Annotated in this window: 44 protein-coding genes and 1 pseudogene (2 of these 45 only partly in view); 13 read left to right on the top strand and 32 right to left on the bottom strand. The window is 74.0% G+C overall.

Annotation, left to right across the window (positions count from 1 at the left end; genetic code table 11):
- A protein-coding gene (locus ACIRVF_RS03120; RefSeq protein WP_402812778.1) for a CDP-glycerol glycerophosphotransferase family protein crosses the window boundary here: on the top strand, positions 1–683 show its 3' portion. 2,890 nt of this gene lie to the left of the window's left edge; 683 of the gene's 3,573 nt are visible here — the last part of the coding sequence; its start codon lies off the left edge, out of view; it ends in the stop codon at positions 681–683.
- A 281-nt stretch (positions 684–964) separates the two neighbouring features.
- On the top strand, positions 965–3,475 hold the full coding sequence (locus tag ACIRVF_RS03115; RefSeq protein ID WP_402812775.1) for a CDP-glycerol glycerophosphotransferase family protein: 2,511 nt from the start codon (positions 965–967) through the stop codon (positions 3,473–3,475).
- 18 nt (positions 3,476–3,493) lie between these two features.
- Here ACIRVF_RS03115 and ACIRVF_RS03110 read toward each other — a convergent pair whose 3' ends face one another.
- The 6 genes from ACIRVF_RS03110 to ACIRVF_RS03085 form a co-directional block, all read right to left on the bottom strand.
- Complete coding sequence (locus ACIRVF_RS03110; protein WP_402812772.1) at positions 3,494–3,982, bottom strand: 2'-5' RNA ligase family protein; 489 nt, start codon at positions 3,980–3,982, stop codon at positions 3,494–3,496.
- 59 nt (positions 3,983–4,041) lie between these two features.
- Positions 4,042–5,082: a tryptophan--tRNA ligase gene (gene trpS / locus ACIRVF_RS03105; protein WP_380420004.1), complete on the bottom strand. Its 1,041-nt coding sequence runs from the start codon at positions 5,080–5,082 to the stop codon at positions 4,042–4,044.
- Positions 5,083–5,112: 30 nt separating this feature from the next.
- Positions 5,113–6,438 carry a hemolysin family protein gene (locus ACIRVF_RS03100; RefSeq protein WP_402812768.1) on the bottom strand — a complete coding sequence of 442 codons (1,326 nt, stop codon included), beginning with the start codon at positions 6,436–6,438 and terminating at the stop codon, positions 5,113–5,115.
- A gap of 133 nt (positions 6,439–6,571) precedes the next feature.
- Positions 6,572–7,564, bottom strand: coding sequence for a malate dehydrogenase (locus ACIRVF_RS03095; RefSeq protein WP_402812765.1), 993 nt, complete (start codon positions 7,562–7,564; stop codon positions 6,572–6,574).
- Between the two features lie 200 nt (positions 7,565–7,764).
- Complete coding sequence (locus ACIRVF_RS03090; protein ID WP_051824882.1) at positions 7,765–8,190, bottom strand: DUF3017 domain-containing protein; 426 nt, start codon at positions 8,188–8,190, stop codon at positions 7,765–7,767.
- A 19-nt stretch (positions 8,191–8,209) separates the two neighbouring features.
- Positions 8,210–9,064 (bottom strand): bifunctional methylenetetrahydrofolate dehydrogenase/methenyltetrahydrofolate cyclohydrolase, encoded by an 855-nt coding sequence (locus ACIRVF_RS03085; RefSeq protein ID WP_402812763.1) that lies wholly within the window; start codon positions 9,062–9,064, stop codon positions 8,210–8,212.
- Positions 9,065–9,598: 534 nt separating this feature from the next.
- Here ACIRVF_RS03085 and ACIRVF_RS03080 point away from each other — a divergent pair.
- Positions 9,599–10,201: a hypothetical protein gene (locus ACIRVF_RS03080; protein ID WP_402812760.1), complete on the top strand. Its 603-nt coding sequence runs from the start codon at positions 9,599–9,601 to the stop codon at positions 10,199–10,201.
- A gap of 69 nt (positions 10,202–10,270) precedes the next feature.
- Here the strand turns inward: ACIRVF_RS03080 and purH are convergent, their stop codons facing one another.
- Both purH and purN read right to left on the bottom strand, forming a co-directional pair.
- Entirely contained in the window at positions 10,271–11,848 is a 1,578-nt protein-coding gene (gene purH / locus ACIRVF_RS03075) for a bifunctional phosphoribosylaminoimidazolecarboxamide formyltransferase/IMP cyclohydrolase (RefSeq protein ID WP_402812757.1), read from the bottom strand.
- Complete coding sequence (gene purN / locus ACIRVF_RS03070; RefSeq protein ID WP_402812754.1) at positions 11,845–12,504, bottom strand: phosphoribosylglycinamide formyltransferase; 660 nt, start codon at positions 12,502–12,504, stop codon at positions 11,845–11,847. The genes purH and purN overlap by 4 nt, the downstream gene beginning before the upstream one ends.
- Before the next feature lie 437 nt (positions 12,505–12,941).
- Between purN and ACIRVF_RS03065 the strand changes: the two genes are divergently transcribed.
- A complete protein-coding gene (locus tag ACIRVF_RS03065) occupies positions 12,942–13,577 on the top strand; it encodes a hypothetical protein (RefSeq protein ID WP_402812751.1) in 636 nt (211 codons plus the stop codon).
- A gap of 26 nt (positions 13,578–13,603) precedes the next feature.
- Here ACIRVF_RS03065 and ACIRVF_RS03060 read toward each other — a convergent pair whose 3' ends face one another.
- On the bottom strand, positions 13,604–15,115 hold the full coding sequence (locus ACIRVF_RS03060) for a DUF6350 family protein (protein ID WP_402812749.1): 1,512 nt from the start codon (positions 15,113–15,115) through the stop codon (positions 13,604–13,606).
- A gap of 132 nt (positions 15,116–15,247) precedes the next feature.
- On the opposite strand from ACIRVF_RS03060, the gene ACIRVF_RS03055 reads away from it, so the two are divergent.
- A complete protein-coding gene (locus ACIRVF_RS03055; RefSeq protein WP_402812747.1) occupies positions 15,248–17,017 on the top strand; it encodes a LuxR C-terminal-related transcriptional regulator in 1,770 nt (589 codons plus the stop codon).
- Positions 17,018–17,075: 58 nt separating this feature from the next.
- Here the strand turns inward: ACIRVF_RS03055 and sucD are convergent, their stop codons facing one another.
- The 5 genes from sucD to ACIRVF_RS03030 all read right to left on the bottom strand — a co-directional run bounded on the left by sucD (position 17,076) and on the right by ACIRVF_RS03030 (position 24,107).
- Positions 17,076–17,960, bottom strand: coding sequence for a succinate--CoA ligase subunit alpha (gene sucD, locus ACIRVF_RS03050; RefSeq protein WP_402812745.1), 885 nt, complete (start codon positions 17,958–17,960; stop codon positions 17,076–17,078).
- Positions 17,961–17,978: 18 nt separating this feature from the next.
- Positions 17,979–19,151 carry an ADP-forming succinate--CoA ligase subunit beta gene (sucC, locus tag ACIRVF_RS03045; RefSeq protein ID WP_380421368.1) on the bottom strand — a complete coding sequence of 391 codons (1,173 nt, stop codon included), beginning with the start codon at positions 19,149–19,151 and terminating at the stop codon, positions 17,979–17,981.
- 281 nt (positions 19,152–19,432) lie between these two features.
- A complete protein-coding gene (locus tag ACIRVF_RS03040) occupies positions 19,433–20,632 on the bottom strand; it encodes a VWA domain-containing protein (RefSeq protein ID WP_402812741.1) in 1,200 nt (399 codons plus the stop codon).
- A gap of 29 nt (positions 20,633–20,661) precedes the next feature.
- Positions 20,662–23,028 carry a DUF5682 family protein gene (locus tag ACIRVF_RS03035; RefSeq protein WP_402812738.1) on the bottom strand — a complete coding sequence of 789 codons (2,367 nt, stop codon included), beginning with the start codon at positions 23,026–23,028 and terminating at the stop codon, positions 20,662–20,664.
- Positions 23,025–24,107 carry an AAA family ATPase gene (locus ACIRVF_RS03030; RefSeq protein ID WP_402812735.1) on the bottom strand — a complete coding sequence of 361 codons (1,083 nt, stop codon included), beginning with the start codon at positions 24,105–24,107 and terminating at the stop codon, positions 23,025–23,027. The genes ACIRVF_RS03035 and ACIRVF_RS03030 overlap by 4 nt, the downstream gene beginning before the upstream one ends.
- Before the next feature lie 180 nt (positions 24,108–24,287).
- Here ACIRVF_RS03030 and ACIRVF_RS03025 point away from each other — a divergent pair, with 180 nt between their 5' ends.
- Entirely contained in the window at positions 24,288–25,601 is a 1,314-nt protein-coding gene (locus ACIRVF_RS03025; RefSeq protein ID WP_402812732.1) for an SWIM zinc finger family protein, read from the top strand.
- 11 nt (positions 25,602–25,612) lie between these two features.
- Positions 25,613–27,250, top strand: coding sequence for a DUF5691 domain-containing protein (locus tag ACIRVF_RS03020; RefSeq protein WP_402812729.1), 1,638 nt, complete (start codon positions 25,613–25,615; stop codon positions 27,248–27,250).
- A gap of 87 nt (positions 27,251–27,337) precedes the next feature.
- Here ACIRVF_RS03020 and ACIRVF_RS03015 read toward each other — a convergent pair whose 3' ends face one another.
- A complete protein-coding gene (locus tag ACIRVF_RS03015) occupies positions 27,338–27,745 on the bottom strand; it encodes a cobalamin B12-binding domain-containing protein (RefSeq protein WP_270146517.1) in 408 nt (135 codons plus the stop codon).
- Between the two features lie 343 nt (positions 27,746–28,088).
- Here ACIRVF_RS03015 and ACIRVF_RS03010 point away from each other — a divergent pair, with 343 nt between their 5' ends.
- The gene (locus tag ACIRVF_RS03010) at positions 28,089–28,874 is read left to right on the top strand and encodes a M23 family metallopeptidase (protein ID WP_402812726.1); all 786 of its coding nucleotides are present in this window, start codon (positions 28,089–28,091) and stop codon (positions 28,872–28,874) included.
- Between the two features lie 31 nt (positions 28,875–28,905).
- Here the strand turns inward: ACIRVF_RS03010 and pcrA are convergent, their stop codons facing one another.
- From pcrA to ACIRVF_RS02995, 3 genes are all read right to left on the bottom strand, one after another.
- Complete coding sequence (pcrA, locus tag ACIRVF_RS03005; protein ID WP_402812723.1) at positions 28,906–31,530, bottom strand: DNA helicase PcrA; 2,625 nt, start codon at positions 31,528–31,530, stop codon at positions 28,906–28,908.
- A gap of 81 nt (positions 31,531–31,611) precedes the next feature.
- Complete coding sequence (locus ACIRVF_RS03000; RefSeq protein WP_270146514.1) at positions 31,612–32,289, bottom strand: response regulator transcription factor; 678 nt, start codon at positions 32,287–32,289, stop codon at positions 31,612–31,614.
- Positions 32,282–33,625, bottom strand: a complete 1,344-nt coding sequence (locus ACIRVF_RS02995; RefSeq protein WP_402812986.1) for a PspC domain-containing protein — start codon at positions 33,623–33,625, stop codon at positions 32,282–32,284. The genes ACIRVF_RS03000 and ACIRVF_RS02995 overlap by 8 nt, the downstream gene beginning before the upstream one ends.
- A 263-nt stretch (positions 33,626–33,888) precedes the next feature.
- Here ACIRVF_RS02995 and ACIRVF_RS02990 point away from each other — a divergent pair, with 263 nt between their 5' ends.
- Entirely contained in the window at positions 33,889–35,313 is a 1,425-nt protein-coding gene (locus ACIRVF_RS02990) for a PspC domain-containing protein (RefSeq protein ID WP_402812720.1), read from the top strand.
- Positions 35,310–35,519, top strand: a complete 210-nt coding sequence (locus ACIRVF_RS02985) for a hypothetical protein (protein ID WP_402812717.1) — start codon at positions 35,310–35,312, stop codon at positions 35,517–35,519. The genes ACIRVF_RS02990 and ACIRVF_RS02985 overlap by 4 nt, the downstream gene beginning before the upstream one ends.
- 16 nt (positions 35,520–35,535) lie before the next feature.
- Here ACIRVF_RS02985 and ACIRVF_RS02980 read toward each other — a convergent pair whose 3' ends face one another.
- The 8 genes and pseudogenes from ACIRVF_RS02980 to ACIRVF_RS02945 all read right to left on the bottom strand — a co-directional run bounded on the left by ACIRVF_RS02980 (position 35,536) and on the right by ACIRVF_RS02945 (position 48,025).
- Entirely contained in the window at positions 35,536–35,820 is a 285-nt protein-coding gene (locus ACIRVF_RS02980; protein ID WP_402812983.1) for a ubiquinol-cytochrome c reductase iron-sulfur subunit, read from the bottom strand.
- 222 nt (positions 35,821–36,042) lie between these two features.
- Positions 36,043–36,570, bottom strand: a pseudogene (locus ACIRVF_RS02975) (DoxX family protein); the annotation flags it as partial.
- 193 nt (positions 36,571–36,763) lie between these two features.
- On the bottom strand, positions 36,764–38,332 hold the full coding sequence (guaA, locus tag ACIRVF_RS02970) for a glutamine-hydrolyzing GMP synthase (RefSeq protein ID WP_402812715.1): 1,569 nt from the start codon (positions 38,330–38,332) through the stop codon (positions 36,764–36,766).
- Between the two features lie 1,020 nt (positions 38,333–39,352).
- Positions 39,353–41,011 (bottom strand): hypothetical protein, encoded by a 1,659-nt coding sequence (locus ACIRVF_RS02965; RefSeq protein ID WP_402812712.1) that lies wholly within the window; start codon positions 41,009–41,011, stop codon positions 39,353–39,355.
- A gap of 341 nt (positions 41,012–41,352) precedes the next feature.
- Positions 41,353–43,158 carry a GMC oxidoreductase gene (locus ACIRVF_RS02960; RefSeq protein WP_402812710.1) on the bottom strand — a complete coding sequence of 602 codons (1,806 nt, stop codon included), beginning with the start codon at positions 43,156–43,158 and terminating at the stop codon, positions 41,353–41,355.
- Positions 43,159–43,246: 88 nt separating this feature from the next.
- Positions 43,247–44,887 (bottom strand): succinic semialdehyde dehydrogenase, encoded by a 1,641-nt coding sequence (locus ACIRVF_RS02955; protein ID WP_402812708.1) that lies wholly within the window; start codon positions 44,885–44,887, stop codon positions 43,247–43,249.
- Positions 44,888–45,001: 114 nt separating this feature from the next.
- Positions 45,002–46,774 (bottom strand): protein kinase, encoded by a 1,773-nt coding sequence (locus tag ACIRVF_RS02950; protein WP_402812705.1) that lies wholly within the window; start codon positions 46,772–46,774, stop codon positions 45,002–45,004.
- Between the two features lie 162 nt (positions 46,775–46,936).
- Entirely contained in the window at positions 46,937–48,025 is a 1,089-nt protein-coding gene (locus tag ACIRVF_RS02945; RefSeq protein ID WP_402812703.1) for a protein kinase, read from the bottom strand.
- Between the two features lie 57 nt (positions 48,026–48,082).
- On the opposite strand from ACIRVF_RS02945, the gene ACIRVF_RS02940 reads away from it, so the two are divergent.
- Complete coding sequence (locus ACIRVF_RS02940) at positions 48,083–48,613, top strand: SHOCT domain-containing protein (RefSeq protein WP_402812700.1); 531 nt, start codon at positions 48,083–48,085, stop codon at positions 48,611–48,613.
- 3 nt (positions 48,614–48,616) lie between these two features.
- On the opposite strand, the gene ACIRVF_RS02935 is transcribed toward ACIRVF_RS02940, so the two are convergent.
- Complete coding sequence (locus ACIRVF_RS02935; protein WP_402812697.1) at positions 48,617–50,533, bottom strand: serine/threonine-protein kinase; 1,917 nt, start codon at positions 50,531–50,533, stop codon at positions 48,617–48,619.
- A gap of 252 nt (positions 50,534–50,785) precedes the next feature.
- On the opposite strand from ACIRVF_RS02935, the gene ACIRVF_RS02930 reads away from it, so the two are divergent.
- Positions 50,786–51,352, top strand: coding sequence for a hypothetical protein (locus ACIRVF_RS02930; RefSeq protein ID WP_402812695.1), 567 nt, complete (start codon positions 50,786–50,788; stop codon positions 51,350–51,352).
- Between the two features lie 321 nt (positions 51,353–51,673).
- Here the strand turns inward: ACIRVF_RS02930 and ACIRVF_RS02925 are convergent, their stop codons facing one another.
- The 4 genes from ACIRVF_RS02925 to ACIRVF_RS02910 all read right to left on the bottom strand — a co-directional run bounded on the left by ACIRVF_RS02925 (position 51,674) and on the right by ACIRVF_RS02910 (position 56,415).
- Positions 51,674–52,801, bottom strand: a complete 1,128-nt coding sequence (locus ACIRVF_RS02925) for a GuaB3 family IMP dehydrogenase-related protein (RefSeq protein ID WP_402812692.1) — start codon at positions 52,799–52,801, stop codon at positions 51,674–51,676.
- Positions 52,802–52,968: 167 nt separating this feature from the next.
- Positions 52,969–54,471, bottom strand: coding sequence for an IMP dehydrogenase (gene guaB, locus ACIRVF_RS02920; RefSeq protein WP_380418054.1), 1,503 nt, complete (start codon positions 54,469–54,471; stop codon positions 52,969–52,971).
- 280 nt (positions 54,472–54,751) lie between these two features.
- Entirely contained in the window at positions 54,752–55,468 is a 717-nt protein-coding gene (gene shbA / locus ACIRVF_RS02915) for an RNA polymerase sigma factor ShbA (RefSeq protein ID WP_402812688.1), read from the bottom strand.
- Positions 55,469–55,803: 335 nt separating this feature from the next.
- Entirely contained in the window at positions 55,804–56,415 is a 612-nt protein-coding gene (locus ACIRVF_RS02910) for a response regulator transcription factor (RefSeq protein ID WP_014136228.1), read from the bottom strand.
- Positions 56,416–56,978: 563 nt separating this feature from the next.
- Here ACIRVF_RS02910 and ACIRVF_RS02905 point away from each other — a divergent pair.
- The gene (locus ACIRVF_RS02905; protein ID WP_380418051.1) at positions 56,979–57,305 is read left to right on the top strand and encodes a WhiB family transcriptional regulator; all 327 of its coding nucleotides are present in this window, start codon (positions 56,979–56,981) and stop codon (positions 57,303–57,305) included.
- A gap of 97 nt (positions 57,306–57,402) precedes the next feature.
- Here ACIRVF_RS02905 and ACIRVF_RS02900 read toward each other — a convergent pair whose 3' ends face one another.
- Positions 57,403–57,671, bottom strand: the end of a protein-coding gene (locus ACIRVF_RS02900) for a LysR family transcriptional regulator (RefSeq protein WP_402812685.1). Its footprint extends 730 nt past the window's final position; 269 of the gene's 999 nt are visible here — the last part of the coding sequence; the start codon falls outside the window, past its right edge; its stop codon occupies positions 57,403–57,405.

The raw sequence follows: 57,671 nt of genomic DNA, 5'->3' as shown, positions 1-57,671 counted from the left end.
CCGCCCCCGTCCTGCGGCGCGCCTTCGATTACCAGGGCGAGATCCTGGAGAGCGGTTCGCCCCGGAACGACCTCCTCTTCGCGGCCGACCGGGAGAAGACGGCCGAGCAGGTCCGCGAACGGCTCGGCCTGCCCGAGGGCAAGAAGGTCGTGCTGTACGCGCCGACCTGGCGCGAGGACCGTCGCCGGCCGAACGGCGGCTACCAGATCGACCTGCGGATCGACCTGGAGGCGGCCAAGGCCGCGCTCGGCGACGACCAGGTGCTGCTGGTGCGCCGGCACAACATGATGTGCGGCCAGATCCCGGGCGCCGGCAACGGCTACATCTGGGACGTCGGCAGCTACCCCGACATGACGGAGCTGCTGCTGATCGCCGACGTGCTGGTCACCGACTACTCGTCGAGCGTCTTCGACTTCGCCGCCACCGGCAAGCCGATGCTCTTCTTCACCCACGACCTGGAGCACTACCGCGACAACCTGCGCGGCTTCAGCCTGAACTTCGAGGCCGAGGCGCCCGGCCCGCTGCTGCCCACCTCCGAGGCGCTGGTCGACGCGCTCTCCCGGGTGGACGAGGTCGCGGCCGAGCACGCGGACAAGGCGGCCGCGTTCCGCGAGGCGTACTGCGACCTGGACGACGGCAAGGCCTCCGCCCGGGTGGTCGACGCGATGCTCCGCAAGGAGTAGTCACCGGGGAGTCGGCCGAGGCGCCCGGCGCGATCCGCGCGGGGCGCCTCCGTGCTACCTGGGAATTCCCTGAGAACCGCCTGTCCTTTACGTGTGTTTTGCACTCGAACTCACGTTTACCCAATAAATTTCAAAGGAAATTCTCCGAACTGTACAGTTGACCCGGAGTGCCTTCCCGGTATGGGATATCGATTCGGCCCCGTCCGGCCAGCCCCGGCACGGCGCCCCCTCCCGGCCACCGCCATGACCGGGATCCCCTCCCCCGAAGGGCCCCCCGCACCATGCCTGCGCTCACCCGGTTCGTTCTGCCGCACGCCGCCCCCCGGGTGAGCGCCGGCTGGCCCGCCGTCGACGAGGACGTGGTGTTCGGACTGCTGCGGGCCCGCTGGCACGGCCGCGGGCTGGAACTCACCGGCTTCGCCCGCCCGCTGGACCTCGACACCGGCCGCCCCGGCTCGGCCTGGACCTGGCTGACCCTGTGCCACCAGGACGGCACCGAGCCGCCCCTCCACCTGCGCTCCAGGCCCCGCAAGCTGCCCGAGGTCACCGACGACAGCGCCCAGCCCGACCACAACCACGACTGGTCCGGCTTCACCGTCGTGGTGGAACCCTCCCGGCTGCGCCGCGACGGCCGCTGGCTGCTCGGCGACTGGCAGATCGAGACCACCCTCTTCACCCGCCCCCGCCCCACCCGGCTGCGCCGCCAGTACGGCGCCCTCGCCCCCCACTGGTGCGGCTCCGGCGAATACCCGCCGGCCCGCTGGGTGGACCGTGACGTGCGCCTCCAGCCGTACTTCGAGGACGACCGGCTGCGGCTGCGGCTGGAGCGCCCCGCCGTCCGGCTCGACCGCGCCGAACCGGCCGCCGACGGCATCCGGCTGGCCGGCACCGCCGACCACTGCCCGACCGGTACCGTGCTGCGGCTGCGCCACCGGCAGAGCGAAGCGGTGATCGAGCAGCCGCTCACCCGCACCGGCAACACCTTCACCGTCCACCTGCCGTACCGGCCGTTCACCGCCGACGGGCGCGGCCGCGGCGCGCTGGAGCACTGGGACGCCGAACTGCTGCGCCCCGACGGCGGGACCGAGCAGCTCTGCCTGGACGAGCGCCGCGGCCCGGTGGCCGGCCAGCACCCGCTGCCGGACGCCCCGGACCGGGTGCTCTACCTCAAGCACCTCGCCGACGGCAGGCTCCAGGTCTGCGTCCAGCCGGCCGCCGGGGTGGTCGACCGGATCGAGGTGCGCTTCGCCGGCTTCGAGCTGTCCGGCCACTGCCCGGACCCGGCCGCCGACCGGCTGGAGCTGGTCCTGCGGCACAGCGGTACCGCGGGCGAGGTCCGCGCCCCGCTCGAACCCGAACCGGACGGCCGCTTCCGGGTACGGGTGCCCGCCACCCGCACCGGCTCGGACGGCGCCGTGCTGCCGCTGCGCAAGGGCATCTGGGAGGCCGCCCTGGAGCCGGCCGACCGCTCCGGCCCGGCCCGGCCGCTGATCGCCTCCGCCGCCGCCCTGCCCGCCCTCCCCGCCACCGCGACCACCGGCGGCAAGCACGTCCTGCTGCAACGCCGCTGGCACGACACCCTGCTGGTGGACTCCACCCCGGTGCTCGACGCCACCGAGCGAAGCGCCTGGACGCAGGCCCGGCTGCGCACCCAGCACTACCCGGCCGCCCGCCGTGAACCGCTGCGCGAGGCGGTGCTCTACGACGTGTTCGGCGGCCGCGGCTACGCCGACTCCCCGCGCGCGGTGCACGCCGAACTCGCCCGCCGCGGCGAGCCGTTGGAACACCTGTGGGTGGTCGACGACGGCCAGGCCGAGCTGCCGCCCGGGGTCGTGCCGGTGCGGATCTGGAGCCCGGAGTGGTACCGCGCCCTGGCCACCTGCCGCTACCTGGTCGGCAACACCCACTTCCCGGACTTCCTGGAGCGCCGCGAGGGCCAGGTCGTGGTGCAGACCTGGCACGGCTCACTGCTGAAGCGGATCGCCCACGACGTCGAGAACTCCTGGCTGTCCGACCACGGCTACCTGGAGTCCCTCGACCGGGAGACCCCGCAGTGGAGCCTGCTGCTCTCCCCCAGCCCGTTCGCCACCCCGATCCTGCAGCGCGCCTTCCGCTACGACGGCGAGGTCCTGGAGTCCGGCTACCCGCGCGGCGACGTCCTGGCCGAACCGGACCCGCGGGTCGCCGCGACCGTCCGCAGGCGGCTCGGCATCCCCGAGGGCAAGCGGGTCGTGCTGTACGCGCCGACCTGGCGCGAGGACCAGCAGCGCGGCGACGGCGAGGGCTTCCGGCTCGACCTGCGGCTGGACGTCGACCACGCCCGCCGGCTGCTCGGCGACGACCACGTGCTGCTGGTCCGCCCGCACTCCCACGTGCGCGAACCGCTGCCCGGCGCCGGCGACGGCTTCCTGTACGACTGCGGGGACTTCCCCGACCCGCAGGAACTGCTGCTGATCGCGGACGTCCTGGTGACCGACTACTCGTCGATCATGTTCGACTTCGCCATCACCGGCCGCCCGGTCTACTTCTTCACCTACGACCTGGAGCACTACCGCGACACCCTGCGCGGCTTCTACTTCGACTTCGAGCGCAACGCCCCCGGCCCGCTGGTGCCGGACTCCGCCGAACTGCTCGGCGCGCTGCGCGAACTCGCCGACAGCGGAGCGGAGTCGGCGCCCGGGTACGCCGAGCGCTACCGGCGCTTCCGGGCCGAGCACTGCGCCCTGGACGACGGCGCAGCGTCCCGCCGGGTGGTCGACCGGATGCTCGAACTCGGCCGTACGGCGCGGTAGTCCACGCGCCGTACCGGTTCACGAGAAGTGGTAGTCCCGCCAGGGCCGCCAGACCTCGTCCGCGTCGAACCGGGAGAGCGAGAAGCCCGGCACCAGGAAGGACGCCCGGAACCCGCGCGCCTGCTCGTACGCCTGGTCCAGCACGTCGTCCGGCAGGCCGTGGGCGACCGTCACGTGCGGGTGGTACGGGAAGGCCAGTTCGCGGGCCAGCGGGCCGGAGCGGACGTCCGCCTCCAGCAGCCGGCACTCCTGCGCGCCCTCCTCGACCCGGACGAACACCACCGGCGACACCGGGCGGAAGGTGCCGCCGCCGCGCAGCAGCATCCGGAACGGCCGGTGCGCGGCCGCCACCGCCGCCAGGTGCTCCTCGACCTTCGGGAGCTCATCGGCGGGCAGCTCGGTCGGCGGCAGCAGGGTGACGTGCGTCGGTATCGAGCGCGCCTGCGGATCGCCGTGGCCGGCCCGCGCGTCCTGGATCCACGTGCCGTACGGGTCCGGAACGCTCACGGACACGCCGATGGTGACGGGCGAGCCACCGTCACCACCGGGCAGGCGTGTGAGGGGAGTCACCGCTTGGCGGCCGGGAGGAAGCCGATCCGGTCGTACACCGTGGCCAGCGTCTCGGAGGCCACGGCGCGGGCCTTCTCGGCGCCGATCGCCAGGACCCGGTCCAGCTCGGCCGGGTCGTCCAGGAAGGTGCCGGTGCGCTCCTGGAAGGGCGTCACCCACTCGGCGAACAGCTCGGCCAGCTCGGTCTTCAGGGCGCCGTACATCTTGCCCTCGAAGTGCGCGACCAACTGCTCGACCGACTGGCCGCTGAGCGCGGAGTGGATCCGCAGCAGGTTGGAGACGCCGGGCTTCTGCTCCTCGTCGTAGGAGACGACGGTGCCGGTGTCGGTGACGGCGCTCTTGAACTTCTTGGCGCTGACCTTCGCCTCGTCCAGCAGGCTGACCAGGCCCTTGGGCGAGGACGCCGACTTGCTCATCTTGATGCCCGGGTCCTGGAGGTCCATGATCTTCGCCGTCTCCTTGAGGATGTACGGCTTGGGGATCGTGAAGACCGGGGCGTAGCGGGAGTTGAAGCGCTCCGCGATGTCGCGGGTGATCTCCACGTGCTGGCGCTGGTCCTCGCCGACCGGGACGGCGTCCGCCTGGTAGAGCAGGATGTCCGCGATCTGCAGGATCGGGTAGGTGAACAGGCCGACGGTGGTGCTGTCGGCGCCGTACCGGGAGGACTTGTCCTTGAACTGGGTCATCCGGGAGGCCTCGCCGAAGCCGGTGAGGCAGTTCATCACCCAGGCGAGCTGCGCGTGCTCGGGCACGTGGGACTGGACGAACAGGGTGCAGTGCTCCGGGTCCAGGCCCGCGCCGAGCAGCTGGGCGGCGGAGATCCGGGTGTTCTGGCGCAGGGTCGCCGGGTCCTGCGGCACGGTGATCGCGTGCAGGTCGACGACCATGTAGAAGGCGTCGTTCTCCTTCTGCAGGTCGACCCACTGGCGCACCGCGCCCAGGTAGTTGCCGAGGTGGAACGAGCCTGAGGTGGGCTGGATCCCGGAGAGCACCCGGGGACGGTCCTTGACCGGACCAGTGACCGCTGCGTTGACCATGCGCGCCATTGTTCCAGTTCCCCCGGTCGCTCAGGAAACGTCCGCCCCAGCGGGCTCCTCCGGTGTGACCGCACTCACCCTCACCCGGGCGATCCGCCGGCCCTCCACCTTGGCCACCGTCAGCAGCACCGCCCCGCCGCCCTCCACCGGGACCCGGGCGTGGTCGCCGTCCCGGGGCAGCCGGCCGAGCGAGGCGACCAGGCAGCCGGCCACCGTCTCGTACGGGCCCTCGGGCAGCGCGACGCCGGTCTCCTCCTCGAAGTCGCCGAGGTTGAGCAGTCCGTCCAGCTCCATGCCGCCGCCGGCCAGCCGGCGGGTGGGGGCGGCCTCCGGCCGGTCGTACTCGTCGCGGATCTCGCCGATCACCTCCTCGACCAGGTCCTCCAGGGTGACGATGCCGGCGGTGCCGCCGTACTCGTCCACCACGATGGCCAGGTGGTGGCCCTCCCGGCGCATCTCCCCCATCGCCTCCAGCACCCGCTTGGTGCCGGGCAGCAGCTTGACCGGTCGGGCCAGGTCGCGGACCTTGACGGCCTGCTCGCCGCGGGCGCCGTACAGGTCCCGGACGTGGACGAAGCCGACCACGGCGTCGGCGCTGCCCTCGACCACCGGGTAGCGCGAGTGGGGCGAGGTCTCGGCCTGGTGCCGCACCGCGGCCAGCGGGCGTTCGGCGTCCAGGAAGGTCACCTCGGTGCGGGGCACCATCACCTCGCGCAGCTGGCGCTCCCCGGCGGCGAACACGTCCGCGATCAACGCCCTTTCGTCGCTGCCCAGTTCGGTGTTGGAGGCGACCAGGCCGCGCAGTTCCTCGGAGCTCATCGAGCCGCGCCCGGCCGCCGGGTCGCCGCCGAACAGCCGGACCATCAGGTTGGTGGAGTGGCCGAGCAGCCAGATCGCCGGGCGCAGCGCCACCGACATCACGTCCACCACGGGGGCCGCGACCACCGCGATGGACTCGGCGCGCTGCAGGCCGATCCGCTTGGGGGTGAGCTCGCCGAGCACCAGCGAGACGTAGCTGATCACCAGGGTGAGTCCGACCAGGGCGACCGCGTCCGCCATCCCCCGGGACAGCCCGGCGTCGACGAACAGCGGGGCGACCTTGCCGGCCAGGGTGTCGGCGCCGAAGGCCGCGGACAGGAAGCCCATGCAGGTCACGCCGACCTGGACGGCGGCCAGGAAGCGGTTGGGATCGGCGGCCAGGTGCGCGGCCCGGGCCGAGCGCCGGGTGCCGCGCCCCTCCAGCGCCCGGATCTGGCCCTCGCGCAGCGAGATCAGGGAGATCTCGGCGACGTTGAACAGCCCGCCCAGCAGGATGAAGACGAGGACGAGCGCGGCGTCCCCGAGGGTTTCGTTCACAGCGGGCCAGTGTAGGCGGCGGGCGTGGACGGGGGCCGGAAGCGGCGTGCCCGGACACGGGCCGGGAACGGCGACGGCCCGCCGCCTCCCGGGAGGGAGGGGCGGGCCGTCGGGAAGGCCGCGGGGGCGGGGCTCAGATGAGGCCCAGCTCCTGGACCGCGTCGCGCTCCTCGGTCAGCTCCTTGACCGAGGCGTCGATGCGGGCGCGGGAGAAGTCGGAGATCTCCAGGCCCTGGACGATCTCGAACTTGCCGTCCTTGGTGGTGACCGGGAAGGAGGAGATCAGGCCCGCCGGGACGCCGTAGGAGCCGTCGGAGACGACACCCATGGAGGTCCAGTCGCCCTCGGCGGTGCCGTTGACCCAGGTGTGCACGTGGTCGATGGCGGCGTTGGCGGCCGAGGCGGCCGAGGAGGCGCCGCGGGCGTCGATGATGGCGGCGCCGCGCTTGGCGACGGTCGGGATGAAGTCGTTCTCCAGCCAGGCCTGGTCGCTGCCGATGGCCTCGAAGGCCGGCTTGCCGGCGATCTCGGCCTGGAAGATGTCCGGGTACTGGGTCGCGGAGTGGTTGCCCCAGATGGTGACGCGCTTGATGTCCGAGACCAGGGCGCCGGTCTTGGCGGACAGCTGGCCGACCGCGCGGTTGTGGTCCAGGCGGGTCATCGCGGTGAAGCGCTCGGCCGGGACGTCCGGGGCGTTGCGCTGGGCGATCAGGGCGTTGGTGTTGGCCGGGTTGCCGACGACCAGGACCTTGATGTCGTCCGCGGCGTGGTCGTTGATGGCCTTGCCCTGCGGGCCGAAGATGCCGCCGTTGGCCTGCAGCAGGTCGCCGCGCTCCATGCCGGCGGTGCGCGGACGGGCGCCGACCAGCAGCGCGACGTTGGCGCCGTCGAAGGCCTCGTTCGGGTTGTCGGTGATCTTGATGTCCCGCAGCAGCGGGAAGGCGCAGTCGACGAGCTCCATGGCGGTGCCCTCGGCGGCCTTGAGGCCCTGCGGGATCTCCAGGAGGCGCAGGTTCACCGGCACGTCGGCACCGAGCAGGTGGCCCGAGGCGATGCGGAAGAGCAGCGCGTAGCCGATCTGGCCGGCAGCTCCGGTGATGGTGACGTTGACGGGGGTGCGGGTCATTTCTACCTTCTCCAGCAAATCGCCAGGTGCCCCAGGCACACCGGCACTGGAGCCAGGATGATCTCTCGACATCGAGAGACCGGCGTCAGGTTATCGCAAAGGGAAGCCTACGCCGCGTGTGCGGGCGTGGCTGATGCGTCACAGACGCACGCGGCCCCGCCCGGGTTCCGGGCGGGGCCGCGGGGGCACGGAACCGGCCCTCAGTGCTTGGGCCGGCCGATCAGCTGGCCGATGTTGTCCAGCAGCGGGATCTCCAGCCACGGGTTCGGCTGCGCGACCAGGGTCAGCAGCACGATCGAGGCACCCAGGAAGGCCAGCACGATCACGTCGGTGAAGCGGCTGCGCACCGCCAGCATCCCGACCTCGGGCAGCACCAGCCGCAGCACCGCGCCGAGCAGCACCCCGGTGCCGAGGATCAGCAGCCCGTACTTGAAGCCGTCCTTGAAGTCGGCGAACCAGGTGACCGCGAGGCCGGCGCCGACCACCGACAGCACCAGCGTGATCGGCCACTGCCGGACCGGCAGGGCGTGGTCGCGCCCGAGGGCCGGGGCGGCACCCTCCGGCGGCAGGGTGCCGGTGGTCCTGACCGGCCTTTGCCGGGACCGCGCCGGTCGCGGTTCAGTCATGCTCGCCGTCCCTCGGGGGTCAGACGCCGGCGCGGCGCTCGGCCGCCTCGACGATGTTGTTCAGCAGCATCGCGCGGGTCATCGGGCCCACGCCGCCGGGGTTCGGGGAGATCCAGCCGGCCACCTCGGCCACGCCCGGGTGGACGTCGCCCACGATCTTGCCCTCGCTGCGGCTGACGCCGACGTCCAGCACCGCGGCGCCCGGCTTGACGTCCTCCGGCTTGACCAGGTGCGGCACGCCCGCGGCGGCCACGATGATGTCGGCCTTGCGCAGGTGGGCGCCGAGGTCCCGGGTGCCGGTGTGGCACAGGGTGACGGTGGCGTTCTCGCTGCGGCGGGTCAGCAGCAGGCCGATCGAGCGGCCGACGGTGATGCCACGGCCGACCACGACCACCTCGGCGCCGTCGATCTGCACGTCGTGCCGGCGCAGCAGCTCGACGATGCCCAGCGGGGTGCACGGCAGCGGGCCCTCGATGCCCAGCGCCAGCCGGCCGAGCGAGGTCGGGTGCAGGCCGTCGGCGTCCTTGTCGGGGTCCATCAGCTCCAGGACCGGGTTCTGGTCCAGGCCCTTGGGCAGCGGCAGCTGGACGATGTAGCCGGTGCAGGACGGGTCGGCGTTGAGCTCGCGGACGACGTTCTCGACGTCCTCCTGGGTGGCGGTGGCGGGCAGCTCGCGCTGGATGGAGGCGATGCCGACCTCGGCGCAGTCCTTGTGCTTCCCGTTGACGTACCAGCGGCTGCCCGGGTCGTCGCCGACCAGGACGGTGCCGAGGCCGGGCGTGACGCCCTTCGCCTTGAGGGCCGCCACGCGGGCGGCGAGTTCGGACTTGATCGCGGCGGCGGTGGCCTTGCCATCGAGAATCTGGGCAGTCATGACCCCATTCTCCCGGATCGCGACCGCACCCCGTACCGGGGCGGCTCCCCGGCCGTTCGCGCGACGGCCTGGAGACCGGACGGGGGACCGGACGGGCGACCGGCCTGGAGACCGGACGGGTACGGAAGGTCCGCACCACGTTGCGGTTGCGCCACAGTCTCGGCCCGGCGCCCGCAACCGGCTGGACAGCGCGCCGCCGTCCGGACGACGATATGCGGGCATCCCCTGCCGCGACCCGGCCCGGTGACGGGCCGACGGATCCCGCGGCGGGGCGTACCCGGGGGAAAGAGCCAGTGATCCGACCACAGCAGTCCGCACAGCCAGACCGCCGCGGCGACGTCCTCACCGCGCCGTGCCCGTCCCGGCGTTCGATCACCCGCTCGTCACAGCACTGAGCCGGCCGCGCCCGTCACCGCCGCCGGGCTGTCACCGCGCTCCGGTACCGTCCCGTTCCGTCGGCGACCCGACTCGCCGGCCGCAACCGGGTCCTCCGCCGTCCCGTCCCCACGTCCCCGCAACTGCCCGGAGGCATCCATGAGTTACCCGCCCGACCCGAACAACCCGTACGGCCAGCCGCAGGCTCCCGGCTACGGCTACCCGCAGCAGGCCCCGCCGCCGGCCCCGGGTTACGGCTACCCGCAGCCGGTCGCCCCGGCGTACGGCTACGCGCCGGCCCTGCCGCAGGTCATGCCGGGCCTGGTGACCACCGCCCGGGTGCTGCTGTTCATCGTGGGCGGCACCCAGGTGCTGATCGCGCTCGGTTGCCTGATCGGAGCGGCGGCCACCAAGGACGCCGTCAACAAGACCTCGACGAGCAGCGACGACTTCATCTCCTCGATCGGCAACGCCGCCGCGGGCATCCTGGTCGTCGTCGGCATCGTGTTCGCGCTGGCTGCCGCGCTCTCCATCACGCTGGGCGCCAAGTACGGCAAGGGCGGCAACGCCGTCCGGATCACCACCATCGTCTACGGCGCGATCGCCTCGCTGTTCGGCCTGCTCGACCTGGTCAGCGGGATCGCCCAGAAGCTCACGGTGAACATCATCTTCGGCGGGCTCTGGGTGGCGATATGCGTCATCTGGATCACCGCCATGTGCACCCAGGACGGCGTCAACTGGTTCAACCGGCCGCGGTACTGACGGACGGCACGGAACACGGCGAAGCGGCCCGGCTCCCTCCTCGGAGGGGGCCGGGCCGCTTCGTGCCACTCAGTGGAAGAAGTGGCGCGCGCCGGTGAAGTACATCGTCACGCCGGCCTTCTCGGCCGCCTCGATGACCTGCTCGTCACGGATCGAACCGCCCGGCTGGACGATCGCGCGCACGCCGGCGGCGATCAGGATCTCCGGACCGTCCGGGAACGGGAAGAAGGCGTCCGAGGCCGCGTACGCGCCCTTGGCCCGCTCGCCGGCCCGCTCGACCGCCAGCTTGCAGGAGTCGACCCGGTTGACCTGGCCCATGCCGACGCCCACCGAGGCGCCGTCCTTGGCCAGCAGGATCGCGTTGGACTTGACGGCCCGGCAGGCGCGCCAGGCGAAGGCCAGCTCGGCCAGCTCGGCCGCCGGGAGCGCCTCGCCGGTGGCCAGCGTCCAGTTCGCCGGGTCGTCGCCCTCGGCCTGCACCCGGTCGGCGTCCTGGAGCAGCACGCCGCCGGAGATCGGGCGCACCTCCTGGCGGTTGGCCGGGGCCTCGGGGGCGACCAGCACCCGGATGTTCTTCTTGCGGGCCAGCACCTCGACCGCGCCGTCCTCGAAGGCGGGGGCCACGACGACCTCGGTGAAGATCGGGGCGATCTGCTCGGCCAGCTCGACGGTGACCGGGCGGTTGACCGCGATCACGCCGCCGTACGCGGAGACCGGGTCGCAGTCGTGCGCCTTGCGGTGCGCCTCGACGACGTCGGCGCCGGTCGCGATGCCGCACGGGTTGGCGTGCTTGATGATCGCGACGGCCGGCTCGGCGTGGTCGTACGCGGCGCGGCGGGCGGCGTCGGTGTCGACGTAGTTGTTGTACGACATCTCCTTGCCGTGCAGCTGCTGGGCGCCGGCCAGGCCGCCGGTGCCGTCGCTGTACAGCGCGGCGCCCTGGTGCGGGTTCTCGCCGTAGCGCAGCACGTTCTGCCGCTCCCAGGTGGCGCCGAGGAACTCGGGGAAGCTCTCGTCGCTGGGGGCGTAGCCGGCCTCGAACCAGGAGGCCACGGCCACGTCGTAGGCGGCGGTGTGGGCGAACGCGGCACCGGCGAGGCGCTTGCGGGTGGCCAGGTCGAAGCCGCCCTCGCGAACGGCCGTCAGCACGTCGTCGTAACGGGCCGGGTCGACGACCACGGCCACCGACGGGTGGTTCTTGGCGGCGGCGCGGACCATGCTCGGGCCGCCGATGTCGATCTGCTCGACGCACTCGTCCGGGGTGGCGCCCGAGGCGACGGTGGCCTTGAACGGGTAGAGGTTCACCACGACCAGGTCGAAGGGCTCGACACCGAGCTTGGCCAGCTGCGCGCGGTGCGACTCCAGGCGCAGGTCGGCGAGCACGCCGGCGTGCACGCGGGGGTGCAGCGTCTTCACGCGCCCGTCCAGGCACTCCGGGAAGCCGGTCAGCTCGGAGACCTCGGTCACCGGCACGCCGGCGGCGGCGATCCGGCCGGCGGTGGAGCCGGTGGAGACGATGGCGACCCCGGCGGCGTGCAGGCCCTGGGCCAGCTCCTCCAGACCGGTCTTGTCGTACACACTGATCAGCGCGCGACGGATCGGACGGATGTTCTCCGAAACGGGGGGCGTGGTGGAGCTCGCACTCATGCGGGGATCCATACCTTTCGGTCCTCGATGCGGTGACCTTCGCGGGCCAGCCGGCCCACGACGTCGACGAGCAGCTTGCGCTCGACAGTCTTGATGCGCTCGTGCAGCGCTTCGCCGCCATCGGCGTGGTCGGCGTCGACGATCTCGACGACGCCCTGCGCGATGATCGGCCCGGTGTCCACGCCGGCGTCGACCAGGTGAACGGTGCAGCCGGTGACCTTCACCCCGTACGCGAGCGCGTCGGTGACGCCGTGGGCGCCGGGGAAGGCGGGCAGCAGTGCGGGGTGGGTGTTGACGATCCGCCCGGCGAAGGCCGCGATGAACTCGGGGCCGAGGATCTTCATGAAGCCGGCCGTGACCACCAGGTCCGGCCGGTGGGCGGCGACGGAGGCGGTCAGCGCGCCGTCCCAGGCGGCCCGGTCCGCGAAGTCCTTGACGCGGTGGACGAAGGTCGGCAGGCTCGCCTTCTCGGCACGGTCGAGGCCGGCGATGCCGTCCCGGTCCGCGCCCACGGCCACGATCTCGGCGCCGTACGCCGGATCGGCCACGGCGTCGATCAGCGCCTGGAGGTTGGTGCCGGAGCCGGAGACCAGCACCACCAGGCGGGCCGGTCCGGGCGTACGGGGCGGGAAGAGCTGAGCGGGGGCGGCGGCCACTGCGCGATTCTCCGTAGGTCGGGCGCCGTCCGCTGGTACGTCCACCGGTGGTGGGGCCACTACGAACGGCAGGTCGAGCGAAGGGGAACACCAGGAGAACCCGCCGCGACGCGGGCCCCGGGGAACCTATCTGAGCTGCTGACCGTCACCACGATAACGGCTGGTCGGAGGGCCCCCGCACCCTGCCGGCGGCGCTACGCGCGTAGTTGAGACGGGGATCTCCTCGGGCCCGCCGCACCGGGGCCGCGCACGGCCCGTACGGGTTCGGGCAGGCCCCCGCCGGGCCCTCGAACGCTTGCGGGATCATTGGGAGGCGCGGGAGACCGCTCCGAACGCGCGACCCTCCGAACGAGCCGGCGCCGAGCCGGCACCGAGCCGGCACCGAGCCACGACCGAAGCCACCACTGAAGCCCCGACCGAGAAGGAACGGCTGAACCATGAGCAGCGGCGACGAGACCGACGAGCGCAACCCCTTCGCGCCGCCGCCGGCGGACGCCCCGGACCAGCCGTGGCGGCCGCGCAGCCCCTGGCCCGGCCAGGGCCCCGACGGCAACGGCGGGCAGGGTGGCCAGGACGGCGGTCAGGGCGGCGACCGTCCGCCGTTCCCGCCGCCGTGGGGCCAGGGCCTCGGCGACGGCCGCCCCGGCCGGGGCCCGCAGGCCCCGCAGCCGCCCCGGCTCGACCCCACCGACCCGATCCACCGCAAGGCCCGCAACGCCGCCCTGGCCGGACCCTTCGCGCTGGTCTGCCTGTTCGCCGGCTTCCACTGGATCGCGCTGCTGGTCGGGGTGCTCGGCATCGCCTGGGGCATCGGCGCGCTGCGGGCCAAGCGGCCCGCGGCCGCGGGCGGACCCGGCGGGATTCCGGCGCCGAACCCGCTCACCCCGGCCGCGCTCGCCGGAATCCTCACCGGCGCGATGACCGTGGTGGTCGCCACCTCGGTGATCGGGCTCGGCTACTACTACCAGGACTACGTGACCTGCGTGCGGGACTCGCTGACCAACGTCGGCGCCGAGAACTGCGACCGGTACGCCCCGCAGTGGTACGTGGACTTCACCGGGAACGCCGAGTAGCGCCCGGCAGGCCCTGGGCCACCGGCTCAACGAGTGGGGCGGCGCTGCCTGGACAGCCGCAGGACCAGGACGTGGGTACGGGCGCGCAGCCCAAGCGCACTCCGGCGCACCCGGACCGCGAGCCCGGCGCACGCGCCCTGCCCGGCCGCCGTGGGCGCGGCCCCGGCCGTGCCCCCGACACCGACGGCGAACCCGGCGTCCGCCGCGCGCTCGGTGTCGTCCGCACGCTCGACGTTCTGCGCAGGCTCGACGTCGTCCGCGTCCCCGGCGTCCATCGGGCCGAGCGCGCGGCGGCGGACCAGCAGGGCACCCGGTACGGCCACCGCGGCGAGCCAGCCCGCCGCCGCCAGGCCCGTCCACCACGGAACCGGCCCCAACCGGGCCATCCGCCCGGCCGCCAGCGCCCCGCCGGACAGCCAGCCCAGCGCCGCCGCTCCGGCGCCGAGCAGCAGCGCGGCCGCCAGGGCCGCGACCGCCGTGGCGGCGGGTGCCCAGGGACCGGCACCGGCCGGGGAACGGCGGCCCGCCGCCGCCCGGCCGAGCAGGACCGCGGGCACCAGCCCCGCCAGCAGCGGCAGCAGCAGCGCCGCCAGCCGCCAGCCGCCCGGGCCGCCCTCCTGGGGCAGCAGGGCGAACAGCGGGAACTCCGGCACCGCGCCGAGCTCCGTACCGCCCGGCGACACCAGCGTCCCGGCGCCGACCTCGAAGCCCGGGCCGAGCGCGTACGCCGTTCCCCACAGCACCGCGTTCGGCAGCAGCACCACGGTGAGCATCAGCAGCCCGGACAGCGCCGCGGGCCCGCGCCCGAGCAGCGCCATCCCCCGCCCGTCGCCGGCCCCCGCGTCCAGCGCCGCCGCCACCGCCACCAGCAGCCCGCCCGCCGCGACCAGCCCCGCCCCGGCCGCGGCGGCCGCCCGGCACACGGCGGGCATCCCGCCGACCGGCCGCCAGCCCGGCGGGAGCCGGTCGACCAGGAACCCGGTCCCGACGGCCTCCGGCCGGAGGGACCGCAGGAGCCCGAGGGGCCGGACGGACCGGACGCCCGCGGCCGTCGACAGCCCGGCGACCAGACCCACCACCAGCAGGTCCGTCAGCACCCGGCTGCGGAACAGCCCGGCACCCGCGCAGTGCAGCGCCACCACGACCGCCACCCCGCAGTACCCCGTCCACAGCGCCACCGGGCCGCCCCAGCGCGAACGCAGCCCGCGCCGCGACGCCACCGCCGCGCCCGCCCGGTACAACAGCACCACCACCAGGGCGCCGAGCAGTAGCGGAGTGACGGTCAGCGGGGCGTCGGCACTGCCACGCACCACCGGCGCGCCGTGCCCGAGCAGCCAGAGCACGCCCGCCAACCGGGTGGCAGCGGCCGCGTCCGAGTCGGCGTACGGCGTCGCCACCCAGAGCCCCAGCACCGGAACCCCGACCACCGCAAGACCGACCAGCGCCGTCCGCACCCCCGTCAACAGGTCGGCCAGCAAGGGGCGTCCGCCCAGTTCGCTCGGCACTTCCAGGAGCGGACGGCCCATCAGCTGCGTCATGCGCCTCATGGTGCCAAGGCGACTCGCCATGCTCCGTGAACCGGCAAACCGCCGCCGTGTCCCAGATTATTGTCTTATGCGCCTTTTCAGACCCTGCCCCCAAGCCGCCGCCGCCCCGGCCCGGAGCGTCTGATGTCCACGCCACCCACCCGTGTCCCCGATCCGCTGCGGAAGCTGACCCCCCGTGAGGCGGAAACCCTCTCCCACCTCGCCGCCGGCCACGGCCTCGACCACACGGCCGCCGCACTCGGCGTCACCCGCACGACCGCCCGCAGTTATCTCCACCGGGCCCTGCGCAAACTCGGCTGTCCCACCGAAGCCGCCGCCATCGCCCTCCTCAGAACCGCACCCTCCGTCAGCCCGGGCAGGCGCCCCGCGGCCGGCCCCACCGACCCCAACCGCACGCGAGTGGCCCCCACAGCCCCGGGAGAACGCAGCGGCATGACCCAGACCACCCCGACCCCGATCCCTGCGGAAGCCGACACCGGCGGCACCACGCCCTCCCCCACTGCCGCCCCCGCCCCGGGCCGTCCGGCCGGGGAACGGGCGCACCGCCCGCGCCGCGGCAGCGGCGCCCCCGGGCCGGGCCCGGCCCGGGCCGAGCGCAAGCAGGACCCGCCGAGCACGCGGGCCGGCAAGGCGGGGCCCACGCGAGGGGCGCCGTCGGCCTCCGCCGACCGGCCCGCCGCCCCCACCCCGAAGAAGAGCCGGCCCGCCGGCTCCGGGAAGGCGGCCGAGGCCGTGCCGAAGCCGACCCCCGCCCCCGTCCCCGCCCCCGCCCCCGCCGCCGTCCGCGCCGACCGCGTCGTTCCCAGGAGCACCGACCCCCGGGAGCGGATCAGTCGGGCGCTCACCGAGGCGGGGAACGGGCGGGACCTCTCGGAGGACTTCGAGGAGCTGTACGAGGACGCGCACACCCGCCTGGTGCAGCAGGTGTTCCTGCTGACGGCGTGCCGGCACCGGGCGGTGCACTGCGTGCGGCTGGCCTTCGGGGAGGCGCGGCGGGACTGGGGCGGAGTGGTCGGGTCGGGGGATCCGGAGGGGTGGGTGCGGGTGCGGGCGTGCGAGCTGGCGCTGTCGCCGTGGCGTCGGGGCGGGCCGCGGCGGGCGCACGCGTGGACCCTGCCGCACCGGCGGATCCAGGTCCGGCCGGCGGACGAGGCGCAGTCGGTCCTGCCGGACCACGACCGGCTGACCGACCGGGACAAGGCCCTGCTGAAGGCACTGCGGCGGCTGTCGCGGCCGCAGCGGCGGGCGCTGGTGCTGCACGACGGGCTGGGCCTGCCGGCGGCGGCGGTCGCGCTGGAGGTGGAGTCGACCCTGGCGGCGGCCGAGGGGCGGGTGTGGGCGGCCCGGGCGGCGCTGGCCCAGTGGGTGCCCGAGCTGGTGGGCCCGGATCCCGAGGCGCCGGGCTTCGCGGACGGCCTGAGCGGGCTGCTGCACCGGGCGGCGGTGCGGGGCTGCCCGGCGCCGCACCGGGCGCCGGTGCCGGTGCTGCGGGTCCGGCACCGGTTGTGGACGGCGAGCCGGACGGGCGCGGCGGTGCTGCTGACGGCCGCGGTGGGCGGGGCGGCGCTGGCGACGCTCGCCGGGATGCGGCCGGCGGAGCTGTTCCAGCGGCCGGAGCAGCCGGTGCCGGTGCTGTGCGTACCGGCCCCGAACGCGCCGGTGCCGGAGCCCGGGGTACCGCTGCTGCCGGGCGGGGCCCCGAACGGCATCACCAGTCTGTGGTGCAGTCCGACGCCGGGGCTGGAGGCGGTGGTGGCGGACCGGCAGCCGCAGGCGATCGCGCGCTGGGAACTGCCGGTGGCGGCCCGGGGCGCGGCCCCGCCCCCGCAGCAGGACCCGGCGGCCTGTCCGGCGTGGTCCCCGCTGCCGTGCGCCGCGGGTCCCCGGCGCTGAAACGGCGAGCGCCCCCGCCCACGGGGGGCGGGGGCGCTCACAGCGCGGGTGACGAGCGTCAGCCGGCGATGATCTCGCGAGCCAGGCGGGCGGTCTCGGACGGCGTCTTGCCGACCTTGACACCGGCGGCCTCCAGGGCCTCCTTCTTCGCCTGGGCGGTGCCCGAGGAGCCGGAGACGATGGCGCCGGCGTGGCCCATGGTCTTGCCCTCGGGGGCGGTGAAGCCCGCGACGTAGCCGACGACCGGCTTGGTGACGTGCTCGGCGATGTAGGCCGCGGCACGCTCCTCGGCGTCGCCACCGATCTCACCGATCATGACGATGATCTCGGTCTCCGGGTCCTCCTGGAAGGCCTTGAGGGCGTCGATGTGGGTGGTCCCGATGACCGGGTCACCGCCGATGCCCACGGCCGAGGAGAAGCCGATGTCGCGCAGCTCGTACATGAGCTGGTAGGTCAGGGTGCCGGACTTCGAGACCAGACCGATCTTGCCGGAGGTGGTGATGTCGGCCGGGATGATGCCGGCGTTCGACTGTCCGGGGCTGATCAGGCCGGGGCAGTTCGGGCCGATGATCCGGGTCTTGTTGCCCTTCGAACCGGCGTACGCCCAGAAGGCGGCGGTGTCGTGCACCGGAACGCCCTCGGTGATGACGACGGCCAGCGGGATCTCGGCGTCGATGGCCTCGATGACGGCGGCCTTGGTGAAGGCCGGCGGCACGAAGAGGACCGAGACGTCGGCGCCGGTCTCCTTCATGGCCTCGGCGACGGAGCCGAAGACCGGGATCTCGGTGCCGTCGACGTCGACCGTGGTGCCGGCCTTGCGCGGGTTGACACCGCCGACGATCTGGGTGCCGGAGGCGAGCATGCGGCGGGTGTGCTTCATGCCCTCGGCGCCGGTCATGCCCTGGACGATGACCTTGCTGTCCTTGGTAAGGAAGATAGCCATGGTGTTAAGTCCCCTTCCTTACTTGTTGGCCAGCTCGGCGGCGCGGTCGGCCGCACCGTCCATGGTGTCCACGCGCTGGACCAGCGGGTGGTTGGCGTCGTCGAGGATCTTGCGACCCAGCTCCGCGTTGTTGCCGTCCAGACGGACGACCAGCGGCTTGGTGACGTTCTCGCCCTTGCTCGCGAGGAGCTCCAGGGCCTGCACGATGCCGTTGGCGACCGCGTCACAGGCGGTGATGCCACCGAAGACGTTGACGAAGACCGACTTGACGTCGGGGTCGCCGAGGATGATCTCCAGGCCGTTCGCCATGACCTCGGCGGACGCGCCGCCACCGATGTCGAGGAAGTTGGCGGGCTTGACGCCGCCGTGCTTCTCACCGGCGTAGGCGACCACGTCGAGGGTGCTCATGACGAGGCCCGCGCCGTTGCCGATGATGCCGACCTGGCCGTCGAGCTTGACGTAGTTCAGGCCCTTGGCCTTGGCGGCGGCCTCCAGCGGGTTGGCCGCGGCCTTGTCCTCCAGGGCCTCGTGCTCGGGCTGGCGGAAGTCGGCGTTCTCGTCCAGGGAGACCTTGCCGTCGAGCGCGATGATCTTGCCGTCACCGGACTTGATCAGCGGGTTGACCTCGACGAGGAGGGCGTCCTCGGCGATGAAGACCTTCCACAGCTTCTGCAGGACCTCGGCGACCTGGTCGGCGACCTCGGCCGGGAACTTCGCCGCGGCGACGATCTCGGCGGCCTTCTCCGGGGTGCAGCCCTCGTTGGCGTCGACCGGGATCTTGGCGAGCGCGTCGGGGTTCTGCTCGGCGACGACCTCGATCTCCACGCCGCCCTCGACGCTGGCCATCGCCAGGAAGGTGCGGTTGGTGCGGTCCAGCAGGAACGAGACGTAGTACTCGTCCTTGATGTCCGCGGTCTGGGCCAGCATCACCTTGTGAACGGTGTGGCCCTTGATGTCCATGCCGAGGATCTGCTCGGCCTTGGCGACGGCGTCGGCCGGGTCGGCGGCGAGCTTGACGCCACCGGCCTTGCCTCGGCCACCCACCTTCACCTGAGCCTTGACGACGGCACGGCCGCCGAAGCGCTCCGCGATGGCGGCAGCGTCTGCGGCGGTCTCGATGACATCGCCGTCAAGCACGGGCACGCCGTGCTTGGCGAAGAGGTCCCTCGCCTGGTACTCGAACAGGTCCACGTGTTTGTCCTTGTTCGTGGTCGCGGATTGTGTCTCTACGAGCGTGCCACGGCAGGATCTTCGCTGCGGGTCGTCGGGGCGGTGCGGGTACGCAGAGGTACGGCCTTGCGGCCCACACAGCCACGGGCGCACACGTCAATCAACACGCGCGTCACGTCCGTCTGGCAGGTTATCCCCGTGGGACGGGCGTGTTCCGCCCGGGGCCTGCCCGGCTTGGGTGAGAACCGTCACAGATCGCCCCGTGGGCGCCGGACGGAACCGCGGCCCGGCGCGCGAGCGATTCACACGTTCGAGTGAAGTTGCGTCTCCCCCCGGTCGACGCCCTTGACCAGGTGCTGAGGGATCGGACGCTTCTCGATCGCCGCCGCCATGATCTCCGGGAAGACGTCCGGGGTGCAGGCGAAGGCCGGGGCGCCGAGCGCGGCCAGGGCCGCGGCGTGGGCGTGGTCGTAGGCCGGCGCACCCTCGTCGGAGAGCGCGAGCAGGGCGATGAACTGGACGCCGGCCGCCTTCATCGCGGCGACCCGCCGCAGCATGCCGTCCCGGATGCCGCCCTCGTACAGGTCGCTGATCAGCACCACGATCGTCTCGGACGGCCGGGTGATCTTCGACTGGCAGTAGGCGAGCGCGCGGTTGATGTCCGTGCCGCCGCCGAGCTGGGTGGCGAACAGCACGTCCACCGGGTCGGTGAGCTGCTCGGTGAGGTCGACCACCGAGGTGTCGAAGACGACCAGCCGGGTGTCCAGGGTGCGCATCGAGGAGAGCACCGCGCCGAACACCGCGGAGTGGACGACCGAGGGCGCCATCGAGCCGGACTGGTCGACGCAGAGGATGACGTCCTTCTTCACCGCGCGCCGGGCCCGGGCGTAGCCGACCAGCCGCTCGGGCACCACGGTGCCGTGCTCGGGCAGGTAGTTCTTCAGGTTGGCCCGGATCGTCCGGTCCCAGTCGATGTCCCGGTGGCGCGGCCGGTTCACCCGGGCGCTGCGGTCGAGGGCGCCGCCCAGGGTGGCCCTGGTCCGGTCGGCGAGCCGGCGTTCCAGGTCGGCGACCACCTTGCCGACCACGGCGCGGGCGGTCTCCCGGGTGGTCTCGGGCAGGGCGTGCTTGAGCGACAGCAGGGTGCCGACCAGGTGCACGTCCGGTTCGACGGCCTCCAGCATCTCCGGCTCCAGCAGCAGCCGGTCCAGGCCGAGCCTGGTGATCGCGTCCTGCTGCATCAGCTGGACGACGGTGGACGGGAAGTACTCCCGGATGTCGCCCAGCCAGCGGGCCACCTGCGGGGCCGAGCCGCCCAGCCCGGCGCTGCGGCGGCCGCCGCGGCCCGTACGAGCACCCTCGTCGGGGGCGCCCCGGTAGAGCGCGGCGAGGGCGCCGTCCATCGCGGCGTCGCGGCCGCGCAGGGTGCAGCCGGTGCCGTCGGCCTCGCCGCCGAGCACCAGGCGCCAGCGGCGCAGCCGTTCGTCGGTCGTGGTCGCCATCTCGTCCTCTCCTTCGACTTCGACCGGGGTCACGTGTTGCGGCCGGCGGGCCGGCGGGGGATCTCCGGGCGGGCGCCGAACAGCAGGGCCAGCACCGGAACGGCCGCGTCGGCGCGCTCCCGGTCGAGTTCGCCGGCCGCCTCGGGGGCCGCCGGGACCGCGCCGAGCGGACCGGACGCCACCCGGGCGCCGATGGTGGTGCGCACGCCCGCCTCCAGCCCGGCGAAGGTGCGCCGCAGCAACGGCAGCACGTCGGTGAACACCTCGTCGCCGACCCCGCCGAGCCACTCGTCCAGCAGGGCCGGCAGCCGGGGGTCGTGCAGCAGCAGGGCACCGCCGCCGGAGAGGAAGCCCTCGACCCAACCGGCCGCGTCCGCCGGGGCGTTGGCGACGGACAGCACCAGGCCCAGCCGCCGGCCGGCCTCCTCGGAGTCCAACCGGCCGTCGTCCAGCAGCAACCGGACGGCGCGGCCGCGCAGCAGCCCGGGGGCGCCGGTGGCCGGTCCGCCGGCGGGCTCGCGGCGGGCCAGCGAGCCCAGGGCGGCGGCCCAGCGGCCGGCCAGGCCGCCGGTGTCGGCCTCCGTGCCGTTCTCGGTGGGCGTGTCCGGGTCCAGCAGGGCGATCGCGCCGTGCACCTCGTCGATCCGGGCACGCATCGCCGCCGCGCTCCCGGCGTCCAGCCCGACGCAGGCGGTCGGCAGTCCGACGCAGACCCGTTCGGCCAGGCCCGCCGCGGCCCCGGCCAACGCCCCGTGGTCGGTGCCCCGCACGTCGCCGTAGCGCAGCGCGCGGACGAGCGCGGGCAGCGCGCCCGCCAGGTGCGCCACGTCGGTGTCCAGGGCCGCGCAGTCGGCGAGCACCCGCATCACGGCGGGCAGCGCGCCGGACAGCCCGGCCAGCAGGCAGGTCTCCACCAGGCCGGTCAGCTCGGCGAGTTCGACCGCGGCCCGGGCGGTGCCGACCGCCTTGTTGACGGCGGCCTCCTCGACGGTGGTGCCCCACTGGGCGGCCTCGGCGATCCGGACCGCGAACTCCGGCTGCCAGCACAGCCGCCAGCTCTCCCGGAACGTCCCGGTGGAGTTGACCGTCGAGCGGGCCGGCACGCCCCACTCGACGCCCAGCAGCCGAAGCCGGTGCAGCAGTCGCGAGCGGGCTGCGTCGGTGTCCTTGCGCAGGTCGAGGTCGAGGTCCCGGGGCGCGGCCCCGGGCCTGAGCCGCAGCGAGCGCTGCAGTCGGGCCAGGTCGCGCTGGAGCGGCACCGCCGGTGCGGTGTCCGGCACTTCGCCGAGCGCGTCGCCGACCACCAGGCGCTCCCGGACGAGCTCCAGGGCGACGTCCGATCCCTCGCAGAGCACCGCCCGGACGGCGTCCAGGGTCTCGGTCAGCCCGGCGAGCGGGCGGCCGCGCAGCACCGCCAGGGTCTCGGCGAGCCGGACCGCCTCGATCACATGGGCGGAGGAGACCGGATGGTCCTCGGCGCGCAGCAGCTCGGCGGCCCGGGTGAGCCAGCGCGGCACCGGGTCGCCCTCGGCGGTGAACAGGTGGTGGTACCAGCCGGGCGACTGGATGCCCGCGCCGTAGCCGGTGCCCTGGGAGAGCCGGCGGTGCGTCCACGGGATCCAGGTGATGTCCACCCGGGTCCTCCTCGGCAGGCCGGCGAGCAGCGCCCGGTCGTGGGCGACCGTCGGCATCGTCTCCAGCGCGGGGACGTGGAAGGCCCCGCAGACCACGGCGATCCGGCGGTGCCCGGCGCGGCGGGCGGCGCGGATCTGCTGGCGCATGTGGGCCTCGCGCAGCCGGTCCCGGCGGGACTCGCCGAGCCCCTCGGCGCGCAGCGCGCCCATCGCCTCGGCGACGGCGGCGAACGGCGCCAGCGCGTCCGCGCCGGGGGCGCGGTGCTCGACCACGTCCTCCCACCAGCGCTCCGGGTCGTCGTGACCGGCGGCCTCGGCGAGCAGCGCCAGTGGGTCGGCCGGCAGTTCGCCGGGGCCGGCCGCGTCGCCGCCGCCCTCGCTCCCGCCCCGGTCGCCCTCGCCCTCGTCGTCGCCGTCGCCGTCGCCGTCCGTGAACGGAGCGAAGCCGTACCCGGCGGGCAGGTCGATGAAGCGGACCGGCAGGTCGTGGTCCACGGCGTGGCGGATCGCGACCCACTCCGGGGAGAACTCGGCGTACGGCCAGAACGCGGCCTTCGCCGGGTCGTCCACCGCGTGGGCGAGCAGCGCGACCGGCGGCACCAGGTCCTTCCCGGCGGCGAGGTGGACGACGGCGTCGGCCTCCGCCGGGCCCTCGATCAGCACCGCGTCCGGCCGCCACTGCGCCAGTGCGGCGGCCACCGCCCGGGCCGAGCCCGGGCCGTGGTGCCGGATGCCCAGCAGGGCGACCTGGGCTCCGTTCACGCCGTCACCTCGCGGGCGGCGCGGTAGAAGTCCTTCCAGCCGTCGCGCTCGCGCACCACCCCTTCGACGTACTCGCGCCACACCGCCCGGTCGGCGACCGGGTCGCTGACGACGGCGCCGAGGATGCCGGCCGTCACGTCCCCGGCGCGCAGCACGCCGTCGCCGAAGTGGGTGGCCAGGGCCAGGCCGTTGGTCACCACCGAGATCGCCTCGGCGGTGGAGAGGGTGCCGCTCGGGGTCTTGACCTTCGTCCGGCCGTCCACCGTGAGGCCCGCCCGCAGCTCGCGGAAGACCGTCACCACGCGCCTGATCTCCTCGGCTCCGCCCGGCAGTTCGGGCAGGTCGAGGGAGCGGCCGAGCTGGTTGACCCGGCGGGTGACGATGTCGACCTCCTCGTCCAGCGAGCCCGGCAGCGGCAGCACCACGGTGTTGAAGCGGCGGCGCAGCGCGCTGGACAGCTCGTTGACGCCGCGGTCGCGGTCGTTGGCGGTGGCGATCACGTTGAAGCCGCGCACGGCCTGGGTCTCGCCGCCCAGCTCCGGTACCGGCAGCGTCTTCTCGGACAGGATGGTGATCAGACTGTCCTGCACGTCGGCCGGGATGCGGGTGAGCTCCTCGACCCGGGCGAGCTTGCCGTCCGCCATTGCCCGCATCAGCGGCGAGGGCACCAGGGCGTCCCGGCTGGGACCGTGGGCGAGCAGCTGGGCGTAGTTCCAGCCGTACCGGACGGCCTCCTCCGGGGTCCCGGCGGTGCCCTGCACCAGCAGCGTGGAATCACCGCTGATCGCGGCCGCCAGGTGCTCGGACACCCAGGTCTTCGCGGTGCCGGGCACGCCGAGCAGCAGCAGCGCCCGGTCCGTCGCCAGGGTGGTGACGGCGACCTCGACGATCCGGCGCGGGCCGATGTACTTGGGGGTGATCCGGGTGCCGTCCGGCAGCTCGCCGCCGAGCAGGTACGTCGCCACGGCCCACGGCGAGAGCTTCCAGCGCTCCGGGCGCGGACGGTCGTCCTGGGCGGCCAGCGCGGCCAGTTCACCGGCGAAGGCGTCCTCGGCGTGCTGCCGCAGAACGTCGGTCATCGGGGGCTCCTTCGGGTCGGCCACCGGGCACACGGATGCCCGGGCGGCAAGGTCGTCGGGGGGAGCCAGGTCGGCGTCCCGGCCTGTGGGAACCACCTTGCAACGTGCCACTGACAACGGCCGGCCCGGCTCCGGACGGGCAGTCAGCCGCTGTCAGTGCCCCCGCCTACCGTCGGTCGCATGGAGGAACGCTGGAGCACCGAACACGTCCTGTCCCTGGCGCCTGACGCCGCGTCGCAGAAGGCCGCGGGCAAGCTGTCCTCGGCCGCGCCCTGGTCCGGGACGGGCACCGACGGCGCCGCACTCTGGGGCGAGTGCCGGGGCAGCGGCCGCACGCCGTACCGCACCGTGATCGAACTCGCCACGCCCGCCTACCAGTGCAGCTGCCCCAGCCGGAAGTTCCCGTGCAAGCACGCGCTCGGGCTCCTCCTGCTGTGGAGCGGCGCCCCCGATGCCGTGCCGGCCGGCGAGCCCGCCGACTGGGCGGCCGAGTGGCTCCTGGCCCGCCGCGAGCGCGCCGAGAAGCGCGCGGCACCCCCGGCCGACCCGGAGGCCGCCCGCCGCCGGGCCGAACGGCGCGGCGCCCGGGTCGCGGCCGGGGCGGCCGAGCTGCGGCTGCGCCTGGCCGACCGGATCCGGCACGGCCTCGCCGACCGGTCCACGGCCGGGCCGTGGGAGGAGGTCGCGGCCCGGATGGTCGACGCCCAGGCCTCCGGACTGGCCACCCGGGTCAGGGAGTTGGACACCCTCCCGGAGGAGCGGATGCTGGAGGAGTACGCGATGCTCCACCTGCTGGCCACCGCCGCCACCCGGATCGACGAGCTGCCGCCCGAGCTGGCCGCCACCGTCCGCGCCCGGGTCGGCTACACCGTGGACGCCGCCGAGGTGCTCGCCGGGCCGACCGTCCGGGACCGCTGGCTGGTGCTCGGCAGCCGCACCGTGCCGATGGAGGGGGGCTCCGACGAGCGGCTCACCACCCGCCGGGTCTGGCTGCGCGGCGCCAAGACCGGGCGCCCCGCCCTGCTGCTGGCCTTCGGCCGCCCCGGCCAGGCCCCCGACCTCGCCCTGCCCACCGGCCACCTGCTGGAGGCCGAACTCGCCTACCACCCCGGCGCCCGCCCGCTGCGCGCCGCGCTCGGCACCCGCTACGGCGCCCCCGAGCCCGGCCCGGCCGCCCCGCCCGCCGGACTCACCGTCGCCGAGGCGGTCGCCGGGTACGGCACCGCGGTGGCCGACGACCCGTGGCTGGACAGCTGGCCGACCGTGCTCGCCGGGGTCGTCCCGGTCCGCACCCCGGACGGCTGGCACCTGACGGACGGCCACCACACCGTTGCCGTCCGCCCCTCGGCCGTCCCGGAGGCGGCGCTGTGGCGGCTGGTCGCGGTCTCCACCGGCCGCCCGCTGACGGTCTTCGGGGAGTACGGGCACCAGGGCTTCGCCCCCGTCACGGCCTGGTCCGCCGAGCACCGCCCGGTCGGCCTCACTTCGGCATAGGAGAGCCCAGAATGACGATCACCCAGGACCCGTGGGAGCCCCTGCGGACCAGTGCCCTGCTCGGCACCGACCGGCGCCCGCTCCCGGCCACCGCGCTGCCGCTCGCCGAGGCCGTGGACCCGTCCGACCCGGCCACCGCGCTGCTGGAGCTGGCCGCGCTCGCCACCGTGCGCCGCCGCGCCGGTGCCCTGCCCGTACCGGCCGCCGGGCCGCCCGGGCCGCCCGCGCCCGAGGACCCCCGCCCCGAGATGCCGGAGGCCGCCGCCCGCCGGCTGGCCGTCCTCCTGGCCGGGCGCACCGGCGGCAGCGGCGGTGCCGGCGGCACCCTGGCCAACCTGGCCGAGCTGCTGCCGCAGTGGCTCACCACCGCCCGGTCCGAGGGCCTGCGGCCGCCCGCCGCGCTGATACCCGCGCTGCTCGACGCCGCCCGCGCGCGCAGCGAACTGCGCGGCGACGCCGTCGCGCTGGCCGGTCCGCTGGGCCGCTGGCTGGCCTCGCAGAACCCGGACTGGCGGTTCGTGCTGCGCACCGCCGCCCCCGAGCCGGACCACCGGCCGGACGACCCCTCCGACCACCGGCTGTGGCACGAGGGTCTGTTCGCCGAGCGGGTCACCCACCTCACCCTGCTGCGCCGCCGGGATCCGGCCGCCGGGCTGGAACTGCTGCGCAGCACCTGGGCCACCGAGCGCGCCGAGGACCGGCTGCTCTTCCTGGACGCCCTGCAGGACGGTCTCTCCCCCGCCGACGAGCCCTTCCTGGAGGCCGCCCTGGGCGACCGCAGCAAGAACGTCCGCGCCACCGCCGCCGAACTGCTCTCCACCCTGCCCACCTCGGCGCTCGCCCGACGGATGGCGGGGCGGGCCCGCGCCGCCGTCCGGCTGGCCGACGGCGGCACCCACCTGCTGGTCACTCCGCCCGTCGAGTGCGACGAGGGGATGCAACGCGACGGCATCGCCCCCAAGTCCCCCACCGGGCGCGGCGAACGGGCCTGGTGGTTCGGTGAGGTGGTGGCCGCCGCACCGCTGGCGGTCTGGGCGGAGAGCACCGGGATGACGCCCGAGCAGCTGCTCGCCCTGCGGGTCGGCGACAGCGTGGACGAGACCAGCAGCAGCTGGGCCGACGACCTGCGCGAGGCCTGGGCGCGCGCCGCCGTGCGCCAGCACGACGCCGACTGGGCAAGGGCGCTGCTCGGCCCGGCGCCCGTCCCGCCGGTCCGTGGCAGCGGCCGGGCCCGGGGCGCGCGCGTCACCGGTGCCCCGTCCAAGCTGCTGGCCGTGCTGCCGCCCGAGGAGCGGGCCGCCTGGACGGCCGCCTTCATCGAGGTGCACGGCCTGGGCGACGCCTTCCAGCTGCTCGGCGCCTGCGCGACCCCGTGGACGCCGCCGCTGTCCACCGCGGTGGTGAGGGCGCTGGCCCGGGCCGCGGCCTCCGGTGCCTACCCGTGGAGCCACAGCGGGGTGCTCGGGATGACGGAACGCGCGCTCGCCCCGGAGACGGCCGCCGCGGTGGAGGAGCTGGCCGCCGGGGCCTCGCCCGAATCGGCCTGGTCGGAGACCTTCGCCCGGCTGGCCGGGACCCTGCGGTTCCGGGCCGCGATGCTGGACGAACTGACGGGCCGAGAACAGGGCAGCCGCGAACAGGGCAGCTGAGAACGAGGCAGCTGAGAACAGAGCGGCCGAGAGGGACCGAGCGGGCCGGTCCGCACCAGGACCGGCTCGCTCGACGGCTGGGGTCGGTCAGCCGGCCGCGCGCAGGTTGGCCTCGACCCAGGCGACCACGTCCCGGGTGGGCGTGCCCGGGGTGAAGATGTCCGCGACGCCCATCGCCTTGAGCTCGGCGATGTCCTCGTCCGGGATGATCCCCCCGCAGAAGACCTTGATGTCCGCCGCGTCGCGCTCCTTCAGCAGCTCCAGCACCCGGGCGCACAGCGTCATGTGGGCGCCGGACAGGATCGACAGCCCGATGCCGTCCGCGTCCTCCTGGATCGCGGTGTCGACCACCTGCTCGGGCGTCTGGTGCAGCCCGGTGTAGATGACCTCCATGCCGGCGTCGCGCAGGGCGCGCGCGATGACCTTGGCACCACGGTCGTGACCGTCGAGTCCCGGCTTGGCGACCACCACACGGATCGGCCCCGACACACTCATCACTGCCTCCTGGACCTCGTCGTCCATCATCCGACCGGACCTCGTGGGCCCACGGGTGCGGTTGACGCGGTTAACGCTCGATAACCAACCAACCTGAGGGGAGATTAGCGCCACCCGGCCCGGTTGGCCGCGCCGCCTCCCAAGAGGAGGGCAAAGTCACAGCCGCAGGCCTTGCTACCAGTGGGTACACCTCTCCGCGGACCCGCCGTACAGAGTCGGCGCGCCCCCCGCCCGCCCCCTTGACAACCGGCGGTTTTTCCGGGGCATCGGGCCTGGGACTACAGTCACCGCTGTTCACCTCACACGATGACGTGCCCGAGGCCCACCGAGGAGGCAGCCCCCGATGGCTCCCGAAGCAGCCGCCCGTCCGACCCGTGCGGAGCTGCGCCTCGCCGCCCGCGAGCAGTCCCGTGCCCAGCGCCGCGGCGCCGCCAGGGCGGCCACCCGGGCCGCGCTGTTCCGGGTCGCCGTCCCGTCGGTGGCCGCGCTCGGGGTCGCGGGGGCGGCGGGGGTCACGGTGGTGCAGGAGCAGGCCGACCAGGTGCCCGCGCAGGCCTCGGCGGCCGACGCCCCCGACCCGACGGCCACGCAGCAGGCGGCCCGGCAGGCCGACGCCGACCGGGCCGCCCAGGCCTCCCGCGGCGACGCCCGACAGCCGCTGAGCGGCGCCCAGCCCGGCGACGGACAGCCCACCGCCACCCCGACCGCCCAGCCGACGGCCGAACCGGCCAAGCCCAAGGTGGTCATGCCGGTCGCCCAGCACGGCCTCGGCGAACTGTTCGGCGCCGCCGGCACCCACTGGATGAACCGTCACACCGGCATCGACTTCCCGGTCGACGGCGGCTCCGAGGTGTACGCCGTCACCGACGGCACGATCCGGACGCAGTGGAACCCGTTCTACGGCTACATGTCGATACTGAAGATGCCGGACGGCACCGAGGCGTGGATGTGCCACCTGCGGGCGTACAAGGTCCGCAAGGGGCCGGTGAAGCAGGGCGACGTGATCGCGTACGTCGGCAGCAGCGGCAACAGCACCGGACCGCACCTGCACTTCGAGATCCGGCCGCCGGGCAGCGGGCCGGTCGACCCGCTGCCCTGGTTCCTCTCGAACGGACTGGACCCGCGTTAGGGCCCGTCCCCCGGATCCCCGCCGGCGCCGGTCAGAGCTTCTCGACCGGCGCGTAGCGCAGGACCAGCCGCTTGCGGCCGCCGGAGCCGAAGTCCACCTCGGCCTGCGCGTTGTCGCCGACACCCGTCACGCCCGTCACCGTGCCCAGCCCGAAGGTGTCGTGGGTGACCCGGTCGCCGACCGCGAGCGCGACGACCTCGCGGTCCACGACCTTGCCGGTGCGCCGCGCCGACTGCCCCCAGCCCGCCTTCGGCGAAGCCGCCGAGGACCCGGCGGAACGCGAACTCCCGCCCCCGGACGAGGACTTGCCCCAGGACGAGCCCGAGGAGAAGCCGCGCTGGACCGGCGCCTGCGCGGCCCCCGTCCGCTTCCACTCGACCAGCGTCTCCGGGATCTCCTCCAGGAAGCGCGAGGCCGGGTTGTAGGCCGGCTGTCCCCAGGCGCTGCGCAGCACCGAGCGGGTCAGGTAGAGCCGCTCGCGGGCCCGGGTGAGTCCCACGTACGCGAGCCGGCGCTCCTCCTCCAGCTCCTTGACCTGGTTGAGCGCCCGCATGTGCGGGAAGATCCCGTCCTCCATGCCGGTCAGGAAGACCACCGGGAACTCCAGGCCCTTGGCGGTGTGCAGGGTCATCATCGTGATGACGCCCTGACCCTCCTCGTCCTCGTCCGGGAGCTGGTCCGAGTCGGCGACCAGCGCGACCCGCTCCAGGAAGTCGGCCAGCGAGCCGACCGGCGGCGCGCCGTCCTCGCCGGCGTCCGGGCGCTCGCCCGGGTCCTGCTCGTACTCCAGCGCCACCGAGGCCAGCTCCTGGAGGTTCTCCACCCGGGTCTCGTCCTGCGGGTCGGTGGACGCCTGGAGCTCGGCCAGGTAGCCGGTCTCCTCCAGGACGGCCTCCAGCACCGCCGCCGGGCCCGCGCCCGACTCGACGACCTGGCGCAGCCCGGCCATCAGGGTGTTGAACTTCTTGACCGCGTTGGCCGAACGCGCGGCCATCCCGTACGCCTCGTCCACCCGCACCAGCGCCTGGGCGAAGGAGATCCGCTCCCGTGCTGCCAGCGCGTCGATCATCGCCTCGGCCCGCTCGCCGATGCCGCGCTTGGGCACGTTGAGGATGCGGCGCAGCGGCACGGTGTCCTCCGGGTTGGAGAGCACCCGCAGGTACGCCAGGACGTCCCGGACCTCCTTGCGCTCGTAGAAGCGCACCCCGCCGACCACCTTGTACGGCAGGCCGACCCGGATGAACACCTCCTCGAACACGCGGGACTGGGCGTTGGTGCGGTAGAAGATCGCGACGTCGCCGGGCCTGGCCTCGCCCTTGTCGGTGAGCCGGTCGATCTCGTCGGCGACGAACTGGGCCTCGCCGTGCTCGTCGTCCGCGACGTAGCCGATGACCTTCTCGCCGTGCTCGCCGGCCGTCCAGAGCTTCTTCTCGCGCCGGTTGGCGTTGCGCTCGATCACGGCGTTGGCGGCGCTCAGGATGGTCTGGGTGGAGCGGTAGTTCTGCTCCAGCAGGATCGTGGTCGCGTTCGGGTAGTCCTCCTCGAACTGGAGGATGTTGCGGATGGTCGCGCCGCGGAAGGCGTAGATCGACTGGTCCGCGTCACCGACCACGCACAGCTCGGCCGGCGGCACCTCGGCCAGCCGCCCGGCGGCCGGGTTCACGAAGTCCCCGTCCGCGGTGCGCCGGGGCGCGGTCGCGACGGATCCGCCGCTCAGCTCCCGGACCAGCATGTACTGGGCGTGGTTGGTGTCCTGGTACTCGTCGACCAGGATGTGCCGGAACCGGCGGCGGTAGTGCTCGGCGACGTCCGGGAAGGCCTGCAGCAGGTTCACCGTCGTCATGATGATGTCGTCGAAGTCCAGCGCGTTGGCCTCGCGCAGCCGCCGCTGGTAGAGCGCGTACGCCTCGGCGAGCTTCTTCTCCATCGGGTTGGCGGCCTGGTCGGCGAAGGTCTCCTCGTCGATCAGCTCGTTCTTGAGGTTGCTGACCTTCGCCGTGAAGGACTTCGGCGGGAACTGCTTCGGGTCCAGGTCGAGGTCGCGGCAGACCAGCGACATCAGCCGCTGGGAGTCGGCCGAGTCGTAGATCGAGAAGCTGGAGGTGAAGCCCAGTTGCTTGGACTCGCGGCGCAGGATGCGCACGCACGCGCTGTGGAAGGTGGACACCCACATCGCCCGGGCGCGCGGGCCGACCAGCGCCTCGACGCGCTCACGCATCTCGCCGGCCGCCTTGTTGGTGAAGGTGATCGCCAGGATCTCGCCCGGCTGCACCCCGCGGGCGCCCAGCAGGTGGGCGATCCGGTGGGTCAGCACCCGGGTCTTGCCGGAGCCCGCGCCGGCCACGATCAGCAGCGGCGAGCCGGCGTGCAGGACGGCCTCGCGCTGCGGGTCGTTCATCCCCTCCAGCAGCTGCGCCGGGTCGACCACCGTACGGGCGGCGCCGTTGCGGTACCAGGCGTCCCGCGCGGCCTCCGCGGCGTGGTCGGTGTGGAACAGCCCCTCCGGGATCGCCTCCTCGTACGCGTCGTACGGGACCTCGTCCTCGTACGGCGGGGGCTCCTCGTCGATCGCGTCGGCGGGCACGGCGGGCTGCTTCGACCCGGCGGCGGGTGCCTCGAAACCGGGGAGCGGGAGGTCGTCAAAGAGGCTACTCATGGCACATCGAGTCTATGGCCACCCACCGACAAGCCCGTCCGTCCCGGGGAATCCGGGACGGACGGGCTCGGCGGAGAGGGATCAGACCAGGCGGCGGGCGGTGGCCCAGCGGGTGAGCTCGTGGCGGTTGCTGAGCTGGAGCTTGCGCAGGACGGCGGAGACGTGGCTCTCGACGGTCTTCACCGAGATGAAGAGCTGCTTGGCGATCTCCTTGTAGGCGTAGCCGCGGGCGATCAGCCGGAGCACCTCGCGCTCGCGCTGGGTGAGGCGGTCCAGGTCCTCGTCCACCGGCGGGGTGTCGGTGGCGGCGAAGGCGTCCAGCACGAAGCCGGCCAGCCGGGGCGAGAAGACCGCGTCGCCGTCGGCGATCCGGAAGATCGCGTCCACCAGGTCGGTGCCGGTGATGGTCTTGGTGACGTAGCCGCGCGCGCCGCCGCGGATGACGCCGATGACGTCCTCGGCCGCGTCCGAGACCGACAGCGCCAGGAACTTCACCCCTCCCTGCTCGCCCATCACGCCGACCGAGCGGCGCAGCACCTCGACGCCGCCGCCGCCGGGCAGGTGGACGTCGAGCAGCACCACGTCCGGCCTGGTCTCGGCGACCACGCGGACCGCCGAGTCCACGTCGTCGGCCTCGCCCACCACGTCGATGCCGGTCACCTCGGTGCGGCCTATCTCGGCCCTGACCCCCGTCCGGAACATCCGGTGGTCGTCCACCAGGACGACCCTCGCCGTGCGCTCCGGCGCTGCCTCAGTCATTCGTTCTCTCCATCTCCAGCTCGACCTCGGTGCCGCCGCCCGCCGCCGGCCGCACCCGAGCGGTGCCGCCGTGGCGCTTCATCCGGCCGATGATCGACTCCCGTACGCCCATCCGGTCCTCGGGCACCGTGTCGGGGTCGAAGCCGGGGCCGTGGTCGCGGACGAACACCGACACCGTCCTCCCCTCGACCTCGGCGTAGACCTGGACCGGTCCCCCGCCACCGTACTTGGCCGCGTTGACGGTCGCCTCCCTCGCGGCCTGCATCTGTGCCGCGATCTTCTCGTCCATCGGGCAGTCGCCGACGATCACCAGCTCGACCGGGACTCCGTGCCGGTCCTCGACCTCGGCGACGGCGGCCCGCAGGGTCTCCGCCATGGTGTCCGGCGCGGCCTCGGCGGCGGCCTCGGGGCGGTACAGCCACAGCCGCAGCTCGCGCTCCTGGGAGCGGGCCAGGCGCAGCACCTCCTTGGGGTCCTCGGCCCGACGCTGGATCAGGGTGAGGGTGTGCAGCACCGAGTCGTGGATGTGCGCGGCGATCTCGGCGCGCTCCTGGGCGCGGATGCGGGCGGTGCGCTCGGCACCGAGGTCCTGCCACAGCCTCAGGCCGTACGGGCCGAGCAGCACCAGCACCCCGGCCAGCACGGCCAGCGAGGCCTGGACCACCGAGCCGAGGGTGGAGCCGCTGCCCTGCATCGCGAGCAGCGCGATGGTGCCGGCCACCGCGAGCAGCACGCCGGCGCCGACCCGGGTGTAGGCGCTGCGCCGCTTCTCGCCCTCCATGCCGAACCAGCGCTGCCAGCGCGAGTCGTCGGCCTGCCGCCAGACCAGCGCGACGCCGACGCCGATCGCCAGCAGCGGCCAGGTGTACGGCTTGGCGGTCTGCCAGCCGAGCACGTTCAGCAGGGCGATCAGGCCGATCACGACCATGACCAGGGCGGCGAGCTGGCCGATGCCGCCCTGCCCGGCCTTGGCGGCGGGCCGCGTCCCGGTCTCGTCCTCGCCCCCGACCGCGGGGGCCGCGGTGACCGGCTCTCCCTGCAACGCGTGCTGGAGCAGTACGCGCAGCCGGCCGATCCAGCCGCCGCCGGGCTTGGTCAGCGGCGTGCCCGGCCGCAGCCAGGGTGAGGTCGGGATGTAGACGCCGTTGACGTTCACCCAGTGGGTGCCGCCGCGCTGGGAGGGCTCGCCGATGCCGATCGGCACCACGAACCAGAACGCCGCGTACAGCAGCGCGCCGATCCCCTGGGCGAAGAAGAGCAGTACGAAGGCCAGCCGCACCCAGCGGACCGGCAGGCCGAGGTGCACCGCCAGGCCGTTCGCGACGCCGCCCAGCATCCGTCCCTGCGGGCTGCGGTAGAGCCGCCGGTACGGCGGGCGCCCGCCGTCGGGCACGTTGGGGTCGGCGCCGGCCGACGCCGCGGCGTCGGGGGCGAGGGGGCGGGGATCGGTACCGGGTGCTGCCACGCCACCGATGGTTCCACGCGGGCGCCTTCGGGCGCATCAGGGTGTTGCCCCCACGCTTATCAGGGACAAGTCAGGGTACGGGCAGGGCCGTACCCGGTTGGGCCCGCCCGCCCCCTGCCGGAAGGATGGTGCCCATGACCGAGGACCACCGCATCCAGGAGGCCGGGCCCACCGCCCCGCCGGAACCGGAACGCCCCCCGCTGACCAGGACCGAGCACCACCGCGTGGTGGCCGGCGTCTGCGGCGGGCTCGGGCGGCACCTGGACATCGACCCGGTGGTGTTCCGGGTGGTCACCGTGGTGCTCTGCCTCTCCGGCGGCCTCGGGCTCTTCCTGTACGGCCTGGCCTGGCTGATCGTCCCGACCGAGGACGGCGCCGACGGCAAGGGCCGCGGCGGGCGCACCGAGCTCCAGCGGGTGCTGACCGGCCGGGTCGACGGCCAGTCGATCGGCGCGGTGCTGCTGACCGTCATCGGCACCGGGGTGTTCTTCTCCTCGATGGGCGACGGCGACCAGCTGTTCCCGCTGCTGCTGCTCGGCGGCCTGGTCTTCATGGCGGTGCGGTACGACCCCGAGCGCCGCCGCGGCCGGGGCCGCGGACGCCGCCACGGCGGCCCCTACGACCGCTACTTCCCCGACCACGACGGCCACGGCCACCCGCAGGACGAGGCCGCCCGGGCCCGGCACGCCGCCGCCCAGGCCGCCGGGACCGCCCCCGCCGACTCCCCCGCCCCCGGCCCCAGCGGCTACCTGTGGGACCCCCGCCACCCCGAGCGCAACCCGTACGGCGCGGCCGACCCGGCCGGTCCCACGCCCGCGTACGGCACCAAGGTGCCGCCGCCCGGCGGCCCGGCGCAGGCCTGGTGGCAGCGCACGGACCTGCCGGAGGGCGACCCGCTGCGCAAGGAGCGCCCGGAGCGCCGCCGCGAGCCGGCCGCCGTCCGGCCGCCGAGGGAGCGCTCGCCGCTCGGCTTCTTCGGCTTCCTGCTGGCGATCGGCGCTGCCACCGCGGTCTGGTCCGCCTCGGTCGGCCACACCGACGTCACCAAGCTGAGCACCGTCGTGCTGGCCACCGGGCTGCTGGTGATCGGCCTCACGCTGCTGCTGGCCGCCAGGTTCGGCCGGGCCCGCAGGCTCGCCGTGCTGGGCCTGCTGACCACCCTGGCGCTGGCCTTCGCCGGCCACGCGCCGCACACCGTGCAGGACGCCATCGGCGACCGCACCTGGACGGTCGGCTCGGCCGCCGACCTGAAGGACCGCTACAACCTCGGCGCCGGCGACGTCCGGCTGGACCTCTCCCGGCTCGACCCGGCCGGGAGCACCCTCACCACCGAGGTCGACCTGGGCGCCGGCGAGCTGGCGGTCACCGTGCCGCCGAACGTCACGGTGAACCTGGTGGCCCGGGTCGGCCTGGGCAACGTCAGCGTCCCCGGCGACCGCCGGGACGGCACCGGACGACACGTGTACCGGATCGACCCCGTGGGCGGTCAGCCGTCCAAGGGCACGCTCGATCTCCAACTCGGCCTCGGCCTCGGCGACATCAAGGTGGTCCAGCAGTGAGGAAGCACCGGCTCGACCTGTTCTCGCTGATCGCGGGCGGCCTGTTCACCGTGATCGCGCTGCTCTACCTGGTCGCCGCGCTCAACGACCGGTCGGTGAACGGACGGATCGTCGTCCCGGTCACCTTCATCGTGCTCGGCGTCGGAGGCCTGGCCGGCGCGGTCGCCGCGGTGGCCCGCCGGGGCAAGCCGGACCGCGAGGAGTAGGGCGGCCCCCGCGGGCTCAGCTCTGCAGCGGGCCCAGGGTCAGCTTGTCGCCGTCCTTGCCTACGCCGTACCTGGGCAGCGGCTTGACGGCGGGTCCGTTGACCACGGCGCCGGTCGCGGCGTCGAAGCGGGAGCCGTGGCAGGGGCAGTGGAACTGGCCGTTCTTCGGCGCGTCGACCGCGCAGCCGGAGTGGGTGCACACCGAGGAGAAGGCGCAGTACTGGCCGGCCTTGGGCTGCACGATGTAGACGGCGTCCCCGGTGGCCGGGTCCTTGACCTGGGCCGAACCGCCGACCGGCACGCTCGCCGCGGCCACCGTGGGGGCGGGCGCCGCGGGACCGGACGCCGTGGTGCCGGGGGCCGGGGCCGCGGACTCCTTGGGCGCGGCCTGCCTGCCCCGGCCGAAGGTGCGGGTCAGCGAGCCGGCCAGCAGCCCGGCACCGCCGATCGCGACCGCCGCGATCCCGCCGTCCACCAGCGCCCGGCGCTTGACGTGCTCCTCGGTCAGCCCCCGCGCGCGGTCCCGACCGGCCCGCCGGGCCAGGTAGCCGTCCACCGACAGGTACGGCGTACCGGCCAGCAGCAGCGGCGTCCAGGCCATCAGGTAGCCGAGGTCGTTGCCGAGGTAGTACGGCGACACGTTCCAGCTGACGGTCAGCCACAGGCTCAGGTTGATCAGCGCGCCGCCGAGCGCCGCGACCCGGCCCCACAGGCCGACCAGGGTGCCGAGGCCGACCGCCAGCTCACCGAAGGCGACGGCCAGCGCGGACAGCGTGGGCGCGTCCAGGGCCGGCCCGAGCAGGAAGGCGATCGGACTGCCGCCGGCCTCGGCCGCCCGGGTCTGCGAGACGAAGGAGGCCGGATCGCCGGCGCCGGCCAGGAAGTGGGCGTCGGACAGCTTGTCCAGGGCCGCGTAGACGAAGGTGACGCCGAGGAACAGCCGCAGCGGCAGCAGCGCGTACCGGGACGCGAACGCCCTCCGCTGCGCCGCCCGGTCGGCCCGCTCGGCCGCTCCCCCGTCGACCGCCTCGGAGCTGCTGACCTCCGACATCCCTCACACCTTCCCTCACGGCCTGCCACTCCCTGACAGGTCCGGTCCGCATTCTGCCCGCTCCTGCACGCTTTCGGTGGGAGGTCCCACCCGGGGGCCGCGAACTCCCCACCGGGGGAACGAACGGCCGCGCCGCCGCTCCCGTACACGGGAACGACGGCGCGGCCGGACAGGCCCTGGCGGTGCGGGAGTGCTACTCCCACTCGATGGTGCCCGGCGGCTTGCTGGTGACGTCGACGACGACGCGGTTCACGTCGCGGACCTCGTTGGTGATCCGGGTGGAGATCCGGGCCAGCACGTCGTACGGCAGGCGCGACCAGTCGGCGGTCATGGCGTCCTCGGACGAGACCGGGCGCAGCACGATCGGGTGACCGTAGGTGCGGCCGTCGCCCTGCACGCCCACGCTGCGCACGTCGGCGAGCAGCACGACCGGGCACTGCCAGATCTCGCGGTCCAGACCGGCCGCGGTCAGCTCCTCGCGGGCGATCGCGTCGGCGTCGCGGAGCAGGTCCAGGCGCTCCTTGGTGACCTCGCCGACGATCCGGATGCCCAGGCCCGGGCCCGGGAACGGCTGGCGCTGGACGATCTCCTCCGGCAGGCCGAGCTCCTGGCCGACCATCCGGACCTCGTCCTTGAACAGCTTGCGCAGCGGCTCGACCAGCTGGAACTGGAGGTCCTCGGGCAGGCCGCCGACGTTGTGGTGGGACTTGATGTTGGCGGTGCCGGTGCCGCCGCCGGACTCCACCACGTCCGGGTACAGGGTGCCCTGGACCAGGAAGTCGACCGACTCGCCGTGCGCGCCGGCCTCGGCGACGATCTCGGCCTGGGCCTGCTCGAAGACCCGGATGAACTCGCGGCCGATGATCTTGCGCTTCTCCTCGGGGTCGGTGACCCCCTTCAGCGCGTTCAGGAAGCGCTCGGAGGCGTCGACGACCTTCAGCTGGACGCCGGTGGCGGCCACGAAGTCCTTCTCGACCTGCTCGGTCTCGCCCTTGCGCATCAGGCCGTGGTCGACGTAGACGCAGGTCAGCCGGTCGCCGATGGCCTTGTTGACCAGGGCCGCGGCGACCGCGGAGTCCACACCGCCGGACAGGCCGCAGATCGCGCGCTTGTCGCCGACCTGCTCGCGGATCAGGGCGATCTGCTCCTCGACCACGCTGCCGGTGGTCCAGGTCGGGGCGATGCCGGCGCCGCGGTAGAGGAAGTGCTCCAGGATCAGCTGGCCGTGGTCGGAGTGCAGCACCTCGGGGTGGTACTGGACGCCGTACAGACGGGCCTCGTCGTTCTCGAACGCCGCGACCGGAACCAGGTCGGTGGAGGCGGTGACGGTGAAGCCCTCCGGGGCGGCGGAGCAGGCGTCGCCGTGCGACATCCAGACCGAGTGCTGCGCCGGGACGCCCTCGAACAGGGTCGAGCCGGTGCGGGAGACCGTCAGCGGGGTGCGGCCGTACTCGCGGGCGCCGTTGTTGTCGACGGTGCCGCCCAGCGTCTTGGCCATCAGCTGGAAGCCGTAGCACATGCCGAAGACCGGGACACCGGCCTCGAAGATCGCGCGGTCGAGCTGCGGCGCACCCTCTTCGTAGACCGACGACGGACCGCCGGAGAGGATGATCGCCTTGGGGTTCTTGGCGAGCATCTCGGCGACCGGCATGCTGCTCGGCACGATCTCGCTGTAGACCCGGGCCTCACGCACCCGACGGGCGATGAGCTGGGCGTACTGGGCACCGAAGTCGACCACCAGGACGGTGTCGTTGTCCGGCACGGACTGGACGGGAATTGCAGAGGACACAGACGGCCTTCCGGCAGCGGTATCGAGGTGTCGCGCTGAACCGCCGCCCCGGGCGGGGCTGCGGCGGCGGACGGGTGTGGGTGTCTGAACACCGATTCTACCGGGCTGTCCGGTTTCACTCGTCTGCACGTCCAAAGGACCGTGACCGGGCGGGGCCGCGCTTCGTTGCTTCTGACGACCGGACGGCCGCGCCGCGTCCGCCAGACGCGCCGCCACCGCCCCCGACCGGGGGCACCGCCGTACGGACTGCAGGACCACGCGTGGAGCTTCACCCCAGTCCACCGGCGCACGTGGCGCCGCCGCCCCGGCCCGCCGGGGAGCGCGGCACCGTGGGACCGTGCGCGGGTGCCGCGGCCGGCCAGCAGGGGACAGCGACCCCGGCCGCGACTGGGCCGAGAGGTGGGACGGCCGGCTCCCGGGGACGCCCGGGAGCCGGCCGTCGCACCGATTGTTCGATCCGGGGCGCGCTCCGGGCGCACCTCCCCCACCGTCCCGCGCTGCTACGCGCGTCCCCGTGCGCCGCAGCCTGTCGACCACTACGCACCGTGATCATTCGGCCACCGTCGTCGGCACACGGAGTGGTTCGAACTGCGCCGAACCGGTTGCAGAGCGGCCCCTCCGTCCAGCACGATGCTCCCTGTGAACGGTTCTCCCGGCAGCCGGCAGGCACGCCGCGGGGGCCCGGACCGATGTCTCCGCCGTCGCCGCGCAGGAAGGCGACAGCGGCTCTCACTTCACGCTCCGTGAGCGTGGGACCGGCGCAGACCTGCCCGCCGACCCCGCCGCCACACGGAAGCGCGCCCCGCTCGCCGGCCACCCACGCCGGCACCGAAGGGGCACGACCACGAACCGACCGACAGGACGGCGCTCCTCCCCCGGCGCCGTCACCCCCAGCACCTGGCGCAGCCCTGACGCCGAGTGCTGAGCGACAAAGGGCCCCGTACCCCCGCGGGGCCCTTTGCCCTTTCCACCTCTGGCACGGGTGGTCGCGTCCTACGGGTGGTCGCGCCAGACGCTCGGGTCGACCGGTTCCTCCGGCGGCCGCGGCGCGGCCCCGGGCCGCGGCGGCGTCCCGGCGGCGGGCGCGGGCGGCGCGTCGTGCGAGCCGAGCACCTCGCTCACCCCGATCACCGGCGTGTCCGCCACCGGCCCGGCCGGGTGCGGCACCGCCGGTGGCACCGGGCCGTACGGCGGCGCCTGCGGGGGCACTCCGGGCGGCATCACGCCCGGCACCGATCCGGGCGGCGGGCCCGCGTAGCCGGGTCCGCCGGGATGCGGCGCCTCCGGCGGCACCGGGCCGTACGCCCCGCCCGGCGGTACCGCACCGTACGGTGCCGTCGCGCTCCGGCCGCCGAGCGCCGCCAGCAGCGCGGGCACCAGCAGCGCACCGGCCAGCGCCCAGACCGCACCGGCCAGCAGCAGACTGAGGAACGCCAGCCCCACCGAGGTGTCCTGGGTGGAGGGCGCGTCGTCCGCGCCGCCCCAGCCGCCGGAGGTCGCCCCCTGGAGGGACATCGAGGTGCTGAACAGCCCGCCGGAGGCCGCCGTCAGCGCGACCAGCAGCACCGCGTACACCGCCGCCAGCCGGAACCGGTCGGCCGTGTCCAGCCGCCGCCGGTAGGCCGTCCAGCCGAGCAGGCCCGCCGCGGCGAGCGCCAGCAGACCGGTCCAGCGCCAGTCCGCGCTCTCTCCGTGCAGGTCGAAGAAGGAGAACTCCCGGTGGCTGTCGCCGTAGTCGCTCCACCCCGGGACGGCTCCCCTGGTGGTGTCCGACCGGACGGTGGCGCCCGAACCCAGGCCGAGCAGCAGCAGACCGAGGTTGGGCAGGAAGGCCAGCGAGACCGGCGTCTGCCAGTCCTGGTCGCTGTTGGCGGCGATCAGCACGAAGGCCGTCACCGAGACCAGGCCCAGGGTCAGCGCGAGCGCCTGGCCCGCCGTCAGCGCGGCCACCGCCCAGCCGCGCACCGCCCGGCTGCGCCAGGCGGCCCAGCGCATCGCGTCGGTGCCGTAGACGGTGAAGGCCAGCAGCCCGCCCACCAGGAGGGTCCAGCCGAGTGCCCAGACCCAGCCGGAGCCCGTGTCGAGGGACGGCTTCCCGAGGCCCGGGGCGGAGCCGTAGTAGTCGTCGTCGCTGCTCCCCGGGTTCCAGCTGGTGCCGGCGACCAGGCCGAGCACCACGGTCACCAGTCCGAGCACCACCGCCGTGCGCAGCGCCTCACCGGCCGCCTGGCCGCGGGTCAGCTGGGAGCCGTCGGCCTTGCGCCGGCGCAGCCCGGCCCGCAGGCCGAGCCAGAGCGCCAGGCACCACAGGACGGTGACCGTCATCGGCACCGCCCAGAAGGTGACGTCCAGGTTCTCCGAGCGGCCGCGGGTGATCGGGTTGTGGAAGCCGAGCCGGAACGGCGCGCCCAGCGCGTTCAGCGCCATCGCCAGGGTGGAGAGGAAGCGGTCGCCGAATTCGGGGGTCGGGAAGGCCTGGTCGAGGGTGTAGTCGCTCGGGACCGCCGCGACCAGCGCCGCCAGCAGCAGCACCGCGGTCGGCCCGGCGGCCGTCCGCAGCGCCGGTCCCCAGTCCGCGCCGGTCAGCCGACGCAGCAGCGGCGACCGGGCTCCCTTCGGGTAGTACGGCTGCCCGGCGCCCCAACTGCCCACCGCGGGCGGTCCGCCGACCGGCGGGTACCCGGCGCCCGCCCCCGGACCGGGCGGCGGCGGGTAGTACCCGGGGGGCCCGGCCGGCTGCGGTACGGCGGGCGGCGCGACGGCCGTCGGGGGCGGGGGTGCCGCCGGGGGCGGGGGTGCCGCCGGCCGTCCGCACGAGCCGCAGGCGGGCGCCCCCTCCACCGAAGTCGCGCCGCACGATGCGCAGTTGGCCATGGACCGCATTCCCCCCGCTCGACGAGTCCCGGGTCCCCCCAGGGAGCCCGTTTATCCCATCGGACCCGAACGGGTGTCAACCGGAAAGCGACGCCGTCGGATTGGCCTCCGGAGCCGGTTCAGCCGCGCTTCTTCGGGACCTCCGGGACGGGCAGCATCGGCAGTCGCAGCGCCCCGAAGGCGCCCTCCGGCACGGCCGGGCGCACCGGCGCGACCGGGTCGACCCGACGGTAGGCCTCACCCTGTGCCGGGCGCCGGTCCGCCTCGCCCTTGTTGGGCCACATCGACAGGGCGCGCTCGGCCTGCGCGGTGATGGTGAGCGAGGGGTTGACGCCGAGGTTGGCGGAGACGGCCGCGCCGTCCACCACGCTGATCCCGGGGTGCCCGTACAGCCGGTGGTACGGGTCGACCACTCCGGTCTCGGCGGTGTCGCCGATCGGGCAGCCGCCGAGGAAGTGCGCGGTCATCGGGATGTCGAAGATCTCGCCGACGGTGCTTCCCGGGAAGCCGTTGATCTCGTCGGCCAGCGCCTGGGCACCCTTCTCGGCGGCCGGGATCCAGGTCGGGTTGGGCTCGCCGTGGCCCTGGCTGGAGGTGAGCCGGGGCTTGCCGAGCGGGCCCTTCTTGAGCGAGACGGTGATGGAGTTGTCCAGCGACTGCATCACCAGGCCGATGATCGTCTTCTCGGACCAGCCGCGCTGGTTCATCGAGCGGCCGAAGGTCACCGGGTGGAGCACCGAGTTGCCCAGGTAGCGCAGCCAGCGCGGGGCCCTGCCACCGCCCTTGACCTGGGCGATCGACAGCGCGCCCATCGCGTTGGAGCCCTTGCCGTAGCGAACCGGCTCGATGTGGGTGTTGGCGTCCGGGTGGATCGAGGAGGTGATCGCGACGCCCTTGGTGAAGTCCGCCTTGGTGCCGTAGCGCCGGTCGGTGGTCTGCGCGCCCACCAGCGCCTCGGAGTTGGTGCGGGTCAGCTCGCCGAGCCGGTCGGAGATCCGGGGCAGGTGGCCGGCGTCCCGCATCCGGTGCAGCAGCGACTGGGTGCCGTAGGTGCCGGCCGCGACCACCACCCGGGCCGCGGTGATGGTCCGGGCACCCGCCTTCACCCGGTCGGTCCTCGACCGGGAGTCGGTGCGGCGCACGTCCACCGCGTAGCCGCGGGGCCCGTCGGCTCCCCCGAGCTCGCGGATCCGGGCCACCGTGGTCAGCGGGTGGATCTCCGCGCCGCCCCGCTCCGCCAGGTACAGGTAGTTCTCGGTGAGCATGTTCTTGGCGCCGTGCCGGCAGCCGGTCATGCACTCGCCGCACTCCACGCAGGCCTTGCGGGCCGGGCCGGCGCCGCCGAAGTAGGGGTCGGCGACCTCCTCGCCGGGTGCCGCCCTGGTGGTGCCGTCGGTGTCCTTGCCGTCCCCGAAGAAGACGCCGACCGGCGCCATGTGGAAGGTGTCCCCGACGCCCATCTTCTCGGCCGCCGCCCTGAGGTGGACGTCGGACGGGGTGACGGTCGGGTTCAGCCGGACCCCCAGCATCCGCTGCGCCTGGTCGTAGAACGGCGCCAACTCCTCCTGCCAGTCGGTGATGTGGCGCCACTGGCGGTCCTCGAAGAAGGCCTTCGGCGGCACGTACAGGGTGTTGGCGTAGTTCAGCGACCCGCCGCCGACCCCGGCGCCGGCCAGGATCAGCACGTTGGCCAGCAGGTGGATCCGCTGGATGCCGTACAGCCCGAGCTGCGGCGCCCACAGGTAGTTCGGCAGGTCCCAGGAGTTCCGCGGCAGTTCGTCCCGCTCGAAGCGCCGCCCGGCCTCCAGGACGGCGACCCGGTAGCCCTTCTCGGTCAGCCGCAGCGCCGCGACCGAACCGCCGAAGCCGGAGCCGACCACGACCACGTCGTAGTCGAACTCCGCCGAACCGCCGGACTCCACCATCTGCCACTGCTCCTTCGGGGATCGAAACTGCCTGGGGAAAGCCCGGTCGGCGCCGCGCGGACCGCGGCCCTGCTCGAACCGCACGGCCCTACTTGAAGCGCAGCGCCTTGAGCGCCCGCAGCCCGCCGGTCATCACGGCGGCGAACTGCTTGTCGTCCAGCCCGAACGAGGGCGCGATCGGCATCAGCCGCTGGGTGGCGATGGTCTGCGCCTCGGTGAAGCGCAGGATGCCGTCGGCGCCGTGCCGCCGGCCCAGCCCCGAGTCGCCCATGCCGCCCATCGGCGCGGCCACCGAGCCGTACGCGGCCGCGTAGGCCTCGTTGACGTTGACCGTCCCGGTGCGCAGCCGGGCCGCGACCGCCCGGCCGCGCCGCAGGTCCCTGGTCCAGACGCTGGAGTTCAGGCCGTACGGCGTGGAGTTGGCGGCGGCGACCGCCTCCTCCTCGGTGTCGAAGCGGTAGACCGCGACGACCGGGCCGAAGGTCTCCTCCGCGCAGACCGCCATCTCCGGGGTCACCCCGTCCAGGACGGTCGGCTCGTAGAAGTACGGGCCGAGGTCGGGCCGGGCCCGCCCGCCGGTCAGCACGGTGGCGCCGGCCTTGACCGCCTCCTCCACGTGCCGGGTGGTGGTCTCCAGCTGCCGGGCGGAGACCAGCGAGCCCATGTCGGCGCCGTACGCCAGGCCGCCGCCCAGGCGCAGCGCCCGGGTGCGGGCGACGAAGCGTTCCAGGAACCGGTCGGCCACCGAGCGGTGCACCAGCAGCCGCTCGATCGAGATGCACAGCTGCCCGGCGGAGGAGAAGCAGGCCCGTACGGCGCCCGCGGCGGCCGCGTCGACGTCGGCGTCGGAGAGCACCAGCATGGCGTTCTTGCCGCCGAGTTCGAGCGAGGCGCCGACCAGCCGGGCGGCGGCGCGCTGGGCGACCTCGCGGCCGGTACGGGTGGAGCCGGTGAAGGAGACGTAGTCGGCGTGCTCCACCACGGCGGGGCCGATCACCGGGCCGTCGCCGATCACGACCTGCCACAGGTCGGCCGGCAGCCCGGCCTCGATCAGCAGCTCCCGGGCCCACAGCCCGGTCAGCGCGGTCTGGGTGTCGGGCTTGTTGACCACCGCGTTGCCGGCCACGAAGGCGGGCAGCAGGTCCCCGACGCACAGCTCCAGCGGGTAGTTCCACGGCGAGATGTGGCCCACCACCCCCTTCGGCCGGCGGGCCTCCACGGTGTGGGTGAGCACCGGCAGCGCACCGCCGCGGCGCCGGTCCTTCAGGTAGCCCTGGGCGGCGCGCCCGTAGTGCCGGGCGGCCATGGCGACGGCCAGGACCTCCTCGAAGGCGTGCAGCCGGGCCTTGCCGGTCTCGGCCTGGACGAGGTCCAGCACCTCGTCCTGCCGCTTGAGCAGCAGGTCGTGGAAGCGCAGCAGCACGGCCGCGCGGCGGCGCACCGGCAGCGCGGCCCAGGCGGCCTGGGCGCGGCGGGCCAGCTGGAAGGCGACCTCGACGTCGGCCGGGGTGGACTGCGGCAGACCGGCCAGCCGCTCACCGGTCAGCGGGGCGACGGTCTCCACCACGTTGGGCTCGGCGGTGGCGGTGACCCCGGTGGCCAGCCGGTCGACCAGGGACCGGGGGACGGCGGTCGCGACGGTCCGGCCGCCGCCGGGGGCGGTCGGGTTGCCGCCCGCGGGGGCGCCGGGGTGTTCGGTGGCCACTGCGTCTGCTGTGAGGTCCGACATACGGCGCAGCCTAGGCCTTCGGCGCCCGGCGCGGTACCCGTCGGTAACAAGAATCTGCCGCAGTCGGGCGAAAGCGGGGCGCTCCGCCCTCACCGCCCAGCCGTGCGCCCCGGCTCAGCGGGTCGGTGTGAAGTGGTTGAGGACCGTGGTGAACCGCTGCTCGGCCTGCTGCCAGTCGTCGCCCTTGTCGGGACTGGACGCGTAGATCGCGTAGGCGGTGCCGTCCTCGTCGATGAACTCGGTCTCGATCGCCCGCCGGCGTCCGCCCTCCTTGGCCGCGTAGCTGAACTCCCAGGTGGCCGCCTCGTGGCCGTTGACCACGGCGCCGGCCATCCGGTGCTGCTTGTAGTCCTTGAGCGACTTGGAGACGTTGACCTCCATCTGCCGCATGTGGTCCAAGGGCTTGACCGACTGCCCGACGGTGACCGCGAACTGCAGGTAGTGCACCCGGTTGTCGGGGCTGTAGAAGATCTGGTTGCTGTCGGTGCCGAGGCTGCGCTGCCAGGCGGGGTTCCCGGTCGGCAGCGGGAAGCGGAAGCCGGCCTGGTCGTCGACCCAGTGGTAGCCGGCGGGGGCGGGCGCCCCGGGGGTCGCGTCGCCGGTCGCCGGCACGTCGGAGGGTTCGGGGGTGTCCGGCTGCGCGGTCGGGGTGGGGTCGGCGCCCGGGGGGTCGGTCAGCTGCCGGGTGGCGAGGAAGGCCGCTCCGGCGGCCAGCACGCCGACCGCCACGGCGATGGCGAGGAGCCTCAGCCGCTTGCGGCGTCCGGCCGGACCGGCAGCGGGCGCGGAGGAGTGCGCGACCGGCGCACCGACCGGGGTGTGCGCCTGCCCGGCGGCCACGACGGGCACCTCGAACGGCACGGCGACCGACGACACGGCGGTCGGCGCGATCCCGGCCGGACGCGCGTCGGTCGGGTCCTCCGAGCCCACCACCGACGGCTTGGCGGTCCCGTCCGGCCCCTCGTTGCGGTCCACCACCGGCACCGACTGGGTGGGCGTGCGCACCGGCGCGGCCGACGGCACCACCGACGACAGCCCCATGGTGTGCCCGGCCTGCACCTCGGCCAGCATCCGGGCCGCCTCGTCCGCGCTCGGCCGGTCGGCCGGGTCCTTGGCCATCAGCGCGGCCAGCACCGGCCCGAGCGGCCCGGCCCGGCGCGACTCCGGCAGCGGCTCGTCGACCACCGCGGCCAGCGTGGTGATCGGCGAGTCCCGGCGGAACGGCGACTGGCCCTCGACCGCCGCGTACAGCGTCGCCCCGAGGCCCCACAGGTCGGAGGCCGGCCCGGGCCGCTCGCCCTGGGCGCGCTCGGGCGCCAGGTAGTCCGGCGAGCCGACCAGGTCGCCCGGCCGGGTCAGCTCGGTCGAGCCCTCGTACTTGGCGATGCCGAAGTCCAGCAGCACCACCCGCCCGGTACCGCGCTCCAGCAGCACGTTGGCCGGCTTGACGTCCCGGTGCAGCACCCCGAGCTGGTGGCCGCGGTGCAGCGCGGCGAGCACCTGGCTGCCGACCTCGGCGGCGGCGCGCGGCGGCAGGGTGCCGTCCTGGCTGATCACGTCGGCCAGCGAACGGCCGTCGACCAGCTCCATCACGATCCACGGCCGGCCGTCCTGCTCCAGCACGTCGTGCACGGTGATCACACCGGGGTGCTTGATCCTGGCGGCGGCGCTCGCCTCGCGCTTCATCCGCGTGTGCAGGATCTGCAGGTCCTCCTCCGGCAGGTGGTTGACGGTCAGCTCCTTGACCGCGACCTCGCGGTCCAGCATCCGGTCCCAGGCCCGCCAGACCGTGCCCATACCGCCCCGGCCGAGCCGCTCACCGAGCTCGTACCGCCCGGCCAGCAACCGCTCCGCCTCGGCCGCCTCCGGCCGGTCCTGCACGCCCATCGGCGACCGCTCCCCCTCTCGATTCCACTTGCCGTCACCGCGGCGGAAAGCCCGCTGCAGACCACTGTTCGAACAGATTCCACGGACACCCTAGGCGCACCTCGCCGAGCCCGGTAATCTCGCCCACCCCCCGGACCTGCGCACCGGCGGGTACCCGGGCCGTCAGCCCGCGAACAGCACCACGGCGACGATGCCCAGGACCAGCAGCAGGAACACTCCGCCCACCAGCAGCGGTCCCAGCATGGCCGGTGGTATCCGGGAGCTCCCGCCACCCCGCGCCCCGCCGGACTCCGGCGCGCGCCCACCCGGACGCCCGCGCCGGCGCGGCCGCAACGGCACCAACGGCGCCTCCGGCTTCAGCTCCACCTCCCGCGCCGTCCGCTCCTCGTCGACCGGCTCCGGCGCGCCCGCCAGCAGCGCCGCCAACTCGCCCCGCACCGCCGGGGCCGCCGGCCGCAGCGTCGGATCGGGCTGCAGCAGCCGTTCGACCAAGGGTGCCAACGGCCCGCAGACCACCGACGGTTCACGCCGGCCCTCGCGGACCGCCGTCACCAGCTCCGGCACCCCGACCTCCAGGAACGGCGAGCGACCGGTCACCATCCGCTGCAGCAACGCCCCGAGCGCCCAGCAGTCCCCCGCCGGGCCGCCGTCCAGCGGCCAGCGCTCGGCCACCGGACCCACCAGCGTGGCCCGCACCTCGTACCGCCGCCGCCCGCCCGGCCCGCCGAGGTCCTCGGCCAGCGCCTCCTGCGCCACCCCGGCGAGCAGCCCCCCGAGCATCGCCGCACCGTCCTCGCAGACCAGCACCGACTCGGCGGTCACATTGCCGTGGGTGAGCCCGGCCTCGTGCAGCGCCCGCAGCGCACCGGCCAGGTCCGCCGCCAACTCGGCCGCCCGGTACGGCGGGAGCGGCCCGGCGGTGAGCAGCTCGGCCAGCGTCCGGCCCGCCGGCCGCTCCTCCACCGTCCACAGCAACTCGCCGTCGACGAAGGCGCCGACCCCGCGCAGCAGCCGCGGATGCCAGCCCGGCGCGGTCGAACCGACCGCCGCCACCCGCCGCACCAGCCGGTCCCCGTGCCCGGGATTGGGCTCGTCGGGGTCCTGCCCGGAGGTCAACAAAGCGGGCAGCTCCACGGCGCGCAGCAGCACCGACTCGCCGGTGTGCTCGTCCACCGCGAAGGCTCGCAGCAGTTCGGGACGGTCCGTCAGCCGGTACCGACCCGCCATCAACTGGCCGGGGCCGCCTCGCATGCCAGTTCCTCTCGCTCACCGAACAGCCTACTGAGCGGCTCCTTTAGGCTCGATCCCATGGACTGGACCGATCTGATCGACACCGCCTTCAAAGTGGCGGGCAACAGCAACCAAGCCAACCAGGCCGAGGCCGTCCGCACGGTCGAAGCGGCCGTCATCGACGGCGAGGAACCGGTGGCCTCCACGGCCGGGCGGCACCCCGACCACTTCCGCCGGGGCGTGCTGGTGCTCACCACCCACCGACTGCTCTTCCTGAAGGACGGGAAGCCACCGGTACCGGTTCCGCTCACGGCCGTCACCGACGCCACCGTGGCCCGCACCAAGTTGAACGGCGAGGTGCTCACCGTCGTCGCCCTGACCGGCTCCCACCGCTTCGAGGACGTGATCAAGGCCGAGCCCTTCGCCGAGCGGATCCGCGAGACCGCCCGGACCGCCCGCGCCACGCCGCAACCGCCGGCGCTCTCCCGCACCGCTCCCGCCACCGGCGACCAGCTCATCGACCAGCTGGAGCGCCTGGCCGCCCTGCGCGCCTCCGGAGCACTCACCGAGGAGGAGTTCAGCCGCGCCAAGCAGCGCCTGATCGGCTGAGCCCTACGGCGCCGGCTGGAAGCTGTCGAACACGACGTCCCGGGCGGAGGCCTGCGCGGCCCACTGCGCGTCCGGGACGATCCAGTAGATCGCGTAACCGTACTTGGCCGGATTCCCGGTCACGAAGCCCCGGTTGAGCGAGTGCGTCTTGGGCGTGCCGTTGGTCCACTCCCAGTCCGCCGCGTTGGTCCACTGCCGGTAGGTGATCGCGGCCAGGTTCAGCCGCTGGTAGTTCGTCACCTGGCCACGGATGGTGGGCTCCGAATCCTGCCAGTCGGCGAGGGCGCTCGCACCCGGCGAGGTCGTCCACTCGATCCGCAGCTGGCTGCCGTCGGCCGGGTTCTTGAAGATCCGCCGGTTGGAGTCCGACCCGGCCGGCTGCAACCAGTCCGGCAGCGTCACGGAGAACCCGCTCGGATCCTGGTACGCGTGGTAACCCGCAGGCACCGCGCCGCCCGTGGTCTGCGTCGGAGCCGGCTCGGTCGCCGGGGCCCGGGACGCCGGGGGCGCAGCAGCCGTGGCCCCCGTCGTGCCGGTCGGCTCCGCGGGAGCAGGAGCCGACTCCGTCACGGTCGCCTCCGGACTCCGACTCGGCGTGGTGGCCTCACTGGTCGCCGCGACCGGCGAGGTGGCCCCCGCGCTGTGGGTGCTCTCCCCCTTCGCGTTCCCGTCCCCGCCACCCACGGCCTGAACCACCGCGAGGATCCCGGCGATCAACAGCAGCACCAGCACCACGGTGACCACCGCCAACCGCCGCCGCCCCGTACGCGGGTCGGCCCCGGCCGCCTGGGTCGCCCCCATCGTCCACTCGCTGGTCACCGGTCGGATCGGCTCGGGATCAGGCGCCGGCACCGGCACCGGCTCGGCGGCAGCCTCCGCGACGGGCTCCTCGTCCCGCGCCCGGCTGCCCACCCGGACCGTTCCCAGCAACCCGCCCACGGTCCGCTTGGGCGTCTCCGCCGCCGCCCCTGCCTTCTCCCCCTCGTCCCCGGCCTTCTCGCCGGTCCTGCCCTTCTCCGCCACCGAGTCCGCGTCCGCCACCGCCCCGACCGGCATCGCGTGCTCGGTCGTCGACTCGGCCTTCGCGGTCGCCTCCGCCACCACCCGCTTGAGCATCGACCGGGTCTGCGAGGCGTCCAGCCGCTTCGCCGGGTCCTTCTCCAGCAGCCCCTCGATCACCGGCAGCAGCGGCCCGGCGTTCGCCGGCGTGCTCAGCTCCTCGGTCATCACCGCGGTCAGGGTGGCCAGCGCCGAGCCGCGGTCGTACGGCGGACGCCCCTCGACCATCGCGTACAGCGTGCCGCCCAGCGACCACAGGTCGGCCGGCGGCCCGGGCTTCTGCCCGCGCGCCCGCTCCGGGGATATGTACGAGGGCGCGCCGACCAGCATCCCGGTCGAGGTGATCGAGGCGTCGCCCTCCACGCTGGCGATCCCGAAGTCGGTGAGCACGACCCGGCCGTCCTCGCCGATCAGCACGTTGGACGGCTTCACGTCCCGGTGCAGGATGCCCAGCGCGTGCGCCGCGCTCAGCACGCCCAGCACGTCCAGCGCGATCTCCGCCGCCCGGACGGGCGTCAGCGGCCCGTCCTCCCGGACGACGTCGGCCAGCGAACGGGACTCGACCAGCTCCATGACGATCCACGGCCGGTCGTCCTCGTCGACCACGTCGAAGACGGTCACCGCCGAGTTGTGCCGGATCCGCGCCGTCGCCTTCGCCTCGCGCAGCGTCCGGACGATCAGCCGGTGCTTCTCCTCCTCCTCGACGCTGGCGTTCATCCGCAGTTCCTTGACCGCGACGGTCCGGCCCAGCATCTCGTCCTCGGCGCGCCAGACGGTGCCCATGCCACCGCGTCCGAGCACACCGTTCAGCCGGTATCGGCCGGCCAGGAGGCGGCCGGTGGAACCCTGCGCCTGGGTCATTCGGAACGTTCCCCCATGTGCTGCTGGCGGTCGTGGTGACGGCGCGTCGGCCCGGCCAGGGCCCGAACGCCCAAGCCTCCATCATCCCCTGTCCGGAGGGGCGACTACCACCCGCCCCCCGGCCCAAGCCGGGACGAACCGGAACGGGTGCGACGCTCTGTGCCCGATCTGTGATCGAAAACTCGCCAAGATCTGCCCGAACCGCTGCTACCGTTCGGCAGCTCATAGTCTTTCCGGGGGGACTCGACGCCCATGACCGCACCCACGCCGGGCACTGACGGACCATCGATCCGACCGCGCACCGCCCAGCACTACTCGGTCGCACCCGTCCTGGACACCCCCGAGGGCTACGTCGCCCCCGGCATGCCCGGCGTCCCCGTCACCGGCTACGACCCCGGCACCCCCACCCCCCACCGCCGCAAACCCCGCCGCCGCACCGGCCTCGCCCTCCTCCTCGCCCCGCTCGCCGCCCTCCTCGCCGGCCTCGCCTACGGCTGCGCCCCCCTGCGCGCCGCCGACAGCCTCGGCTGGCTGACCATCGCCCAAGCCGGCCTGGTCTCCCTCCCCCTGGGCCTGCTCGGCGGCCGGAACCGCTTACTCCCGCCCCTCGGCGCCCTCCTCTCCGCCGGCGCCCTCCTCCTCGGCCAGCTCATCCAGCAGCTCCGCCTCGTCCACGCCGACACCACCACCCCCCGCACCCTCCTCCAGCACACCCTCACCTCCTGGCGCGCCGACCTACGCCCCCTCGACCTCGCCTTCTACGCCATAGCCCTGACCGGCGGCTTCCTCCTCACCCGCCGCACCGCCACCCGCACCTGACCACCCCTCCGGGAACACATCACAGGGGGATGCGCTGAGCAAGGGGTGACTGCCGCAGAGGCAGTAGAAGAGGCGGCGGAGGGCACGCCGCAAAAGGGGCACCGGCAGCAGGCGCCCGTGGAACGGGCGGTCGAAGGTAGCTGCGAGAGAGGCGGGGCCGGGGACCCCCACACACCCCCGGCCCCCCCCGCCCGGGGGGGGGGGGGGGCCCCCCCCCGCCCCCCCCCCCCCCCCCACCCACCCCCGGAACCGCCCCCGGCGTCACCCACCCTCCCGAAAGCCCCACCCCCAACAGCAACCCCCCGAACAGCCTCAATCCCCTCAGCGGTGAGCCAGCGCCGGATTCACCGTCACCTCGACCCGCTGGAACTCCTTCAGCTCCGTGTACCCCGTAGTAGCCATCGCCCGCCGCAGCGCCCCGAACAGGTTCATCGTCCCGTCCGGCGTGTGCGACGGCCCCGTCAGGATCTCCTCCGTGGTGCCGACCGTCCCGAGGTCCACCCGCTTCCCGCGCGGAAGCTCCTCGTGGACGGCCTCCATCCCCCAGTGGAACCCCTTCCCCGGAGCATCCGTGGCCCGGGCCAGCGCGGCGCCGATCATCACCGCGTCCGCGCCGCAGGCCACCGCCTTCGGGATGTCGCCGCTGTACCCGACCCCGCCGTCCGCGATCACGTGCACGTAGCGCCCGCCGGACTCGTCCATGTAGTCGCGCCGCGCCGCCGCCACGTCCGCGACCGCGGTCGCCATCGGCACCTGGATGCCCAGCACGTTGCGGGTGGTGTGGGCCGCCCCGCCGCCGAACCCGACCAGCACGCCGGCCGCGCCGGTCCGCATCAGGTGCAGCGCGGCGGTGTACGTGGCGCAGCCGCCGACGATCACCGGGACGTCCAGTTCGTAGATGAACTGCTTGAGGTTGAGCGGCTCGGCGGCACTGGAGACGTGCTCGGCCGAGACGGTGGTGCCGCGGATGACGAAGACGTCGACCCCGGCGTCCACGACGGCCTTGGAGAACTCGGCGGTGCGCTGCGGCGAGAGCGCGGCGGCGGTGACCACACCGGAGTCGCGGATCTCCTGGATCCGCTGCTTGATCAGCTCGGCGCGGATCGGCGCGGCGTAGATCTCCTGCAGTCGGCGGGTCGCGCTGGCCTGGTCGGTGATCGAGGCGATCTCGTCCAGCAGCGGCTGCGGGTCCTCGTAGCGGGTCCAGAGGCCTTCGAGGTTCAGCACGCCCAGGCCGCCGAGGCGGCCGATGGCGATGGCCTGCTGCGGCGAGACCACGCTGTCCATGGGGGCGGCCAGGAACGGCAGCTCGAAGCGGTAGGCGTCGATCTGCCAGGCGATCGAGACCTCCTTCGGGTCACGCGTACGGCGGCTGGGGACGACGGCGATGTCGTCGAAGGCGTACGCCCGGCGGCCGCGCTTGCCTCGCCCGATCTCGATCTCAGTCACTTCGAGCCCTTCTGGTTTGTTGCTCATGCCCGCCGGGTCACCCCGGCCGACCCCAGTATCCCGTACTACCGCCGACGGCGCCCCGACGGCCCACGCCCCGGACGCACGGGGGCCCGCCGCTGCGGTGCAGCGACGGGCCCCTCAGGCGGTCCGGCCGATCAGTACGCTCAGCGGGCCGAGTAGTTCGGCGCCTCGACGGTCATCTGGATGTCGTGCGGGTGGCTCTCCTTGAGGCCGGCCGAGGTGATCCGGACGAAGCGGCCCTTGCTCTCCATCTCGGCGATGGTGCCGGCGCCGACGTAGCCCATGGTCTGGCGCAGACCGCCGACCAGCTGGTGCAGCACGGCGGACAGCGGGCCGCGGTACTGGACCTGGCCCTCGATGCCCTCGGGGACGAGCTTGTCGTCCGAGGCGACCTCGGCCTGGAAGTAGCGGTCCTTGGAGTAGGAGCGGCCCTGGCCGCGGGACTGCATGGCACCCAGCGAGCCCATGCCGCGGTAGGACTTGAACTGCTTGCCATTGATGAACAGCAGCTCGCCCGGGGACTCCTCGCAGCCGGCCAGCAGCGAGCCCAGCATCACGGTGTCGGCACCGGCGGCCAGCGCCTTGCCGATGTCGCCGGAGTACTGCAGGCCGCCGTCGCCGATGACCGGCACGCCGGCCGCCCGGCAGGCCTGGGCGGCCTCGTAGATGGCCGTGATCTGCGGGACGCCGATGCCGGCGACGACGCGGGTGGTGCAGATGGAGCCGGGGCCGACGCCGACCTTGACACCGTCCACGCCGGCGTCGATCAGCGCCTGGGCGCCGTCCCGGGTGGCGACGTTGCCGCCGACCACGTCGACCCGGACGGCCGACTTGATCTTCTCGATCCAGGCCAGCGCGTTGTGGCTGTGGCCGTGCGAGGTGTCGACGACCAGGAAGTCCACGCCGGCCTCGACCAGGGCCTGGGCCCGGTCGAAGGCCTCGGCGCTGGCGCCGACGGCGGCGCCGACCAGCAGACGGCCCTCGGCGTCCTTGGCGGCGTTCGGGTACTGCTCGGCCTTGACGAAGTCCTTGACGGTGATGAGGCCCTTGATCCGGCCCTCGTCGTCGACCAGCGGAAGCTTCTCGATCTTGTGGCGGCGCAGCAGCGCCATCGCGTCCTCGCCCGAGATGCCGACCTTGCCGGTGATCAGCGGCATCGGGGTCATGATCTCGCGGACCTGGCGGCTGCGGTCCGACTCGAAGGCCATGTCACGGTTGGTGACGATGCCGAGCAGCTTGCCGGCCTCGTCCGCGATCGGCACGCCGGAGATGCGGAACTTGGCGCACAGTGCGTCGGCCTCGGCCAGCGTGGTGTCCGGGCCGACCGTGATCGGGTCGGTGACCATGCCGGACTCGGAGCGCTTCACCAGGTCGACCTGGTTGGCCTGGTCCTCGACCGAGAGGTTGCGGTGCAGCACGCCGACGCCGCCCTGACGGGCCATCGCGATGGCCATCCGCGCCTCGGTGACCTTGTCCATCGCCGCGGACAGCAGCGGGATGTTGACGCGGACGTTCCGGGAGACCCGGGAGGAGGTGTCGACCTGGTTCGGCAGCACCTCGGAAGCCCCGGGCAGCAGCAGGACGTCATCGAACGTGAGCCCGAGCATGGCGAACTTCTCGGGTACGCCTGCGGCGTTGTAAGACATTTGGGGAGTACCTTCCGTGGCCGGCCTAATCCGCTCGCGCCCAGAGGGAGGGGCGCGTTGATCGCTCACTCGCACAGACCGCCGAAAGCCGGGTGACTTGGAGGAACCTCCAAAGGAACCGCCTGCGCACCCGCGAAACTTTGGCAACCTGCCCAGGCGCCGATACCCCATGGTACTGGCACCGCGAATGTGCCCTCGTGTGCCCTTGACAACAAGGACCCCCGCACCCCCATTCCGCTCGCCGGAACCGCGCCGGCCTGCGCCCCTCCGCCCCGGAGGGTCAGGAGGACTCCTCCGCGAGCGCCCGCAGCCGGCTGAGCGCCCGGTGCTGGGCCACCCGGACGGCCCCCGGCGACATCCCGAGCACCTCGCCGGTCTCCTCCGCCGACAGTCCGGCGGCCACCCGCAGCAGCACCAGTTCGCGCTGACGGGCCGGCAGGTTGGAGAGCAGTTCCTTGGCCCAGGCCGCATCACTGCTGAGCAGCGCCTGCTCCTCCGGGCCGAGCGCCTCGTCCGGGACCTCCGGCAGGTCGTCCTGCGGCACCACGGTCGAGCCGGGGCCGCGCATCGCGGCCCTCTGCAGGTCGGCGATCTTGTGGGCGGCGATGCCGTAGACGAAGGCCTCGAACGGCCGCCCCTGGTCCTTGTACCGGGGCAGCGCGCACAGCACGGCGACGCAGACCTCCTGGGCCACGTCGTCGACGTGGTGCCGGGCCCCGCCGGGCAGCCGGACCAGCTTGGCGCGGCAGTACCGCAGCGCGAGCGGGTGGACGTAGGCGAGCAGCGCGTCGATGGCCGGGCCCTCGCCGCGCACGGCGGCCGCGACCAGTTCGCCGACCAGGGGCGAGCCTCCCGTGCCGAGCACCGGGGGGCGTCCCGGACCGACCTCGGCAGCGGGGCCGCCGGATTCCGCGTACGACGGATCGTGGCCCGGGTCGGAGGGCTCGGCCTCCCCCGGGTCCGCCTGGCCGGCCACACCGGCGACATCGTCGCGCATCGGTCCATGGTGCCTGGTCGACCGGGAAAACGCGGCACCGCGTCCGGAGTTGTGCACCGGAACGTTATGCGCTGCGGCGCCGTACGGCGTGCCGCGCACCACCGGCCCCTCCTGCACCGTGCCGCCTCCCGCCCCGCCGCCCTGGGTGGTCCCGTCCGTCGCGCCGTCCGCCGAGTGTCCTGCGGCTGTGTGGTTCGCCGCAGTGCCTGTCCGCTGGTCCCCGAGGTGCTCCACTCCTCCATGGTGCAACCTCGGGACCGTAACGTCACACGCCTGTGCGGCCCCCGCTCCGGAATTCGACGGCGGCGCGCCGCGGCCGACGGCGGCGCCGGTGGTCAGCGGACCAGGCCCCAGCGGAAACCCAGCGCCACCGCGTGGGCGCGGTCGGAGGCCCCGAGCTTCTTGAACAGCCGTCGGGCGTGGGTCTTCACGGTGTCCTCGGACAGGAACAGCTCGCGCCCGATCTCGGCGTTGCTGCGTCCGTGGCTCATGCCCTCCAGCACCTGGATCTCACGTGCCGTCAGGGTCGGCGCCGCGCCCATGTCGGGGCTGCGCAGCCGGCGCGGGGCGAGCCGCCACGTCGGGTCGGCGAGCGCCTGGGTGACGGTGGCCCGCAGTTCGGCGCGCGAGGCGTCCTTGTGCAGGTACCCGCGGGCGCCCGCGGCCACCGCGAGCGCGACGCCGTCGAGGTCCTCGGCGACGGTGAGCATGATGATCCGGGCGCCCGGGTCGGCGGACAGCAGCCGCCGGACCGTCTCGACCCCGCCGAGGCCGGGCATCCGGACGTCCATCAGGACGAGATCGGAGCGGTCGGCCACCCAGCGGCGGAGGACCTCCTCCCCGTTCGTCGCGGTGGTGACCCGGTCCACACCGGGTACGGTCGCGACGGCGCGGCGAAGCGCCTCGCGGGCGAGCGGGGAATCGTCGCAAACGAGAACGGAAGTCATGACCGTCGTCCTCCGCAGCTGATCCGCGTCACGTTGAGCCTCCTGGCTGGTACGAACCTCTCCGACACGGCCGATCGGCGACAGACTTCGTACTGATCGCCCCGACTTGCCCGCGATCGTTCCCGACGTCCGGCGCCCGCTAACCGCCTCCGCACTTCCAACGACCGTCACTCGAATGAGTTACGGCCCTCAGGCCGTCTCCACCACTGTACGTGGCCAACCCATTACCGATCAGCCGCAGCGCGGTGCACACGCCGCACTTTTGCGCAGCTCGCGCGCGGTCGGCGTACGACCCGCACACCGGTGCGGCGTGTCGCGCGCCCCCCGGGCCACCCGATTGCCACGCCCGGGCCCAACGAAAACCCTTGCCCACTTTGCCCGTTTTTATAGCTTTCCTATGGTCATTGACTGTTGTGCCCGGGTGTGGGTGACTTGTCCATGGAGTTGCCTTAAGTCATATTTCCAGGTGTCCACACCAGCGCGGGACGCCCCGCCGGGCACCGCTCGGCAGCAGCCCGCCGAAGAGCCCGGCTGCCGCCGACCGCCTCTGAAGGGAATGAGCCATGGCAGATTTCTCCCGCCTCCCCGGTCCCAACGCGGACCTCTGGGACTGGCAGCTCTCGGCAGCCTGCCGCGGCGTGGACAGCTCGCTCTTCTTCCACCCCGAGGGCGAACGCGGGGCGGCGCGCAGTTCGCGCGAGGCCAGCGCCAAGGAGGTGTGCATGCGCTGCCCGGTGATCGCGGAGTGCGCCGCGCACGCCCTGGCGGTCCGTGAGCCGTACGGCGTCTGGGGCGGGATGACGGAGGACGAACGCGAGGAGATGCTGGGCCGCTCGCGGCACCGCCTGGTGGAGGTCCCGCTGGCCCCGCCGGCGGTCGCGCACCGCTAGACCCGCATCCGCGGTGCGCCGTGGAGAAACGTTTCTTCGCGGCGCCTCAGGCCGCTGCCGCGCCGTTCGGGGGCGCCGGGGCCCCCGCCACCGACCGTCAGCGGTCGGCCGCCGCACCCGCCAGCCGCTCCCGCATCAGCGCGACGGCCGGGACCTCGGCCAGGTCGGGCAGGGTCAGCGCCACCACCTGGCGCACCGCCGGCACCCCGGAGGCCGTCCGCACCGGCACCGTCGACACGCCGTCAGGACGCACCGACTGCAGGGCCAGCCGGGGCAGCACCGCCACCCCGAGCCCGGCCGCCACCAGGCCGACCACCGCCGGGTAGTCGTCGGTCGCGAAGTCGATCCGGGGCTCGAAGCCGGCCC

Source organism: Kitasatospora sp. NPDC101157, assembly GCF_044768255.1.
Lineage (GTDB): Bacteria > Actinomycetota > Actinomycetes > Streptomycetales > Streptomycetaceae > Kitasatospora.
The sequence above is the reverse complement of the archived record's forward strand: the minus strand, read 5'-3'. Positions and strand labels throughout refer to the sequence as shown.

Excerpts from the sequence above, each read along its gene's own strand:
- ACIRVF_RS03115 (WP_402812775.1), top strand. The coding sequence starts at position 965 with ATGCCTGCGCTCACCCGGTTCGTTCTGCCGCACGCCGCCCCCCGGGTG.
- trpS (WP_380420004.1), bottom strand. The coding sequence starts at position 5,082 with ATGGTCAACGCAGCGGTCACTGGTCCGGTCAAGGACCGTCCCCGGGTG.
- ACIRVF_RS03095 (WP_402812765.1), bottom strand. The coding sequence starts at position 7,564 with ATGACCCGCACCCCCGTCAACGTCACCATCACCGGAGCTGCCGGCCAG.
- ACIRVF_RS03090 (WP_051824882.1), bottom strand. The coding sequence starts at position 8,190 with ATGACTGAACCGCGACCGGCGCGGTCCCGGCAAAGGCCGGTCAGGACC.
- ACIRVF_RS03085 (WP_402812763.1), bottom strand. The coding sequence starts at position 9,064 with ATGACTGCCCAGATTCTCGATGGCAAGGCCACCGCCGCCGCGATCAAG.
- ACIRVF_RS03080 (WP_402812760.1), top strand. The coding sequence starts at position 9,599 with ATGAGTTACCCGCCCGACCCGAACAACCCGTACGGCCAGCCGCAGGCT.
- purH (WP_402812757.1), bottom strand. The coding sequence starts at position 11,848 with ATGAGTGCGAGCTCCACCACGCCCCCCGTTTCGGAGAACATCCGTCCG.
- ACIRVF_RS03065 (WP_402812751.1), top strand. The coding sequence starts at position 12,942 with ATGAGCAGCGGCGACGAGACCGACGAGCGCAACCCCTTCGCGCCGCCG.
- ACIRVF_RS03060 (WP_402812749.1), bottom strand. The coding sequence starts at position 15,115 with ATGACGCAGCTGATGGGCCGTCCGCTCCTGGAAGTGCCGAGCGAACTG.
- ACIRVF_RS03055 (WP_402812747.1), top strand. The coding sequence starts at position 15,248 with ATGTCCACGCCACCCACCCGTGTCCCCGATCCGCTGCGGAAGCTGACC.
- sucD (WP_402812745.1), bottom strand. The coding sequence starts at position 17,960 with ATGGCTATCTTCCTTACCAAGGACAGCAAGGTCATCGTCCAGGGCATG.
- ACIRVF_RS03040 (WP_402812741.1), bottom strand. The coding sequence starts at position 20,632 with ATGGCGACCACGACCGACGAACGGCTGCGCCGCTGGCGCCTGGTGCTC.
- ACIRVF_RS03030 (WP_402812735.1), bottom strand. The coding sequence starts at position 24,107 with ATGACCGACGTTCTGCGGCAGCACGCCGAGGACGCCTTCGCCGGTGAA.
- ACIRVF_RS03025 (WP_402812732.1), top strand. The coding sequence starts at position 24,288 with ATGGAGGAACGCTGGAGCACCGAACACGTCCTGTCCCTGGCGCCTGAC.
- ACIRVF_RS03020 (WP_402812729.1), top strand. The coding sequence starts at position 25,613 with ATGACGATCACCCAGGACCCGTGGGAGCCCCTGCGGACCAGTGCCCTG.
- ACIRVF_RS03015 (WP_270146517.1), bottom strand. The coding sequence starts at position 27,745 with ATGAGTGTGTCGGGGCCGATCCGTGTGGTGGTCGCCAAGCCGGGACTC.
- ACIRVF_RS03010 (WP_402812726.1), top strand. The coding sequence starts at position 28,089 with ATGGCTCCCGAAGCAGCCGCCCGTCCGACCCGTGCGGAGCTGCGCCTC.
- pcrA (WP_402812723.1), bottom strand. The coding sequence starts at position 31,530 with ATGAGTAGCCTCTTTGACGACCTCCCGCTCCCCGGTTTCGAGGCACCC.
- ACIRVF_RS03000 (WP_270146514.1), bottom strand. The coding sequence starts at position 32,289 with ATGACTGAGGCAGCGCCGGAGCGCACGGCGAGGGTCGTCCTGGTGGAC.
- ACIRVF_RS02995 (WP_402812986.1), bottom strand. The coding sequence starts at position 33,625 with ATGCTGGGCGGCGTCGCGAACGGCCTGGCGGTGCACCTCGGCCTGCCG.
- ACIRVF_RS02990 (WP_402812720.1), top strand. The coding sequence starts at position 33,889 with ATGACCGAGGACCACCGCATCCAGGAGGCCGGGCCCACCGCCCCGCCG.
- ACIRVF_RS02960 (WP_402812710.1), bottom strand. The coding sequence starts at position 43,158 with ATGGTGGAGTCCGGCGGTTCGGCGGAGTTCGACTACGACGTGGTCGTG.
- ACIRVF_RS02955 (WP_402812708.1), bottom strand. The coding sequence starts at position 44,887 with ATGTCGGACCTCACAGCAGACGCAGTGGCCACCGAACACCCCGGCGCC.
- ACIRVF_RS02950 (WP_402812705.1), bottom strand. The coding sequence starts at position 46,774 with ATGGGCGTGCAGGACCGGCCGGAGGCGGCCGAGGCGGAGCGGTTGCTG.
- ACIRVF_RS02945 (WP_402812703.1), bottom strand. The coding sequence starts at position 48,025 with ATGCGAGGCGGCCCCGGCCAGTTGATGGCGGGTCGGTACCGGCTGACG.
- ACIRVF_RS02940 (WP_402812700.1), top strand. The coding sequence starts at position 48,083 with ATGGACTGGACCGATCTGATCGACACCGCCTTCAAAGTGGCGGGCAAC.
- ACIRVF_RS02935 (WP_402812697.1), bottom strand. The coding sequence starts at position 50,533 with ATGACCCAGGCGCAGGGTTCCACCGGCCGCCTCCTGGCCGGCCGATAC.
- ACIRVF_RS02930 (WP_402812695.1), top strand. The coding sequence starts at position 50,786 with ATGACCGCACCCACGCCGGGCACTGACGGACCATCGATCCGACCGCGC.
- guaB (WP_380418054.1), bottom strand. The coding sequence starts at position 54,471 with ATGTCTTACAACGCCGCAGGCGTACCCGAGAAGTTCGCCATGCTCGGG.
- shbA (WP_402812688.1), bottom strand. The coding sequence starts at position 55,468 with ATGCGCGACGATGTCGCCGGTGTGGCCGGCCAGGCGGACCCGGGGGAG.
- ACIRVF_RS02910 (WP_014136228.1), bottom strand. The coding sequence starts at position 56,415 with ATGACTTCCGTTCTCGTTTGCGACGATTCCCCGCTCGCCCGCGAGGCG.
- ACIRVF_RS02905 (WP_380418051.1), top strand. The coding sequence starts at position 56,979 with ATGGCAGATTTCTCCCGCCTCCCCGGTCCCAACGCGGACCTCTGGGAC.